Source organism: Shewanella sp. 4t3-1-2LB (assembly GCF_017368415.1).
Lineage (GTDB): Bacteria > Pseudomonadota > Gammaproteobacteria > Enterobacterales > Shewanellaceae > Shewanella > Shewanella fodinae.
In genome coordinates this window covers 288,358-343,251 of sequence record NZ_JAFNJD010000001.1, presented here as the reverse complement: position 1 = coordinate 343,251, position 54,894 = coordinate 288,358, and the positions used below count along the sequence as shown (strand labels likewise).

The 54,894-nt window shown below is 47.2% G+C and carries 53 protein-coding genes and 2 tRNA genes (1 of these 55 only partly in view); 22 read left to right on the top strand and 33 right to left on the bottom strand.

Annotation, left to right across the window (positions count from 1 at the left end; all coding sequences use genetic code 11):
* Nucleotides 1-140 precede the first annotated feature (140 nt).
* Complete coding sequence (locus J3L11_RS01520) at nt 141-1,085, bottom strand: ketopantoate reductase C-terminal domain-containing protein (RefSeq protein ID WP_207569786.1); 945 nt, start codon at nt 1,083-1,085, stop codon at nt 141-143.
* Nucleotides 1,086-1,319: 234 nt separating this feature from the next.
* On the opposite strand from J3L11_RS01520, the gene J3L11_RS01515 reads away from it, so the two are divergent.
* On the top strand, nt 1,320-2,195 hold the full coding sequence (locus tag J3L11_RS01515) for a LysR substrate-binding domain-containing protein (RefSeq protein ID WP_207569785.1): 876 nt from the start codon (nt 1,320-1,322) through the stop codon (nt 2,193-2,195).
* Nucleotides 2,196-2,208: 13 nt separating this feature from the next.
* Here the strand turns inward: J3L11_RS01515 and hxpB are convergent, their stop codons facing one another.
* Both hxpB and J3L11_RS01505 read right to left on the bottom strand, forming a co-directional pair.
* Nucleotides 2,209-2,856, bottom strand: a complete 648-nt coding sequence (hxpB, locus tag J3L11_RS01510) for a hexitol phosphatase HxpB (protein ID WP_207569784.1) — start codon at nt 2,854-2,856, stop codon at nt 2,209-2,211.
* Between the two features lie 279 nt (nt 2,857-3,135).
* Nucleotides 3,136-3,225: transfer RNA gene (locus tag J3L11_RS01505), tRNA-Ser, on the bottom strand.
* Nucleotides 3,226-3,420: 195 nt separating this feature from the next.
* Between J3L11_RS01505 and punR the strand changes: the two genes are divergently transcribed.
* The 6 genes from punR (at nt 3,421) to J3L11_RS01475 (ending at nt 6,532) form a co-directional block, all read left to right on the top strand.
* Nucleotides 3,421-4,335: a DNA-binding transcriptional activator PunR gene (gene punR, locus J3L11_RS01500; RefSeq protein WP_207569783.1), complete on the top strand. Its 915-nt coding sequence runs from the start codon at nt 3,421-3,423 to the stop codon at nt 4,333-4,335.
* 116 nt (nt 4,336-4,451) lie between these two features.
* The gene (locus tag J3L11_RS01495) at nt 4,452-5,111 is read left to right on the top strand and encodes a Bax inhibitor-1/YccA family protein (RefSeq protein WP_133039151.1); all 660 of its coding nucleotides are present in this window, start codon (nt 4,452-4,454) and stop codon (nt 5,109-5,111) included.
* Between the two features lie 62 nt (nt 5,112-5,173).
* Nucleotides 5,174-5,563 (top strand): sulfurtransferase complex subunit TusD, encoded by a 390-nt coding sequence (gene tusD / locus J3L11_RS01490; RefSeq protein ID WP_207569782.1) that lies wholly within the window; start codon nt 5,174-5,176, stop codon nt 5,561-5,563.
* A complete protein-coding gene (gene tusC / locus J3L11_RS01485) occupies nt 5,563-5,919 on the top strand; it encodes a sulfurtransferase complex subunit TusC (protein ID WP_207569781.1) in 357 nt (118 codons plus the stop codon). The genes tusD and tusC overlap by 1 nt, the downstream gene beginning before the upstream one ends.
* Nucleotides 5,916-6,200 carry a sulfurtransferase complex subunit TusB gene (tusB, locus tag J3L11_RS01480; RefSeq protein WP_207569780.1) on the top strand — a complete coding sequence of 95 codons (285 nt, stop codon included), beginning with the start codon at nt 5,916-5,918 and terminating at the stop codon, nt 6,198-6,200. The genes tusC and tusB overlap by 4 nt, the downstream gene beginning before the upstream one ends.
* Nucleotides 6,194-6,532 (top strand): TusE/DsrC/DsvC family sulfur relay protein, encoded by a 339-nt coding sequence (locus J3L11_RS01475; protein ID WP_207569779.1) that lies wholly within the window; start codon nt 6,194-6,196, stop codon nt 6,530-6,532. Before tusB ends, J3L11_RS01475 begins: the two co-directional genes overlap by 7 nt.
* Before the next feature lie 38 nt (nt 6,533-6,570).
* Here the strand turns inward: J3L11_RS01475 and J3L11_RS19505 are convergent, their stop codons facing one another.
* The 7 genes from J3L11_RS19505 to lrp all read right to left on the bottom strand — a co-directional run bounded on the left by J3L11_RS19505 (nt 6,571) and on the right by lrp (nt 13,535).
* A complete protein-coding gene (locus tag J3L11_RS19505) occupies nt 6,571-6,693 on the bottom strand; it encodes a hypothetical protein (RefSeq protein ID WP_268244727.1) in 123 nt (40 codons plus the stop codon).
* Between the two features lie 15 nt (nt 6,694-6,708).
* Nucleotides 6,709-7,995, bottom strand: coding sequence for a serine--tRNA ligase (serS, locus tag J3L11_RS01470; RefSeq protein WP_207569778.1), 1,287 nt, complete (start codon nt 7,993-7,995; stop codon nt 6,709-6,711).
* An 18-nt stretch (nt 7,996-8,013) separates the two neighbouring features.
* Nucleotides 8,014-8,388: a fluoride efflux transporter CrcB gene (gene crcB, locus J3L11_RS01465; RefSeq protein ID WP_133039157.1), complete on the bottom strand. Its 375-nt coding sequence runs from the start codon at nt 8,386-8,388 to the stop codon at nt 8,014-8,016.
* Nucleotides 8,381-9,712: a replication-associated recombination protein A gene (locus tag J3L11_RS01460; protein WP_189616364.1), complete on the bottom strand. Its 1,332-nt coding sequence runs from the start codon at nt 9,710-9,712 to the stop codon at nt 8,381-8,383. Before J3L11_RS01460 ends, crcB begins: the two co-directional genes overlap by 8 nt.
* 3 nt (nt 9,713-9,715) lie before the next feature.
* The gene (gene lolA / locus J3L11_RS01455; protein WP_207569777.1) at nt 9,716-10,333 is read right to left on the bottom strand and encodes an outer membrane lipoprotein chaperone LolA; all 618 of its coding nucleotides are present in this window, start codon (nt 10,331-10,333) and stop codon (nt 9,716-9,718) included.
* Nucleotides 10,334-10,351: 18 nt separating this feature from the next.
* Nucleotides 10,352-12,856 (bottom strand): DNA translocase FtsK 4TM domain-containing protein, encoded by a 2,505-nt coding sequence (locus tag J3L11_RS01450; RefSeq protein WP_207569776.1) that lies wholly within the window; start codon nt 12,854-12,856, stop codon nt 10,352-10,354.
* A gap of 187 nt (nt 12,857-13,043) precedes the next feature.
* Entirely contained in the window at nt 13,044-13,535 is a 492-nt protein-coding gene (gene lrp, locus J3L11_RS01445) for a leucine-responsive transcriptional regulator Lrp (protein ID WP_133039161.1), read from the bottom strand.
* A gap of 178 nt (nt 13,536-13,713) precedes the next feature.
* On the opposite strand from lrp, the gene ald reads away from it, so the two are divergent.
* Nucleotides 13,714-14,829: an alanine dehydrogenase gene (ald, locus tag J3L11_RS01440; RefSeq protein ID WP_189616375.1), complete on the top strand. Its 1,116-nt coding sequence runs from the start codon at nt 13,714-13,716 to the stop codon at nt 14,827-14,829.
* Between the two features lie 145 nt (nt 14,830-14,974).
* Nucleotides 14,975-15,928, top strand: coding sequence for a thioredoxin-disulfide reductase (gene trxB, locus J3L11_RS01435; RefSeq protein WP_189616377.1), 954 nt, complete (start codon nt 14,975-14,977; stop codon nt 15,926-15,928).
* Between the two features lie 59 nt (nt 15,929-15,987).
* On the opposite strand, the gene J3L11_RS01430 is transcribed toward trxB, so the two are convergent.
* The 9 genes from J3L11_RS01430 to astE all read right to left on the bottom strand — a co-directional run bounded on the left by J3L11_RS01430 (nt 15,988) and on the right by astE (nt 27,047).
* Nucleotides 15,988-16,815 (bottom strand): glucosaminidase domain-containing protein, encoded by an 828-nt coding sequence (locus J3L11_RS01430; protein WP_133039164.1) that lies wholly within the window; start codon nt 16,813-16,815, stop codon nt 15,988-15,990.
* Nucleotides 16,816-16,960: 145 nt separating this feature from the next.
* A complete protein-coding gene (locus J3L11_RS01425) occupies nt 16,961-18,154 on the bottom strand; it encodes an amino acid aminotransferase (RefSeq protein ID WP_207569775.1) in 1,194 nt (397 codons plus the stop codon).
* Nucleotides 18,155-18,562: 408 nt separating this feature from the next.
* A tRNA-Ser gene (locus J3L11_RS01420) sits at nt 18,563-18,650 on the bottom strand.
* Between the two features lie 165 nt (nt 18,651-18,815).
* A complete protein-coding gene (locus tag J3L11_RS01415) occupies nt 18,816-20,810 on the bottom strand; it encodes a methyl-accepting chemotaxis protein (RefSeq protein WP_207569774.1) in 1,995 nt (664 codons plus the stop codon).
* A 132-nt stretch (nt 20,811-20,942) separates the two neighbouring features.
* Entirely contained in the window at nt 20,943-22,007 is a 1,065-nt protein-coding gene (gene nadA, locus J3L11_RS01410; protein ID WP_207569773.1) for a quinolinate synthase NadA, read from the bottom strand.
* Nucleotides 22,008-22,154: 147 nt separating this feature from the next.
* Nucleotides 22,155-23,699, bottom strand: a complete 1,545-nt coding sequence (locus J3L11_RS01405; protein WP_207569772.1) for a dihydrolipoyllysine-residue acetyltransferase — start codon at nt 23,697-23,699, stop codon at nt 22,155-22,157.
* A gap of 9 nt (nt 23,700-23,708) precedes the next feature.
* The gene (locus tag J3L11_RS01400; RefSeq protein ID WP_207569771.1) at nt 23,709-24,686 is read right to left on the bottom strand and encodes a transketolase C-terminal domain-containing protein; all 978 of its coding nucleotides are present in this window, start codon (nt 24,684-24,686) and stop codon (nt 23,709-23,711) included.
* Nucleotides 24,687-24,688: 2 nt separating this feature from the next.
* The gene (locus tag J3L11_RS01395) at nt 24,689-25,867 is read right to left on the bottom strand and encodes a thiamine pyrophosphate-dependent dehydrogenase E1 component subunit alpha (protein ID WP_133039170.1); all 1,179 of its coding nucleotides are present in this window, start codon (nt 25,865-25,867) and stop codon (nt 24,689-24,691) included.
* A 151-nt stretch (nt 25,868-26,018) separates the two neighbouring features.
* Nucleotides 26,019-27,047, bottom strand: coding sequence for a succinylglutamate desuccinylase (astE, locus tag J3L11_RS01390; RefSeq protein WP_207569770.1), 1,029 nt, complete (start codon nt 27,045-27,047; stop codon nt 26,019-26,021).
* Between the two features lie 152 nt (nt 27,048-27,199).
* Between astE and msrA the strand changes: the two genes are divergently transcribed.
* The gene (msrA, locus tag J3L11_RS01385) at nt 27,200-27,679 is read left to right on the top strand and encodes a peptide-methionine (S)-S-oxide reductase MsrA (protein WP_133039172.1); all 480 of its coding nucleotides are present in this window, start codon (nt 27,200-27,202) and stop codon (nt 27,677-27,679) included.
* A gap of 68 nt (nt 27,680-27,747) precedes the next feature.
* On the opposite strand, the gene pgm is transcribed toward msrA, so the two are convergent.
* Both pgm and seqA read right to left on the bottom strand, forming a co-directional pair.
* Entirely contained in the window at nt 27,748-29,400 is a 1,653-nt protein-coding gene (pgm, locus tag J3L11_RS01380) for a phosphoglucomutase (alpha-D-glucose-1,6-bisphosphate-dependent) (protein ID WP_207569769.1), read from the bottom strand.
* Between the two features lie 36 nt (nt 29,401-29,436).
* Entirely contained in the window at nt 29,437-29,991 is a 555-nt protein-coding gene (seqA, locus tag J3L11_RS01375; RefSeq protein ID WP_207569768.1) for a replication initiation negative regulator SeqA, read from the bottom strand.
* Nucleotides 29,992-30,287: 296 nt separating this feature from the next.
* Here seqA and J3L11_RS01370 point away from each other — a divergent pair, with 296 nt between their 5' ends.
* The 5 genes from J3L11_RS01370 (at nt 30,288) to efp (ending at nt 33,988) form a co-directional block, all read left to right on the top strand.
* Nucleotides 30,288-31,070 carry an alpha/beta fold hydrolase gene (locus tag J3L11_RS01370; protein ID WP_207569802.1) on the top strand — a complete coding sequence of 261 codons (783 nt, stop codon included), beginning with the start codon at nt 30,288-30,290 and terminating at the stop codon, nt 31,068-31,070.
* Between the two features lie 224 nt (nt 31,071-31,294).
* Nucleotides 31,295-31,579, top strand: a complete 285-nt coding sequence (ybfE, locus tag J3L11_RS01365; RefSeq protein WP_133039175.1) for a LexA regulated protein — start codon at nt 31,295-31,297, stop codon at nt 31,577-31,579.
* Nucleotides 31,580-31,629: 50 nt separating this feature from the next.
* Nucleotides 31,630-32,157: a flavodoxin FldA gene (fldA, locus tag J3L11_RS01360; protein ID WP_133039176.1), complete on the top strand. Its 528-nt coding sequence runs from the start codon at nt 31,630-31,632 to the stop codon at nt 32,155-32,157.
* A gap of 60 nt (nt 32,158-32,217) precedes the next feature.
* Nucleotides 32,218-33,378, top strand: a complete 1,161-nt coding sequence (earP, locus tag J3L11_RS01355) for an elongation factor P maturation arginine rhamnosyltransferase EarP (RefSeq protein WP_207569767.1) — start codon at nt 32,218-32,220, stop codon at nt 33,376-33,378.
* A gap of 46 nt (nt 33,379-33,424) precedes the next feature.
* Nucleotides 33,425-33,988: an elongation factor P gene (gene efp, locus J3L11_RS01350; protein WP_189616397.1), complete on the top strand. Its 564-nt coding sequence runs from the start codon at nt 33,425-33,427 to the stop codon at nt 33,986-33,988.
* A 93-nt stretch (nt 33,989-34,081) separates the two neighbouring features.
* Here the strand turns inward: efp and J3L11_RS01345 are convergent, their stop codons facing one another.
* Nucleotides 34,082-35,464, bottom strand: a complete 1,383-nt coding sequence (locus J3L11_RS01345) for a Na+/H+ antiporter NhaC family protein (RefSeq protein WP_207569766.1) — start codon at nt 35,462-35,464, stop codon at nt 34,082-34,084.
* Between the two features lie 549 nt (nt 35,465-36,013).
* Between J3L11_RS01345 and J3L11_RS01340 the strand changes: the two genes are divergently transcribed.
* From J3L11_RS01340 to J3L11_RS01330, 3 genes are all read left to right on the top strand, one after another.
* On the top strand, nt 36,014-37,228 hold the full coding sequence (locus tag J3L11_RS01340) for a pyridoxal phosphate-dependent aminotransferase (protein ID WP_207569765.1): 1,215 nt from the start codon (nt 36,014-36,016) through the stop codon (nt 37,226-37,228).
* Nucleotides 37,229-37,345: 117 nt separating this feature from the next.
* Nucleotides 37,346-37,933: a 5'-deoxynucleotidase gene (gene yfbR / locus J3L11_RS01335; protein ID WP_189616402.1), complete on the top strand. Its 588-nt coding sequence runs from the start codon at nt 37,346-37,348 to the stop codon at nt 37,931-37,933.
* Nucleotides 37,934-37,947: 14 nt separating this feature from the next.
* Nucleotides 37,948-39,279, top strand: a complete 1,332-nt coding sequence (locus J3L11_RS01330; protein ID WP_207569764.1) for an anti-phage deoxyguanosine triphosphatase — start codon at nt 37,948-37,950, stop codon at nt 39,277-39,279.
* A gap of 3 nt (nt 39,280-39,282) precedes the next feature.
* On the opposite strand, the gene J3L11_RS01325 is transcribed toward J3L11_RS01330, so the two are convergent.
* The 9 genes from J3L11_RS01325 to aroA form a co-directional block, all read right to left on the bottom strand.
* Entirely contained in the window at nt 39,283-39,915 is a 633-nt protein-coding gene (locus tag J3L11_RS01325) for a YchE family NAAT transporter (protein ID WP_207569763.1), read from the bottom strand.
* A gap of 213 nt (nt 39,916-40,128) precedes the next feature.
* On the bottom strand, nt 40,129-40,674 hold the full coding sequence (locus J3L11_RS01320; RefSeq protein WP_207569762.1) for a DUF2058 domain-containing protein: 546 nt from the start codon (nt 40,672-40,674) through the stop codon (nt 40,129-40,131).
* A gap of 9 nt (nt 40,675-40,683) precedes the next feature.
* On the bottom strand, nt 40,684-41,379 hold the full coding sequence (gene pyrF / locus J3L11_RS01315; RefSeq protein WP_207569761.1) for an orotidine-5'-phosphate decarboxylase: 696 nt from the start codon (nt 41,377-41,379) through the stop codon (nt 40,684-40,686).
* A 29-nt stretch (nt 41,380-41,408) separates the two neighbouring features.
* Nucleotides 41,409-42,569, bottom strand: coding sequence for a lipopolysaccharide assembly protein LapB (gene lapB / locus J3L11_RS01310; protein WP_207569760.1), 1,161 nt, complete (start codon nt 42,567-42,569; stop codon nt 41,409-41,411).
* Nucleotide 42,570: 1 nt separating this feature from the next.
* Nucleotides 42,571-42,843: a LapA family protein gene (locus J3L11_RS01305; RefSeq protein ID WP_133039187.1), complete on the bottom strand. Its 273-nt coding sequence runs from the start codon at nt 42,841-42,843 to the stop codon at nt 42,571-42,573.
* Nucleotides 42,844-42,970: 127 nt separating this feature from the next.
* Nucleotides 42,971-43,258 (bottom strand): integration host factor subunit beta, encoded by a 288-nt coding sequence (gene ihfB, locus J3L11_RS01300; RefSeq protein WP_133039188.1) that lies wholly within the window; start codon nt 43,256-43,258, stop codon nt 42,971-42,973.
* 72 nt (nt 43,259-43,330) lie between these two features.
* Entirely contained in the window at nt 43,331-44,998 is a 1,668-nt protein-coding gene (gene rpsA / locus J3L11_RS01295) for a 30S ribosomal protein S1 (protein ID WP_133039189.1), read from the bottom strand.
* 98 nt (nt 44,999-45,096) lie between these two features.
* Complete coding sequence (gene cmk, locus J3L11_RS01290; protein ID WP_189616414.1) at nt 45,097-45,792, bottom strand: (d)CMP kinase; 696 nt, start codon at nt 45,790-45,792, stop codon at nt 45,097-45,099.
* A 132-nt stretch (nt 45,793-45,924) separates the two neighbouring features.
* Nucleotides 45,925-47,205, bottom strand: a complete 1,281-nt coding sequence (gene aroA / locus J3L11_RS01285; protein WP_207569759.1) for a 3-phosphoshikimate 1-carboxyvinyltransferase — start codon at nt 47,203-47,205, stop codon at nt 45,925-45,927.
* A 372-nt stretch (nt 47,206-47,577) separates the two neighbouring features.
* Here aroA and J3L11_RS01280 point away from each other — a divergent pair, with 372 nt between their 5' ends.
* The gene (locus tag J3L11_RS01280) at nt 47,578-48,768 is read left to right on the top strand and encodes an amino acid aminotransferase (protein ID WP_207569801.1); all 1,191 of its coding nucleotides are present in this window, start codon (nt 47,578-47,580) and stop codon (nt 48,766-48,768) included.
* Between the two features lie 57 nt (nt 48,769-48,825).
* Here J3L11_RS01280 and serC read toward each other — a convergent pair whose 3' ends face one another.
* Nucleotides 48,826-49,920 (bottom strand): 3-phosphoserine/phosphohydroxythreonine transaminase, encoded by a 1,095-nt coding sequence (gene serC / locus J3L11_RS01275; protein ID WP_189616419.1) that lies wholly within the window; start codon nt 49,918-49,920, stop codon nt 48,826-48,828.
* A gap of 78 nt (nt 49,921-49,998) precedes the next feature.
* Entirely contained in the window at nt 49,999-52,701 is a 2,703-nt protein-coding gene (gyrA, locus tag J3L11_RS01270) for a DNA topoisomerase (ATP-hydrolyzing) subunit A (protein ID WP_207569758.1), read from the bottom strand.
* A gap of 323 nt (nt 52,702-53,024) precedes the next feature.
* Here gyrA and ubiG point away from each other — a divergent pair, with 323 nt between their 5' ends.
* The 3 genes from ubiG to nrdA all read left to right on the top strand — a co-directional run.
* Nucleotides 53,025-53,735, top strand: coding sequence for a bifunctional 2-polyprenyl-6-hydroxyphenol methylase/3-demethylubiquinol 3-O-methyltransferase UbiG (ubiG, locus tag J3L11_RS01265; RefSeq protein ID WP_207569757.1), 711 nt, complete (start codon nt 53,025-53,027; stop codon nt 53,733-53,735).
* Nucleotides 53,736-53,739: 4 nt separating this feature from the next.
* Nucleotides 53,740-54,423: an HAD-IA family hydrolase gene (locus tag J3L11_RS01260; protein WP_189616423.1), complete on the top strand. Its 684-nt coding sequence runs from the start codon at nt 53,740-53,742 to the stop codon at nt 54,421-54,423.
* Nucleotides 54,424-54,803: 380 nt separating this feature from the next.
* Nucleotides 54,804-54,894, top strand: partial view of a class 1a ribonucleoside-diphosphate reductase subunit alpha gene (nrdA, locus tag J3L11_RS01255; RefSeq protein ID WP_207569756.1) — the start only. 2,195 nt of this gene lie beyond the right edge of the window; the window shows 91 of its 2,286 coding nt (coding positions 1-91); its start codon is at nt 54,804-54,806; its stop codon lies off the right edge, out of view.

Below are 54,894 nucleotides of genomic sequence, written 5' to 3'. Positions count from 1 at the left end.
GGTTTCTTCAACAACCGTCAAGTGTTCGAGTAAGTCCATCAGGGCTGCTAATTGCGAAATGGGCAGCCATTAGATCACAGCATAGAGCTACAACTCAACACGGGCTAAAAAGTACGATCCCGCCCTGATGCGCTACCTAATCACTTTTCAACGCTTAAATCGTTAATTGCGATCGCTGCTTTTTTTATCGTCAAAACTCCTAACACACGAGTTAAAGAAAGATCGGTTTTCATCTTCAACTCTTCTGCAAGTCTGCAGATTTCCATATTGAAATAATTCATCTCAGTCTCCCGATGTGCTTTGATATCCTGAAGCGTCGAAATCAACTGTCCAGCTGATATTTTACTAATAGCATGTATTCCCTCAATAATTTCTTCCTGATTAATTTCAATACCTGCTTGATTTGCAACGGGTACACATTCTTTTACAACATTTGCCGCTAACGCCATAATTGCTTCATCACGATCGAAAATACCATTATCCGTGTCTAGCAGTGGACAAATAGAATTGAACACCGCATTGATTATGCCCTTTTTCCAAACTTGATATTGAATATCAGACGCATTGTAAAAACACAGCGCTTTAGTATTGATTACGTCTGCAATGTTAGTTGTTTTCTCATCAATACCTTCAAGTAAACCAATCGGCGATGGTTTAACCATGCGAGCTGTATAGGTGCCCTCTTGTATTTTTTCTGCAGTGATATACACAACACAGCGCGATACACTACGAAAACCTTTATTCAGGAACGGACGTTCGATACCAATTCCATTTTGCATAAGCACTATATCTATTGCACTTGCATTCTTGGATAAAACGTCAGCTAAATATTCATTAGCATTGGCTTTCGCCGTTATGAGCAGAAGTCCTTTAATCGATCTCATTGAAGACAGCGGCTTAGATATTATGCTTTGTTCAAGAACACAACCATCACTGGACTTTACGGTTATCTTTTGAGTAACACCTTCCGCAGAAGTATGTATTCGGAGCACCTCAGCCAACTTACCAGACGCATTAAGGTGAGCAGCGAGAGAAAACCCAATGGCTCCTCCACCAACGATGAATAAAGCAGACATCTCTTTCATTTTCCTTCCTCATCATAAATGAGTTGGTTAATAAATGTTGGGCCGACGGAACCAGATAACTGTATTCGGAACACAATACCTGTGGCTCAACGTTGTAGGACCAAAGCTACCGATGAAGAAAACTGCAGCCATCGCCAGCACTACTTTGAACAATTGACCAGTGTGGAAATGCTAGCAGCCGTTTATACTTTTTAAAATCGAATAAATTTGAAGTTATAGTTTTGGAATTATGAAGTGAATACAGATTTCGATATTAATGCGCTGCGCGCTATTGTGGCCGGCATAGAGCTCCGTAGTTTTGCCCGTGCAGCTACACAACTCGGGCGTTCTCAATCGGCGATCAGCATGCAGTTGAAAAAACTAGAGCAACAAGCTGGCAGTCAACTGTTAGTTCGCAAAGGCAGAACCCTAGTTCTCACCGCTGCAGGCGAGACATTGGTTGCTTATGCACGACGTATCATCGCACTCAATGATGAAGCTGCACTTGCGCTTGGCGCAACATCCACTACGGCTAGCGTCCGGCTTGGACTGCCTCAGGATTTTTTTGAAGATGTAATGCCGGCAACCTTAATTGAATACTCTCGCACGCATCCAGGGGTTCATGTTGAGGTTCAGGCTGGTCCGAATCATATTCTTGCTGAGGAAATTAGAGCGGGACGTCTGGATGTTGCTATGACATTCTATCCAGAAAACGCTTCAGGACGTGAAGGTTATCTACTCGGCAAGCTACCTATGCACTGGATGGCACACGAAAACTTTGTATTAGATTGCTCAGATGCTCGATTACCTTTGGTGCTGTTTGACCACCTTTGTTTGTTTCGACAATCGGCACTTACTGCACTCGAACAAGCAAATAAACGATGGCGAGTGGCGGTTACAACCCCAAGTTTGCCGGGAATTTGGGCCGCTTTGCGTTCACACCTCGGAATTGCTATACGCACGGAACATGGCAAGCCCCATGACATTCGGTGCGTTGATAAGACATTGGATCTTCCACAACTTCCAGCAATTGCGCTCAAGCTGCTTGTCTCTTCAAATGCGTCTCCCGCGGCTCAGGATTTGAGTAAACTGTTGACACATGAGGCCATTAGACTCGTTGCTCCCAACTGAGGAGCGCTCCATATTATAAGGTTTCCTTCATGAACTCGCACAAAGATCGCCATTTTTTATCAGCCAAGGAATAGTCTGGATTATCAAAATCGTATGTTGGCGGTACAACAATGGTTTTGATGCCGGCGGCTTTTGCTGCTTTCATTCCAGATACTGAGTCTTCAAAAGCAATACAGTGTTTTGCTGTCACTCCAAGTTTTTGCAACGTTGAGAGATAGACAGCGGGATGTGGCTTACCATGTTTCATATGTTCCGATGACGAAATACCATCAAAACACTGAGTAATATCAAGTTTTTCTAAAACTGTGTTAATCAAACGGTAGGGAGAGTTTGTCGATAATCCTACCTTATAATTTCTGCTACAAAAGGAATCGATTATCTGTTTAGCACCCGGCATAGGCACACCGTGTTTTCTTATCAATTCATCTACGCAATCAATGACATCATTTTCAACATCTTCAATAGATTTTCGTTTCCATGGGAAACGCTGATACCAAAACTCGGTAACGTCTCGAGTCGTCATGGTGGCGGTTTCACGACATAATGAGTCTGACAGTTCAACCCCCATGGATGAAAACACCTTTCTCTCCGCTTTCGCCCAAAATGGTTCAGAATCAATCAGAAGACCATCCATATCAAAAATTGCCGCCACTGTGCTCATGTCCTTCCACTCCTACCTCATAGAAAACGCGTCTATGGTAATAAAATTTAGTTTCGAGATCATATAAGGTCACAGTCAAAAAATGGGTCGCTTAAGTTTCAGAGTGTGTTAGAAGCTCATGTAGCGATCACTTTTACTCAAGTAATCCTAGGAAAGCGGATTCATCCTACTTATTTGGCATAGAGATAAAGCCCTTTATCAATGAAAACCACCGGTTGGGTTTTAGGGCTAAAAATGAAAAAAGCCCGCTGCAGATGATACAGCGGGCTCCCAGAAATTTGGCGGAGGAGCAGGGATTTGAACCCTGGGTGGGGGTAAACCCACGCCGGTTTTCAAGACCGGTGCATTAAACCACTCTGCCACCCCTCCGAACGGCCGAAATATTAGCGTCAACCCGGATGGCTGTAAATATAATTTGTGATAAGTCCATACCGTTTGTTCATTCAGTGCACAAGCTGCATATTAATTTTGCAGTGATAACAAAAATTAACCATATGACTTGTGTCACCTACCACTATTATTTTACCTTTGTGTCTTCAAAAAGACTCAAAGGACCGGTCTACTATGCTCTCGGAACAATCTTTGGAATTGATCGATCTGGTAGCGCAACTAGGCAGCTTTACAGCAGCAGCTAACCATTTGAACAAAGTTCCTTCGGCGGTGAGTTATGCTATCAAACAAATTGAAGACGAAATTGATGTAGTGCTGTTTGAGCGGCATCATCGCAGTGTTTCTCTAACGCCTGCAGGGCGCTATTTTGTTGAAGAAGCGCGCCAGGTTTTGAAGGCAATGGCGGTGTTGAAACAGGACACTGTTAAAGTGGCCAACGGTTGGCGTCCAACACTGTCAATAGCATTTGATAGTGTGGTTCGCGCAGACCGGATGGCTTATCTGATCCGGGATTTTTATGCTCACTTTTCTGATGTCGAATTGGTCATTCGCAAGGAAAATTTTAATGGTGTCTGGGAGTCTTTAATCAGCGGTCGCTGTGATATGGCCTTAGGCGCTACCGCTAGTATTCCAGTGGGTGGCCCATTCTTGACTAAATCGATGGGGAAACTGCATTGGTGTTTTGTGGTTGCCGCTGACCATCCCTTAGCCGCCTTCGATGTGCCGCTGGTCGATGAGGCATTACTCCCCTATCCTGCAGTGTGTTTGACGGACACTAGCTGGCAATTTGTTGCTCGTGAATTTTCAGTGTTACCACAACAAAGAAGAATTCAAGTTCCTGATTGGGTGCAGGCAATTAATCTATTTCGTGCCGGGCTCGGCATCGGTTGGCTTCCGCGGCATCTGGCTCAAGGATTTATCAAATCCGGTAGTTTGATTGAGAAAACTGTCGTCAATCCGTTACCGGACAGTGATTGTGCATTGGTGTGGAATAACCGCTGCCAGTCTCCTGCCATGCAATGGCTATTGCAGTATTTAGGGGATGAACAGCAACTGCGTCATTACTGGATAGATGAACATTCAGCATAGATTCATGAAACTATGTGATAAAATGGCGCAAGTTGATATGTCAGGCGGAACTTGCTGGTTAGCAGCAACGTCTAAAGTTCATATCCTGGCATGATTACAGAATTTTGGAGAAGTATATGAATCAGGAAATCCTTTATCCCTCACGCGCATCTGGTGTCGTCGTCAATAAGATGATACGTAACACCTATATGTTACTGGCTATGACATTGGCGTTTTCTGCGGTCTGTGCTGGTATTGCCATGGCGTTGCAGATTTCACCATTAATGTCCCTTGGATTATCCATCGGTGGTCTGATTTTGTTGTTCGTAACGCTGCGTAAAGCAGAATCAGCAGCGGGGTTGCTATGGGTGTTTGCCTTCACCGGGATGGAAGGTGCATCGTTGGGTTACATCCTTAACCATTATGCTGGAATGGCGAATGGCCCAATGCTCATCATGCAGGCATTAGGATTAACGGCGGCGATTTTTGTGGCCTTGTCTGGTTATGCATTAACCACCAAGAAAGATTTTTCCTTTATGCGTGGTTTCCTGATCGCCGGGCTTGTTGTGGTACTGGTGGCTGGCATTGTGAATATTTTCCTCGGTAATAGCGCGGTATTTATGGCGTTAAATGCGGGGGTTGCCTTACTGATGACCGGGTTTATCCTGTTTGATACCAGCCGGATCGTCAACGGTGGTGAGACCAATTATATCCGCGCTACGATTTCCTTGTATCTGGATTTTCTTAACCTGTTCGTTAGCCTGCTGCATTTGCTTGGCGCAGGTAGTGATGATTAGTCCGCGCCAAAGGTAATAGTTTTAGGTAGAATGGCCCTGTTAACCAGGGTCATTTTTATTTTATGAGTAAACTAATCATCTTAGTTACTGGTCAGGTTTACGGCCCGGCCAGTGGTTGGCACGCATTGCAATTTACCCAAGCGGCATTAGCCGCTGGCGAACAAATTCATTGCGTATTTTTTTTCAGAAATGGCGTAACGCAATCCAACGCGTTAGTTTGCCCCGCTTCAGACGAGACCGACCTGCTGCGAGAGTGGCAAAAAATAGCAGATCAATACCACGTGCCATTGATTAACTGTGTTTCGGCCGCTTGGCGTAGAGGCATTATGTCGGCAGACGATGCTAAAGAGAACGGTAGAACAAGCCATAATCTAGCTGAACCATTTATTATGGGCGGACTAGGAGAGTTGGTAACGGGCATCGAGCAGGCAGACCGGGTGGTGAGTTTCTAATGAAAGCGATTGCAATCATATTCCGTCAAGGTCCGCACGGTAATGCTGCTGGACGTGAAGCGCTGGATCTCGCGCTGATGGCCGCTACTTATGAACAGCAGGTTCACCTGATATTTATTAACGAAGGCGTACTCAATCTTTTGGGTAATCAACAACCGGAACTAATTGGCTGTAAAGATTATATTGCCACGTTTAAAGCACTGGATTTGTACGAAGTCGCATCGGTGATCGTCAGTGAAGTGTCGCTCTGTGGCTTCGGGCTGGATAAAACGGCATTGGTCTACCCCGCTACAGTGGCTGATGATGGCCAAATCCGTCAACTATTAGAGCAGGTAGATGAGGTACTGGTATTTTGAAAATCTTACATCATATCTGCAGCTCGCCGTCAGAAAGCAATGCCCTCGCCTGCGCGTTGAGATTTGTTGGACCCAAGGATACGCTGTTGCTGGCAGGGAATGCGGTTACCGCTGCGTTGCTGCCGCATTGGCTTAATGCGATGGATGGATATGATCTTTGTTTGATGAAGGCTGATGTGGAAGCCAGAGGATTAACAACTCAGTTAACGCGTTTTCGGCAAATTGATTATGCGGAATTTGTGGTGCTGACATTAGCACATCATAAAGTAATATCGTGGTAATTATGATCGAATTTAACGGAAAACAGATAGCGACTGATACCCAGGGGTATTTATTGGATATCAATGACTGGGAACCGGCGTTAGCACCTATCATTGCCGATGGCGAACAGATATTGCTTACTGATGCGCACTGGGAAGTGATTAATTTTGTTAGAGAGTTTTATCTTGAGTATAAGACCAGTCCGGCGATCCGAGTGCTCGTTAAGGCGATAGGACAAAAGCTTGGGCCTGATAAAGGTAATTCAAAATACCTCTATACCCTCTTTCCTATCGGACCAGCCAAACAGGCCACCAAGATTGCAGGTCTGCCAAAACCAGCCAAGTGTATCTAACAATCAAATGACAAAAAGCCCCTGTAGCAGGGGCTTTTTTACACAAGATGTTGATAAACCAAAATGGCGGCTTTCCCTATCGTTGCCAGTGCCAACACCGTAAAAACGGCTATCACGGCCACATAAGTCAGCCAGCGCAGATAGCGCCCGCTATTATTCATATATGACCCTGAAAACTAACCGATTTTTTCCAACCCACCCATATATGGCCGCAGTACGTCAGGTACGGTTACACTACCATCGGCATTCTGGTAATTTTCTAGAACTGCAACCAGCGTCCGGCCAACGGCGAGACCTGAGCCGTTTAACGTATGCAACAACTTTGGTTTTTTATCGTCTTTACTGCGATAACGCGCTTGCATGCGTCGCGCCTGGAAATCCTTCATATTGGAGCAGGAAGAGATCTCACGATAGGTATTCTGCGCTGGCAACCAAACTTCAATATCATAGGTTTTGGATGAGCCAAAGCCCATGTCACCAGTACAAAGTACTATCACTCGATACGGTAATCCCAATTTTTGCAGCACAGTTTCTGCATCTTTGGTGAGACTTTCCAGTTCATCCATAGAGGTTTCTGGTTTTACCAGCTTGACCAATTCCACTTTGTCGAACTGGTGCTGACGGATCAAACCACGAGTATCTTTACCATAAGATCCAGCTTCACTACGGAAACACGCGGTTTCTGCCGTCAGTTTAATCGGCAGTTCGTCTTCCTCAACAATACTATCGCGTACTAGGTTTGTCAGCGGTACTTCAGCCGTTGGGATCAAGTGCAGGCTCTGACCTTCTTCGGTCGCTGGTTTGGTGTGAAATAGATCATCAGCAAATTTAGGTAACTGACCTGTTCCTAACAAGCTGGCATCATTAACCAACAGCGGCACATAAGTTTCGGTATAGCCATGTTCCTGGGTGTGCAGATCCAACATGAACTGCGCCAGCGCACGGTGCAGTCGGGCGATTTGCCCTTGCATGATCACAAAACGGGCCCCAGTGAGTTTAACGGCACTCTTGAAGTCCAAGCCTTTGGCCTGTTCTCCAAGATCGACATGATCTTTGATCGGAAAATCAAAAGTTCTTGGTGTACCCCAACGGCGCACTTCAACGTTCTGTGATTCATCAGTACCTACGGGAACGGATTCATCCGGCAGGTTGGGCATGCTCATGGCGATTGCGTTCAATTCATCCAATAACTGCGACAATTCCTGCTTTTTGGTGTCGAGCTTACTACCGAGATCATTGACCTGCGTCATGATTTCGGAGACATCTTCACCCTTCGCTTTCGCCTGACCAATCGATTTCGACATGGCATTGCGACTGGCCTGCAGCTCTTCAGTTTCTACTTGCAGAGCCTTACGTTTTTCTTCCAGCCGGGTTAGCCGGTCAACATCGAGAATAAAACCACGGGTCGCCAGCCGCTCAGCGGTGGTGGCAAGTTCATTACGCAGATATTTAGGATCTAACATCTTTTTTGTCTTTAGTTATTAAACGCGTGAAAAAATCAGTTGCTGCCCTAGGAATACCATCAACAGACAGATCCCCAGATTCAACACCACATTTAAAAATGCCTTGAGCCATTCACCGCCCTGGATCAGCAGCAAGGTTTCATTAGAGAACGTGGAAAAGGTGGTCAGTGCTCCGAGAAAACCAACACCGATCAGCGCTTTTATCTCCGGACTGACGTGGCTCAACTGCCCCAGTGCGAAGACGACTCCCATCAGAAAAGAGCCAAGTACATTAACTGCCAGTGTACCAAAAGGAAATGCACTGCCAAATAGCTGGATCATAAATAACGAAATAAGATTGCGTAAAACAGCGCCAGTTGCGCCGCCAAGTGCGACCCACAATAGATTATTCATAACGTTTGCGCTCGCTGTGCAAATCGAGTAGCTGTAATTGTTGTAATTTGTCGGCCATGCGTTTTTCAAAACCACGCTCGCTTGGGTGATAAAAGCGAGTGTTTTTCAACGCTTCCGGAAAATAGTTTTCACCAGCGGCGTAAGCATTGGGTTCGTCGTGGGCATAGCGGTACTCTTTCCCTGCGCCCAACTCTTCCAACAATTTTGTCGGGGCATTTCTCAGATGCATCGGCACTGCTTCATTACCGCTTTCTCTGGCTAATTGCCGAGCCGCTTTAAATGCGGTGTATACTGCATTGCTTTTAGGGGCTAGCGCCAGATAAACGATGGCCTGAGCTATGGCACGTTCGCCCTCAGCTGGTCCAACACGGTGGAAGCAATCCCAAGCATTTAAGGCGACAGTCATCGCTGTAGGATCGGCGTTACCAACATCTTCTGAAGCAATCGCCAATAACCTCCGTCCAACATATAGCGGATCACAACCACCTTCCAGCATTCTGCAATACCAGTAAAGCGCTGCGTCAGGTGCAGAACCGCGGATAGATTTATGTACCGCGGAGATCAGGTCGTAATACTGATCGCCATTTTTATCAAAACGTGCCAGCTGTTGCCCCGATACCTGTACCAACAATTCCTCTGAGAATTCGCCGCCATCAGGCAACATATCACTCATCAGCTCCAGTAGGTTCAGCGCCTTACGGCCATCACCATCGGCGACATTCGCCAGTTGGGATAACACACTTGCGGGTATGGTGAGTTGACGTTTTCCCAGACCACGTTCGTTATCGGTTAGCGCTCGCTGCACCAGCTCGGCAATTTCTGTATCAGCCAGTTTATTGATCAGATAAACCCTGACTCTGGACAATAACGCATTATTGATTTCAAACGATGGATTTTCGGTGGTTGCACCAATAAAAATCACGGTGCCATCTTCAATAAACGGCAGAAAAGCGTCTTGCTGACTTTTATTGAAACGATGTACTTCATCCACAAACAACAAGGTGCGTTGCCCACGCGATTGCGCCACATTCTGTGCGTGTTCAATTGCTGCTCGGATTTCTTTCACGCCAGATGTGACCGCTGAAATTCTTTCAACATGGGCGTTGGTGTACTGCGCTATCAGCTCTGCCAGTGTGGTTTTGCCAGTTCCTGGTGGCCCCCACAACATCATCGAATGGGCTTTGCCAGCTTCCAACGCCTTACGTAGCGGTTGACCTTCACCTAATAAATGCTTTTGGCCGATATAATCTGCCAATGCCGTTGGCCGCATTCTCGCGGCCAACGGGCGGAAGTCCGGCGCAAAATCAAAACTCATACTTGGCATGGGTTACTGGCCATTATGTGGACGTTGATCATCCACAGACACCCCTTCAGGAGGCGTGAATGAAAACAATGTGTTGTCTTCATTGGTTAATGACTGCTGGTTGGACAGTTCAAAGACACTGTTATTGCCTTGAGTATCATCGAGACTGAGCCGCGTCAAAGTGTTGCCATCAAAACACACTTCAACCTGTTGTATGCCGGTATCGGCAGCCTTGGGCAGAATATCAAAGCATTTACCTTTAGCGCGTATAGTAAATTTGGCCCAGGTGCTTTTATCGCGATGTACCAATAAGGTGATTGGCGACGCCGCAATCGCATCTCGCAGCCCCAGGACACTGACTTCTTCGGCAAAGGGATTATAAATCCATACATCTTTGCCATCTGCGACAATCAATGACTCGTCTGGCTGTGTGAGATGCCAGTAAAAACGATTGGGCTGAGACAACGCTAAGGTTCCGCTACCCGACTGAATTTGCTTACCATTTATATCGGTGACCGTCTGGGTAAAACTGGCTTTTAACGCCGGATTAGCATCCAGTTTGACTTTAAGCGTCTGCTCCGCGGTTTGTGCCTGCGCCTGCATGCAGGTCAACAGCAAGGCAGACAACAACAATTTTTTCATCAATACCTCTATAATTGCTTATCTTGGTGGCGGCGCGAGAACTTCACGGTTGCCATTGTGGCCCTGCGCGCTAACAACGCCCTGCATCTCCATTTGCTCAATGATCCGGGCAGCACGGTTGTAACCAATTTTGAATTTTCGTTGCACGCTGGAGATGGAACCACGACGGGTTTCGGTTACAAAAGCCACAGCTTCATCATAAAGCTCATCAAATTCTTCATCACCAGCCTCAGCCGCCTCACCAGGCAACAAGACCTGTTCACCGTCGCTGGAGCCTTGTAAAATCTCTTCAATATACTGTGGCTTACCGCGGGCATGCCAATCCGCGACAACGTTGTGTACTTCGTCATCACCGATAAAAGCACCATGAACACGAATAGGCACACCTGTTCCTGGTGGCAGATATAACATATCCCCCATCCCCAACAGCGTTTCCGCGCCTTGCTGATCGAGAATGGTCCGAGAGTCAATACGCGAAGACACTTGGAAGGCGATGCGGGTTGGAATGTTCGCTTTAATCAGGCCGGTTATCACATCAACCGATGGCCTTTGTGTCGCCAAAATCAGGTGGATGCCTGCCGCTCGGGCCTTTTGCGCGATACGGGCGATCAATTCTTCCACTTTTTTGCCGACAATCATCATCATATCGGCAAATTCATCAACCACCACCACAATTGATGGCAGTTTATCCAGCTCATCTGGGGCTTCCTGCATGCTCTGCCCTTCTCGCCATAAAGGATCGAGTAAAGGTTCTCCCGCGGCTTTTGCTTCTGCGACTTTAGCGTTATAACCCTTGAGGTTACGCACACCAACAGCAGACATTAGCTTGTAGCGGCGCTCCATTTCGCCGACACACCAACGCAGAGCATTGGCGGCTTCCTTCATATCGGTAACGACTTCACATAATAGATGCGGGATCCCTTCATAAACAGAAAGTTCCAGCATTTTGGGGTCGATCATAATAAAGCGTACATCGTCAGGCCCAGACTTATACAGCAAACTGGTGATCATGACGTTTACCCCAACAGACTTACCGGAGCCAGTGGTGCCCGCAACGAGCAAATGGGGCATTCTAGCCAAATCTACGACGACAGGTTCACCGGCGATATCCTGCCCAAGCACCATCGTTAGGGTCGATTTGTTGTCTTTGAACGCCTGACAATCGAGAACATCACGCAGGAATACGGTTTCACGGAACTTATTTGGCAACTCCAGTCCAACATATGCTTTCCCCGGAATAACCTCGACCACACGTACGCTTTCAGCTAACAATGACCGTGCTAAGTCTTTGGATAGGTTTGAAATTTTTGAAGCTTTTATCCCTGGAGCCAGCTCTAACTCAAAACGGGTGATCACGGGGCCAGGATAAACACCAACGACTTTGGCTTCAATATTAAAGTCAGCCAGTTTCAGTTCTACTAATCGCGCTACCTGCTGTAACTCCTCCTCTGAAATCGGATTTTTCTTACGATCAGGCACGTTTAGCAAATCAACGCTTGGCAACGGCTCCATCGCTTTTTTAGGGGTGTCAGGCGCCTGTCCTGGCAACACGATAATGCCATTTTCCACTCGGGCTTTTTGTGATTGCAGCTGTTGCCGCTTGGCCTTTGCCGCTGAGACATTATCGTTAACTGGAGAGACTGCGAAAATGTCATCATCACTAAGTTCATCTTGTGAATGTTCAGCAAAATGGATCAGTGGCTCCACTCTGCCATGTTCTTCTTCGGTGTTATCAATAGCCGCCTTTTTACGAAATCGTGCTAGTAGTTTACGTGGTTGGGTGTACGGCTCACTGTCATCTTCATCATCGTCATTTTCAGCAACGTCAGTAGTGTCTGCTTCGTTGTCTCGGCGCTGTCGGTATTTATCTACAACCGACATAAAACCCTGTGTGTCATCGCTATCGCCACGGCGCTGGAACCATTGAGGGAAATGCCATAGTTTTTTCAGGCACCACAAGGTTGAAAGTCCCAGCATTTCAGCAATGGTTATCCAACTGATGCCCGTCATCAACGTAAAGCCCGCACCAACAAAACACAGCAATAATAAGGTAGTACCTAACTGATTAAAGTACGGTAACATCCCTTGCCAAATAACGTCACCAGCAACGCCTCCGGCAGAGAATTCATAGATGTCATCGGCATTCATGCTGGCAATGGCGGCAAGACTCAGCATCATCAGCAAAAAACCCACCAACCGCAGACCAACGGAAAAATAGTCGATGTCACTCAGTTGGTGTGAGCGCTTAAACAGCAACCAGCCCGTTGCGGCAATAACGATCGGCAGTACAAAGGCGGTATAGCCAAAAAAATAGAACAGCACATCAGCGATCCAAGCGCCAACCTTCCCTGTCAGGTTGCTCACTGTGCCCTGAAAATTAGTTTGGCTCCAGCCAGGATCACTCGGATTGAAACTGCTAAGTGCCAGCAATACGTAGACTGCCAACATGCAGCAAAGGATAAGTCCGCCTTCTTGGAGACGCTGCAACCCACTGAGGGTTCTGACGCTTTTTCCCTGAGACAAATGAAACTTCCATCTGAACAAATACGAATGGCACTTAAGATACCAGAATCTGTTTGAATGTGCAGTGCCATCAACAAGATATGCATCAACAGTTAATTCACTGGTACAGCTGCGGTTAAGCCAGCCATTTTAGTCGCGTCATAAACTAAAACAGCCGGGTCAAATCCCGGCTGTTTTATCATTAATATCAGGCAGAAATGGCGATACGGTTGGTTTGCTTAACTTCTTCCATTACCACATAAGTTCTGGTATCTGACACAGATGGCAATTTCAATAAGGTTTCCCCCAACAACTTGCGGTAAGCCGACATATCTGACACGCGAGTTTTTAACAAATAGTCAAAATCACCAGAGACCAGATGGCATTCCTGAATATCGTCCAATAACTGTACTGCGCGGTTAAATTTGTCGAACACTTCCGGAGTGTCGCGCGTTAGCGTAATCTCTACAAATATCAACAGTGACGCATCCACATAGTGCGGATTAACCAATGCCGTATAACCACTAATAAAGCCCTGTTTCTCAAGTCTTTTTACCCTTTCAAGGCAAGGGGTTGGACTCAACCCTACGCGCTTGGATAATTCAACATTGGAAATGCGGCCGTCGTTCTGAAGTTCTATAAGTATGTTGCGATCAATACGATCGAGATCTTTAATGGAATTTTTTTTATTATCAGCCATGTTTTTAACCTTGTTTTATTTCTAAAACGGTTTTTTATGTTGCGTATGTTAAAAGTTTAGCAGCATAAACTGCATAAGCCAGACTATACTAGACGTTCCTGACTGTTTAGTGTCAGGTACGCAATTATAACAAATATCCTACTCCCGTATCTGGGAAAATTTATGTTGAGGCTCAAAAATGAAGATTGGTATTCCAAAAGAGATAAAAAACCATGAATACCGGGTTGGCATGGTGCCGTCATCCGTACGAGAACTGACGATGCAAGGCCATGAGGTATATATAGAAAAGAATGCGGGTCTTGGCATTGGATTTACTGACGACGACTATACTGCAGCGGGTGCTTCTATCCTAGATACCGCTGCGGAAGTGTTCGCCATTGCTGAAATGGTGGTAAAAGTAAAAGAACCGCTTGCTATTGAACGTGCGATGTTACGACACGATCAGATCCTGTTTACCTACTTGCATCTTGCGCCAGATTTGGCACAAACCGAAGATTTGCTCAAGAGCGGTGCTGTATGTATTGCTTATGAAACCGTGACTGATGCCAAAGGTGGCTTACCGTTATTGGCACCTATGTCAGAAGTTGCTGGCCGCATGTCAATTCAGGCGGGTGCTATGGCACTTGAAAAATCTCACGGCGGCCGTGGCATGTTGCTCGGTGGAGTACCTGGCGTGGAGCCCGCTAAAGTAGTGATTATTGGCGGCGGTATGGTGGGCACCAATGCCGCGCAAATTGCGATTGGCATGGGCGCGGATGTGACGGTATTGGATCGCTCTGTTGATGCATTGCGACGTCTTAACATGCAGTTTGGTTCAGCGGTTAAAGCGGTCTATTCCACTGCTGATGCCATCGAACGCCATGTTCTGGAAGCCGACTTGGTCATCGGTGGGGTGTTGATCCCTGGCGCTCAGACACCAAAACTGGTTACCAAAGAGATGGTCAAACGGATGAAACCTGGCAGTGCTATTGTTGACGTGGCAATTGATCAGGGTGGATGTGTCGAAACGTCCCACGCGACTACTCACCAAGATCCCACCTATATTGTGGACGATGTGGTGCATTATTGCGTTGCTAATATGCCCGGCGCCGTTGCCAGAACATCCACCTTTGCATTGAACAATGCCACCCTGCCCTACATTTTAAAATTGGCTCGTATGGGGTACAAGGAAGCGTTGTTGGATGACAAACATCTGTTAGCAGGCCTTAACGTAATGCACGGTAAATTGACCTGCAAGGAAGTGGCTGAATCGCACGGTTTGGCGTACACAGCACCTACTAGCCTGTTACAATAATCTGGCAGTCTTAATGAAATCGAAGGAGCCTGCTGGCTCCTTTTTTATCGATTGAGGCAATCTTGATTATTCAGGGAATGGCGCTTTACCACCCGCGTCAAATTACCTACAATCGCGGACAATTTTTGAAGGCATGGAGAACTTTATGAGCCAAGCTAAACATTGTCATCTGCTTATTCTGGGGTCCGGCCCAGCCGGATACACCGCCGCGGTTTACGCTGCTCGTGCCAACCTGAAGCCAGTGATGATCACCGGTATGCAACAAGGTGGTCAGTTAACCACCACGACTGAAGTCGAGAACTGGCCTGGCGATCCTGACGATCTGACTGGGCCGTTATTGATGGAACGCATGCAGAAACATGCAGAGAAGTTTAATACTGAAATTATTTTTGATCATATCAATAACGTTGATCTACAGCAGCGTCCTTTCCGACTGGTCGGTGACAATGCGGAATACACTTGTGATGCGTTGATTATTGCGACCGGAGCTTCTGCTCGCTATCTAGGATTACCGTCAGAAGACGCCTTCAAAGGCAGAGGGGTTTCAGCTTGTGCCACATGTGATGGCTTCTTTTATCGTAACCAAAAAGTTGCCGTGATCGGTGGTGGTAACACCGCCGTTGAAGAAGCGCTTTACCTGTCCAATATTGCCGCAGAAGTTCACGTTATCCACCGTCGTGACAGTTTCCGCTCAGAAAAGATCTTGATTGATCGACTGATGGATAAAGTGGCAAACGGCAACATTGTATTACATCTCGACAGTACGTTAGATGAAGTGCTTGGTGATGATATGGGCGTTACCGGTATCAAGCTGCAAAATGTCAAAGATGGTTCGATAAGTAATCTTGACGTTGCAGGTGTATTTGTTGCTATCGGTCATAGCCCCAATACGGCTATTTTCGAAGGACAGCTGGAAATGAATCATGGCTATCTGAAAGTTAACAGCGGTATCAATGGCAATGCCACACAGACCAGTATTCCTGGGGTTTTTGCTGCAGGCGATGTCATGGATCAGTATTATCGTCAAGCGATTACTTCTGCTGGCACCGGCTGTATGGCTGCACTGGATGCTGAACGCTATCTAGATGCTCAGAAATAAGCCATCAGGCAAGAAAAAACCGGCAAACTAACGCCGGTTTTTTTGTGCTCGGAGACCCGTTATACAGCACTGCTAACGCCGTTATTGTCGTCCAAATATTCCTGATTATGACGTAGCATATCCAGCAATTCATCAATGTAGGCGTCCTGCCGCTCCGAATAATTTACCAGACCATAAACCAGCTTTTCAGCACTGAGAGGTTCCTTTTGAGCCCGCAAATCAGCACGAATTGAGCGGAATAAGCCATATGCAGCGTTAGAGTTCAAATTGCGCATGTAGGAAGCCACCGAGTCTTCAACACTATTGAACACCGCAACTTCATGAACCTGACCTTGCCCACGTGACTGTGGCACCAGACCACAGCCCTCTTTAAAGCACCACTGACCAAAAAAGTTGAAACCTTCTTTGGCAAAACGCGATGCGCCCCAACCTGACTCGTTAGCCGCCTGGATTAACACCATGGACTCAGGAATGACATCAACCCGTCGCAGCAAACTCCGTAGACTTGCAGCATCAATATTGCGGATAGCATATTCATATTTATCCGCCAGCTTATGTACCCGATACACTTCCGCGTCATCAAGTACATTGTGATTTTTCAGATGATTCTGCACCTGCAGCAGAAAGCGCCTTTCCTCTGTAATAATGCGGTTTTGTTTTTTTACCGCCGGGCGCAGGAAATCAAAAAATGCCTGCTTCTTGGCACTCACATCATCAAATGCACTGAAGTCAGGGATCAGGTTAACACCCAACCGGTTTTTCTTTACTAGGGGTGCCCCTATGTCATTTTGCTCAGCCACAGGAATGAAGATGACCCGTAGTGTCAATACCGCAAGAATGACCACGGCCATAGCCAGAATAGATGAGCCTAAGCGACCTGTTCTCAAACAGCCTCCTTTGAAAATGACTAATAAACGGAGTTGATTATAAATCAGGCATACGGTTTCACAAAATTTGCGATGTTCCAGAGACCGTTGGTACATAAAAAAAGGACGGTTTATACCGTCCTTTTACAGGAATGTTCTATGCTCGCTACAGTACTTTGGCAATTGCTTTACAAATAACCGGAATATTGGTTTTGGTCATCCCCGCGACACTGATACGACCAGAACCAACAATATAGATAGCAAACTCGTCACGCAGTCTTTCTACCTGAGATTTATTTAGACCCGAAAAGCTGAACATGCCTTTCTGCTGACAGATAAAGCTAAAATCTTTCTCAACCCCTTCGGCTTTCAGAGTATCAACAAACAGTTGTCGCATTTCAGCAATGCGCTGCCGCATGGTGGTAACTTCTTCTAACCACAAGGCTTTTAACTCTGGATCTGTCAACACTGTGCTGACGATTAAGCCACCATGTGCGGGTGGATTTGAATAGTTGGCGCGAATTGTACGCTTTACTTGACTGAACGCTTTTTGCGCGGTAGCTGCGTCCTGCGCAACTAGCGTGACTGCACCAATACGTTCATTGTAAAGTCCAAAGTTTTTTGAAAATGAGTTTGCGACCAACAACTCAGGCACTACTGCTGCAACCGTGCGCAGCCCCAATGCATCTTCTTCAACGCCATCACCAAAACCTTGATAGGCGAAATCAAACAATGGCACTAGTTGTTTAGCAAAACATAACTGTGCAATTTGAGTCCATTGCGCTGCCGACAGATCAATACCGCTGGGATTATGACAGCAGCCATGCAGCAATACTAAATCTCCGGTAGTAGCCTGTTGTAGATCTGCAACCATCGCCTCGAAGTTCAGCGACTGATTGGCAGCATCGTAATAACCATATTCTTTAATTGAAAGGCCTGCCGCTGCAAAGATGTTTTGATGATTGGCCCAAGTTGGTTTACTGACCCAAATTGTCTTGCTGTTAGTGTTATTAACCACAAATTCAGCCGCTATTCTCAGCGAGCCGGTACCACCGGGAGCTTGAGCTGTTACCGCTAATCCTTCTTTGACAATTTTATTGTCGGCACCAAAAAGTAGTTCCTGCACTACTTTGTTGTATAGCTGCACCCCATCAATACCTAAATAGGTTTTTGATGTTTCGGTATCCAACAATTTCGCTTCAGCGAGTTTCACTGACTTCAGCACGGGTGTTAGACCAGACTCATCTTTATACACACCTACGCCTAAGTTGACTTTTTCCTGGCGCGGATCTTTCTTAAAGGCTTCGGTCAAACCTAATATCGGATCGGCTGGCGCTTGACTTATCTGCTGGAAAATCATGTTTTATACCTGCTTATGACTGGAATTATTGTAGGGCGGAAATCGCTGTATTTATACCACTGGCAGCGATCCCGAAACAGCTCTATCAATAAATTATGTGAGCAATCTGTCTAACAAATAAACATTTCTCAAAAAATTATCATAAAAACCGAATTAATTATATCAATATTCATTTTTTATTAAAAATACATCAGAAAAACGATGACAGGAGCTATTTTTATGAAATTTATCACTGGTAGTTGTCTATGGATACCCGAGGTGCATACGGAGCGCCATCTATAATGTGTGGGATCGGCAAGGATAGAAAAGAAGAAGAGAAAAATTGGGCGTTTAGCTTAAAAATTGCCCAGATTTTGCCCCGAAAGCAAAACGGGAACCAGTAAGTTACTGATCCCCGTCTTTTAATTATGGCGGTGAGGGAGGGAGTCGAACCCTCGATACGTTTCCGTATACACACTTTCCAGGCGTGCTCCTTCGGCCACTCGGACACCTCACCACATGATGTTTTTTTGATGCTCATCCAACATCTGTTGACGCGAGTCTTTTACCGACTAAACGGCCAACGGAGCGGTACTTTACGCAAAAGCATTTCGAGGGTCAAGCGAAAATCTCAGTCACCTTGCCATTTGGGTATTTGCTGAACAAGTTGCTGATTTTAATCCTATGACACCTTAAATCGACTCACTTCTTTCCCCATTTTGTCAGCTTCTTTTACCAGCAATACATTAAGCTCTTGGAACTCTGTCGCTATCTGTTGCGTGTTGCGATAGATGTCGCTGATCTTCATCGCATTGCGATTGACCTCTTCTGCAACCACTGACTGCTGATGGGTGGCCGCCGCAATCTGTTCATTCATGCTTTCGATCAATGCCACATGAGACACAATTTTATGTAACTCTAGGCCGGCCTGTTTTGCTTCCGTCACACTGTTGTTGGCCATGGACTGCCCTTTGGATATCGCTTCTAGCGCTTTAACCGCCCCGCGCTTTAACCGTTCGATCATATTGCGGATATCTTCGGTAGATGATTGTGAACGCTGGGCCAGATTGCGTACTTCATCTGCAACGACTGCAAAACCTCGTCCCATATCGCCTGCACGGGCGGCTTCGATAGCCGCATTAAGCGCCAATAAGTTAGTTTGTTCTGCTATACCATTAATAACTTCCAGGACGTTGACAATGCCATGAATATCGCCATCCAACTGTCTAAAAGCGGTGGCGGCAATTTCAATTTCTTGCGCCAACTCCGACATCGCATCAGCCGTTTTCAATACTTCATCGTTGCCTTTTTGCGCTTCCTGTGATGCTAGGCGCGAGGCATCGGATACTTGCACCGCATTATTGGCAATTTCCTGTACTGTGGAGCTCATCTCTGTCATCGCTGACGCCACTTGCTCGGTTTCACTTGAGCCCACAGCTACATCATTATTGATTTGTAATGAGTGAGCTTTGAGCGTATCGACCACATGTAGCAGTGTTTTACTGCTGGCCCGGACATTGGTAATGATCCGCTCAAAATCCACCATCATCTCGTTGAATGCCGTGGCAACAGAACCCAGTTCATCAGTGCTGTGAAGCTCTATTCGTTGGCGCAGATCAAACTCTTTGCGGGCAGTAGTCATCCCTTGATGAATTTTATTGAGACTCCGACTGATAAAACGTTGCACAAGAAACGATAACACTCCGGCTAACACTACGCCGGCCAGAATCAAACCGCTCAACACCCAGCCTTCGATTAGAAGTTCACGGTGCAGTGATTCGGTTTTGCTTATGAGATTATCGGAAAGTGTGATTTCAAATTCGTGCATTAGTTCGATACGTTTAGTCGATGCAGCAAACCAAGCTTCCGGTGATTCTTTTGCTATCTCTGTGGCTTGCTGATTGAAGGCGACCGTGCGGTAACGTTCTACCTCCGCAATGGCGGGTTGCTGCAGCAAAGTCTTGTAACGTGCCAACATAGCGCTATTGGTCAGCGCCATAAATCTTTGCTGAAAACTGCCTTGTTCGGCTACCAAGGTGACAAAGTGTGTGTATACATCGTCTTTAAAACCCTGCTGCCCAAATGTGGAACTGAGAATGGCGCGTTCAATACCGGCTCGTTCTTTCATCTGTAGATATACAGAAAAGGCGGCGGCTTGCACCGCAATGGCTTTGTCACTGTCAGCTTTAACGGTGTCGTCCACGATAGATAACAACAACTCATTGAGGTGGGTATAATACGCGACTTCATCCGCAACGCTTATCGTCAGCGCTGAAACCTGGCTGCGTATGGTTTGTAACTTGCTAAGTTGACTGTTCACTTCGTTTAAATCGTCAGCAAAGCTCTTAGGTAATTTATGGCTACTGATAAATGTTCGGAACGCTTCAAGCGTTTTGTCGGTAGACCGCCGCTGTGCGGGTAATTTATCGACAAAAGCCTTACCTTTCGAGCCAATAAAACCTGCACTCATTCCTCGTTCTTTTTGTAATTCATGCACTAAGTAGCTATTCACCTTTGCCAATTCACTCAGCGCGAGAATGTGGTTAGCACTATTTGCTTGTGACAAAAACTGAAATACCAGTACACAACCAAAAATGATGGCAAACAGATACGAAGGGACGATAACTAACAGAAATTTAAACCGAAGTGGAAGATTGCCAATCCATTGCCAAGACATAATAGCTCCTCTGGTCTTGCTATCGAGTGAGTATTTTTATTGCATTCAGTATAGACAGCTTTAAGCACCAGGGTTTTGAAATTTTGCGACAAAAAACCCGGATAAACCGGGCAGTTAACGCATAAATTTAGATCAGGCATTACCTTTAAGCTGCAATTTTAGTTCTGCGGCAAAATTTAGCATTCGTGTCAGTGGCAGTAACGCCTGTTGCCGCTGAGCTTCTTCAACGAAAACCTCGTGGTTATGTGGTTGAGTGGTTGTCAGCGCATCAGCTATTGCCTGAAGTCCATTCATGGCCATCCAAGGACAGTGGGCACAACTGCGGCATGTCGCGCCCTGCCCACCTGTCGGTGCCTCGATCAACTGTTTGCCTGGTACCGCCTGTTGCATCTTGTAGAAAATGCCTTTGTCTGTGGCCACAATGAATTGAGGATTGGGTAAGGTTTGCGAGGCGCTGATAAGCTGGCTGGTAGAGCCAACTGCATCAGCCATTTCCACAACGCTGGCGGGAGATTCTGGATGCACCAGAATGGCAGCATCGGGATATTGTATTTTCAATTGCCGTAGGGCATTTGCCTTAAATTCATCATGCACGACACATTCACCTTGCCACAGGAGCATGTCGGCGCCTGTTTGCTTCTGGATATAGCCACCAAGATGACGATCCGGCCCCCAGATGACTTTTTCCCCAAGACTGTCTAAATGTTCAACCACTTCTAGCGCAATACTCGAAGTAACCACCCAGTCAGCTCGGGCTTTAACCGCTGCCGAGGTATTAGCATAGACCACCACCGTATAATCTGGGTGCGCATCACAAAAGGCGCTAAAGTCATCGACAGGACATCCCACATCCAATGAACAGGTCGCCTCTAGTGTTGGCATCAATACTGTTTTTTCAGGACTGAGAATCTTTGCGGTTTCTCCCATAAACTTAACCCCCGCCACAATTAAGGTGGTTGCGGGATGTTCCTTGCCAAAACGGGCCATTTCTAGGGAATCAGAAACACAGCCGCCAGTTGCTTCAGCCAACGCCTGGATCTCAGGATCGGTGTAGTAGTGGGCAACCAACACGGCGTTTTCCTGCTTTAACAGTTGTTTTATCTGTTCTCGATAACGGTGTTTTTCAACATCGCTCAATGACACCGGTTTCGGTGGGAAAGGATAGTGATATGAATTGTTTATGGCTAACCTTTGCATAATGTACAACTGGACGACAATTTGTCCGGTTATTATACGGAAAACGTCATTATTCGGTAACCATTTTGTGACTCAACCAGCTTTACTCAGACCAAAGTGGTATGTCGCTAACTAAAAGAGAAAAGCCCCTTTCGGGGCTTCTATTGGTTATTTCATTGCCAGTAACATTTCTTGCGGCTGTTCAAGATACTGTTTCCACAAATTACAGAAACGCGCAATAGTGCCACCATCAATCACTCGGTGATCACCAGACCAACTAACCTGCATGATCTTACGGGCTTCCACGTCACCCTTAGCACTAAACCGTGGCAACACCTGCAATTTCCCTAAGGCCACAATGGCCACTTCCGGTTTGTTGATAAGCGGCGTTGCCACTGTCCCGCCAAGTGCACCGATATTGGAAATAGAGATAGTGCCGTCTTTCAGATCTGCCGGGGTGACTCGACCACTGCGGGCGGCCTCTGTCAGCCGCGTAATCTCGGCCGCGATGTCCAAAATGGACTTCGCCTGTACATCCTTAATGTTCGGTACCAGCAAGCCCACTTTTGAATCCACCGCCATGCCAATGTTATGGCGCGACAAATAAGTCAGTTCAGTACATTCAGCATTGACCCGGCTATTAACAACAGGAAATTGCAGCAACGCCAGGGACAACGCTTTCATGAAGAATGGCATCATAGTCAGCTTCAGACTATCCGAGGCGTACTTCTGCTTAAGTTGCTCTCTTAAAGCCACCAACTCAGTAATATCCAGCTCCTCACAATAGGTAAAATGAGGAATAGTGGATACTGAATCCATCATCTGCCGCGCCATGACCGCCTGAACCCCTTTAATGGGCACCACTTTATCGGCGGTTACTGGGTCGGTTATTGTCGGCGCTGCAACTGTTGGTGGAGTATCCGTCATCGCAACCGGTTGTGGCTGAGATGAAGCGCCCTTTACATAGCGTTCAATATCTTCTTTATAAACCCGTCCGTGTTTGCCACTACCAGGAACCTCCGCGAGGTTGACATCAAGAGAGCGCGCCAAACGACGCACCGCCGGGCTGGCAAGTGCTTTACCCTGCGCCACTGGCGCTGTGGGCGTGTTACTGATAACCGCTGCCGTTGGCTCTCCAGTATCCAGGGCCGAGGTCTCGAACTCTGCGTCAGTTTCGATGGCAAACAGAGGCGCGTGTACCTTAGCTACCTGCCCTTTTTCGTAGTACAACTTGACCACTTTGCCAGGCTTCATCGCGGGGATCTGCACTAGAGCTTTGTCAGTCATCACATCGCAGATCGGTTGATCTTCTTCAATCAGATCGCCCTCAGCGACGAGCCAATCTACCAGCTCACATTCCACGATGCCTTCACCAATATCAGGCAACAGAAAATCTTCTACCTGTTTACCGGCAGTCGCAGGTTTTACCTGCTCGGCCGCTGGAACTGGCGTGGCAGGCTCGGTAAAACCGGTTTCGTCCATGGTGACGGCATATAAAGGCGAATGCACTTTGGCTATTTCGCCCTTGGCATAATAGAGTTTGGCTATCACACCTGGAAATGGTGCTGGAATTTGTACCAAGGCTTTGTCGGTCATGACTTCACATACCGGTTGATCTTCTTCAACCCGTTCGCCTTCGGCTACCAACCACTCCATCAGCTCACATTCAACAACACCTTCGCCTATATCCGGCAAAATAAAATCCTTAATCATGCGCCACTCCTAGAAGTTCACCGAGGCTTTGATAGCTTCGAAGGTTTTCAGCGCATCCGGCATATATTCCTTCTCATGGATCAATGGGTATGGAGTATCCAGCCCACACACGCGGGCAATGGGGGACTCCAGATACAAAAAGCATTCCTGCTGGATTGTTGCAGCAATCTCACCGGCAAAGCCTCCGGTTAACGGTGCTTCATGGTTGATCAGCAACCGACCGGTCTTACGCACGGAGGCTGCAACGGTTTCGACATCCCACGGTGTGAGCGTTCTCAAATCGATCACTTCGCAATCGATGTTAACTTCCTGCGCCATTTCGGCCGCTTTTTCGATAACTTCCACCTGTGCGCCCCAAGCTAACAACGTAATATTGGCGCCCTCGCGCACGACTTCTGCTTTCCCGAGCGGCAACTCGTAGGCCGCTTCCGGCACATCATTCACTGAGGCACGGTATAGCCGTTTGGGTTCGAAGAATATCACCGGGTTGGGATCATGAATGGCTGATAACAACAGACCTTTGGCTTGGTAAGCATTGCGCGGCACTACCACTTTAAGCCCCGCTACCTGGGTAAAATAGGCTTCTGGTGATTGCGAATGGTAATGACCGCCGGCAATACCACCACCGTAAGGTGTACGGAACGTCAGCCCGCCAACATTGAACTGGTTGCCACTACGATAGCGGAACTTCGCCGATTCATTCACTATCTGATCAAATGCCGGGAATATATAATCGGCAAACTGGATTTCCGCGACAGGCGTCATGCCGTTGGACGCCAGACCATTAGCAAACCCGGCAATGCCCTGCTCTGTCAACGGTGTGTTGAAGCAACGCTCTTTGCCAAATTTATCCTGCAACCCAGAAGTTGCGCGGAACACTCCACCAAAATGGCCAACATCCTCACCAAATACCAGCATCTTGTCATCGGCCGTCATCGCCAGCGTCAGTGCGTTATTGATGGCTTGCAGCATATTCATCTTAGCCATGCTTATAACCTCCCTGATGACTTCGGATAAGCCTTGGGATATTTAGCTACATGCGCTTTTAATTCCTCAAGCTGCTTTTTCAGGTTTGCGGTTGGCACGTCGTAAACATCCTCAATTATTTCGTCAAGCTTGGGCGCGGGCACTTTTTCTGCGACCTTCAACGCATCCAGCACCTCTTGGCGGTAACGGCTTTGCAGTTCGGCATCATCATCTTCTGTGAGCCAGCCTTTATTGATCAGCCACAATTTAAAGCGTTTGACCGGATCGTGCTGCTGCCAGCGTGCTTCTTCATCTTTTGAGCGATATCCAGACGGATCATCTGAAGATGAATGAGCCCCCAAACGGTAGGTCATGGCTTCAATCAACACCGGAGCACTATGTTCTATGGCCCAAGCTCTGGCCTGCTGTGTGGCAGCCAGGACGGCCAACATATCGTTACCATCGACACGAATGGTGTGCATGCCATAACCCAAGCCGCGACTGGCAATACCGTTGCCGGCATATTGTTCGTCAGTGGGCGTAGAAATCGCGTAACCATTGTTGCGACAGAAGAAAATTACCGGAACTTTATGAACCGCCGCCATATTCAGGCCCGCATGAAAGTCACCTTCAGATGCCGCACCTTCACCAAAATAACAGATGGCAACATTGCGCTTACCCTGCATTTTTAAGGAGTAGCCGACACCAGATGCCTGCGGGATCTGCGTTGCTAGCGGGGAAGAAATTGTCTGAAAGTGCAGTTGCTGGCAACCGTAGTGGATCGGCATCTGTCGCCCTTTGCCCAGATCTTTTTCATTACTGAACATCTGATGCATGAACTGCTCGGTGGTGAACCCGCGATAACGCAGTGCCGCATGCTCACGATATTGCGCTAAGATGATATCTTCAGGCTCCAGTGCCGCAGCGCTGCCGATGACAGCAGCTTCTTCACCTGTGCAGGTCATATAGAAGCTGATGCGTCCTTGACGCTGTGCTGCCAACATGCGTTCATCCAGCGTTCTGATAAAAACACAGGTATCAAAAATTTTTCGCGACAGCGCTTCATCAACCTGTGGAAGCACAGCGTTTTCGAAGGTGGTGCCATCTGCTTGCAACAATTTCAGGATCGGAATATTCAGCGAATTCCGTTCCAGAAACGTTGCACGATGGACAACCTGTTGGGTAAACGTAGTGTTGCTCATGATGTGCTCTTTCATTCTGTTTAGGCAGAATCGTTCTGCTATTGGTTCTTATACTCGTCCAGCACACTAGGTTAACTTTAAGCGGCTGGCAATCTCTGTGATCTGGCTATCATCAACTTTGATTGCTATAACGCGTATATCTAGCTTTACATTAGGCTAACGGAATACCAGGATCGGCCACCACACACAGCGCGGCACGTTGACCAATGGGGATCTGCGCGTTAGGAAACACAATCGCCTCACCTTCTTGTTCCGCTACAATAGCCTGACCATTTTCATGGGCTAGTACTTCACCTTGGGCAAATTGCGTGAAGTTGGGCAGATCTTTATCAAAGGTAAAAGCGAAGTCGGCAAAGTGTTTGGTAATGGAGCGACACACCCGATAAAGCACTTGCTTATCGGCGGCAAAATCTGGCGTTGGAGTTGCTGTTTCAGCAAGCAACGCCATCAGCATGGCGCGCAGTGCTGCCAGTCGGGTTAAATCATTTTGGCCAAAGGGCATAACTTTCCCCAACTCTACGGTGAAGGCTTCTGCCTGATAATTGGCTGACGAGGCATAACTGAAAGTGGTGGTAGGTTCATGATGCATCAGAAACGCTTCAATCCCGGCGGCACTTAAAAATGCAATTTGTTGTTTCAAATGGGGTTTTCCCGGCCGATAAGGACACACAGCAAAGCGCTCATGACGCGAACCACGGATAGCCGTATGCAGATCGTAATGAAATCGTTTTCGGCCAGTTGCGGTAAAGAACTGCTGCATATAACTCTCTAATTTGGCCGCACGCGCACGCTCACCATTTGTCAGAACATTCGGGTTAGCATGTTCACCATTGAACAAACGATTGAGGTTTTCCGTCACAAAACGTGTACCGTTAATCATCGCCATTGGATTACCGAAGATAAACATCACTCTTTGTCGCAACAGTAAATGCTGCTGAAGAATGGCGCGGATTAGTTGGTTGCAGAGTTCTATGGGGGCGGTTTCATTGCCATGAATACCACTTGACAAAACGATGTCGCTCGTTGGTTCAGCGGTCAGTGGTGTAAAAACCAAGACGCCGCTATCCCAGATCTCGACTTGCGTGTGATCCGCAATAACGCCTTGTTCGGCCGCCATAAACAGGGGATTGGCAAGGGTCAGTGCTAGAAAATTCGCCTGTTGCAGTATTGGCTGCAGCACGGTTTACTCCTTAAATCAATGATGCCTTACTACTGCATGCTATCACAGTGGTTAATGGCAAGTCGTTATGACTTATTATTTCCCCGCTATTGCAAGCTCGCGCAGCTTCGAAGATAATTTTAGCCATCTAGACATCTAATAAGGGTTATATTATGGCGATTGCAACCTTTGGCGCCGGTTGTTTTTGGGGCGTCGAGTATTTTTTCCGACAAGTGCCTGGGGTGATTAACGCCACCAGTGGTTATATGGGCGGTGGCGATAATGCGGTAACCTATGAGCAAGTCAAAAAAGGCACCACCGGGCATGCGGAAGTGGTACAGGTTGAATATGACGCGTCGCAAGTCAGTTATGATGATTTGCTGCAGGTATTTTGGAAAAACCACAACCCTACCAGCCTCAACCAGCAAGGGGCTGACATGGGAACCCAGTACCGCAGTGTGGTGTTTTTCCACGATAAAGAGCAGAAACAACAGGCAGAAGCATCAAAACTGGCATTGATGCGCAGTGGTAAATGGGGCTTACGGCAAATTGTCACCGAAATTGTCCCCGCGCAAACCTTCCACAAAGCAGAAGAATACCATCAGGATTATATCCGTAAGAATGATTTGCCCAGTTGCCACATTGAATATTAATTGAGACGGCACATAAAAACGCACTCTAATCATTGAGTGCGTTTTTGGGCTGCAGTGATAACTCAGTGTTAGCCTTTCAAGGCTTGTTTTATCACCTGTTGCGCGTCACTCATTAACCGGTCCAGATGCTGTTCACTGATAAAGCTTTCGGCATAGATTTTAAATAGCGCTTCAGTGCCTGAAGGTCTCGCGGCAAACCAACCGTTTGCGGTGGTGACCTTGATACCACCGATAGCGGCATTGTTACCCGGCGCATGGGTCAGAACGGTTTCAATTTTATCACCTGCAATGGTGTCAGCGCCTAGCGTATCGGCATTCAAGCGGCTAAAACGCGCTTTTTGCTTAGCATTGATTGGACTGTCAATGCGCCGATAATAACTACGGCCGAATTCTGCCACTAACTCTTCATAGCGCTCTGCAGGTGATTTTCCGGTAACCGCAATAATTTCCGCCGCCAACAAGCCCAGAATGATACCGTCTTTATCGGTACACCAGGTTGTTCCATCGCGTTTTAGGAACGCTGCACCGGCACTTTCCTCACCACCGAAGGCAAAACTGGCATCAGCCAAACCATCGACAAACCATTTAAAGCCAACCGGTACTTCACACAAGACCCGGCCATGAGAGGCGACGATTTTGTCAATAAGTGCGCTGGATACCAGCGTTTTGCCAATCTTTAGTTCGGCTGACCATTGCGGCCGATGGCTCAACAGATAGTCAATCGCCACCGCTAGATAGTGATTAGGGTTCATTAATCCACTGCCCGGGCACACAATACCGTGACGATCATAGTCAGGATCATTACCAATACAGACATCATATTCGTTCTGATGTCTCAGCAACCCAGCCATGGCGTATGGTGATGAACAATCCATGCGAATTTTGCCGTCTTTGTCCAATGGCATAAAACCGAATGTTGGGTCAACTTTATCGTTTACCAGCGTGATCTTAAGCCCATAAGTTTCGGCAATTTTTTCCCAATAATAGATGCCGGAGCCCCCCAACGGATCTACACCAATATTCACCCCAGCCTTTGCAATGGCGGCCATGTCAATGACCTGTTCCAATGCGCTGACGTAGGGTGTTATCAGATCCTGCTGTTTAATCAAACCGATGGCTGCTGCTGTACCATAATTAAGCTTTTTAATCCCTTCCAATCGGCGTTGTAGATATTGGTTGGCGCGGGATTCTATCCAGTTCGTCACCGCGGCCTCCGCCGGACCACCATGGGGTGGATTGTACTTGATACCACCATCCTGCGGCGGATTATGGGATGGCGTAATAATGATGCCATCGCAGCGGTTGCTGTCATCTTTTGCTTTACCAACGTTAGCAGCGACAATTGCTTGGGAAACCACAGGCGTCGGTGTAAAACTTTCATTTTGCTGCACCACCACTTGCACTTCGTTTGCCAATAAGACTTCCAAAGCAGAAACGTAAGCAGCCTGTGACAGCGCATGGGTGTCCATTCCCAAAAACAGCGTGCCATGAATACCCTGCTGTTGACGATAATCGACAATGGCCTGTGTTATCGCCCAGATATGATTCTGGTTAAAACTACTGCTAAAGGCTGAGCCCCGATGTCCAGAAGTCCCAAAACTCACCTGTTGTGCCGGGTTTTCAACATCGGGGATCAACCGATAATAAAAACTCATCAATTTAGGAATATTGACCAGGTCACGCTGTTGTGCCTGTTTGCCTGCACGTTCATGGATTGCCACGGTTGCTCTCCTTGTCAGTTAACTGTGCTACGCTGTTTAGGCTGATGGTAATGCTGCATCGGCAATGGCGTTGGCGCGAATAGCACCACAACCAAGTTTTTCCAGCGCTTCCAGCAAAATAGCGCGTTTTTTAGCCGTGTTATTATTGGTGGTAACCCAATAACCGCTATTACCAATCTCCTTAGGATTAGCAGATTGACTGGCTGACAACAACGCTTCTTTCGATGTTGCAAAATACAACCTGTCCCGGCCCTGAACCTGCAACACTTTTTCAAACTGTTGCGGCATTTGCTGATAAAGCGCTTCAAGCACAAACAGAAAACGTCCTACTGCACCCTTCTGGCTTTCCAGTACGCTAGGCACATACAGTTGTTCAAAATCGACAACATCAGAAACAGGGGGCAGATTGTTGGGAACATAGGAAGATTCCATGCCCGGATGACTAACGGCGACGGGTGGGGCTTCAGTCTCCAGATTAACTGATTCCAGCCCTAATAAACGCCGCAAAATATCCGAAGCGCTTTCGCCGATACGTTCGGTCTTTCCGGCAATAAAGCGATATAGTTCTTCGTCCACTTCAATATATTTCATGCCATGATTCCTGTCATTTGGTGCTGAAAAGGCCCAGCAAGTGGTACGATCCAGCGCGATCGTTCAGGGCAAAAGTATGCCACAAACCCGTCTAGGGAAAAGAGCAAATCGCTGAAAAAACGCTGAAATACTTTGCTGGCTTGGCACTTTAGACATTCCTGCCTGAAAAGCGACCAACTGTTGCTGCAGAAAGCGGCGGCGCTTGTAATGATGTGAGCTTTGCCGCAAAATTTTTGTCTTTGGTGCCTATGTATTTCGCCACGGCACTGCAGATATTGCCGAATATAGGAGAAATGATGTTTTTTAGCGAAAGTGGTCATGGGATACCTGTCGTCCTCATCCATGGCTTATTCGGTGATGGAGACAACCTCAAGGCGTTAGGCAATGATCTGGCATCCGACTACCGCGTGATCCGCGTGGATTGCCCTAATCACGGGCGTAGCGAACATCTCGAATACATGGATTACCCCACAGTCGCAAACATGCTGGTGGCGTTATTAGATCAATTGCAGATTAAACAAGCGCATCTGGTCGGCCATTCCATGGGGGGCAAGATTGCCATGGCAACTGCCTTAATCGCGCCAGAACGCGTGCTATCTGTGGTTGCTGCCGATATTGCGCCGGTTGCCTATAACAATCGGCATGACAAAGTCTTTGCTGCCATGACGAGTTTGCCGTTGGACGCCCAAGACCGCCGGGTTGCACTGCAACATCTCTTGAATCAAGGTGTTGACGAAGCCACCGCCCAGTTTTTGCTGAAAAGTCTGCGGCGTAATGACGGAGGATTTGAGTGGAAACTGAATTTGCCCGGATTAATCCACAGTTATCCGCAGATTATTGGTTGGTTTAATTCACCCTCAGCGCCCGGTTTTCTGACATTTTCAGGGCCGATTCTGTTGTTGCACAGCGCAGACCCAACCTATGTTAACGCCGATTATCGAGAAGCAATTGTGCAGCAATTTCCTCATGCGGTATCCAAAACTATTGCAGGCACTGGTCACTGGCTACATGCACAAAAGCCAACGGTATTTAACCGCATTGTACATGAGTTCATCAATGAGCATGTTTCGGGGCAATGAAGCGGTGACCGTGATATAGCGGCACCATTGTCAATATGCTATAGTCGCGCCTCTTTTATGCCCGAGCGCACATTCCGTTAATAGTGAAGGAACCTCTAAGGACTTTCATGGTCATTTCGGATGATTGTACTGGTTTTCAACCACGGGCGATGGAATACAGGTTGGACTACCAACAGCAGCAAGTTAAAATTCGGACCGAGATGTCCGATGAAAAGAACAAATAAATGGCAAAAGAATCATCTGACAGAACGACCATCGACCTTTTTGCCAATGAGAAGCGTCGGGGCCGTCCGCGAAGTAATCCCCTTCCCCGAGACCAGCAGTTACGGGTGAATAAACGTAATCAGGTGAAACGGGACAGGGAAAAAGGATTAAAAAGAATAGAGTTAAAGGTGTCACAAGATTTGTATGATGCCTTGAACGAACAGGCGTCGGCCAGTAACATCAGCCGCAGTCAACTGATCGAGCATATTTTACAACAGAGTGTTAGCAGCATTTTCGAAGTATAGTGGATCAGGATTGTATAACGAATTTAGTTAGTTGAATTAAAGGAAAGACGATGGCAACTGTAGGTCTTTTTTTCGGAAGCGACACCGGTAACACCGAAGCTGTAGCCAAAATGATCCAGAAAAAACTGGGTGAGAAGATGGTTGAGGTGAAAGATATCGCCAAGAGTACCAAAGATGATATCGCCGCCTATGATCTGCTGATCCTCGGTATTCCGACGTGGTATTACGGTGAGTCTCAGTGTGATTGGGACGACTTTTTCCCAGAATTGGAAAAGATTGACTTCACCGACAAATTGGTCGCAATCTTCGGCTGTGGCGATCAGGAGGATTACGCGGAGTATTTCCTTGATGCCATGGGCACTTTACGTGACATTATCGAGCCTCGTGGTGCCATTATCATCGGTCATTGGCCAACAGCGGGCTATGAATTTGAAGCGTCTAAAGCGCTGGTGGATGATAAGCACTTTGTCGGCTTGGGAATTGACGAAGATCGTCAGCCAGAATTGACCGAAGAACGTGTAGATGCTTGGGTTAAGCAAATCTACGACGAAATGTGTCTGGCCGAGTTGGAAGACTGATTTATCCCCTATTTCGATAAAGGCGGCGACAGTGCCGCCTTTTTTATAGGTGAATTACGCATGCAATCCATTCAACGACATTGGGATATCTTTTGTACCGTCGTCGATAATTACGGTGACATCGGCGTTACCTGGCGTCTGGCACGACAACTGGCAAATGAGTACAACTTGGATATCAATCTGTGGGTTGATGACCTATTGAGTTTTGCCCATATCTTACCGGAACTCGATCCAACGGCACTGACTCAACAATTTTACGGGGTCACCGTCATTCATTGGACGCAACCATTACCGCAGCAATGGCTCCCTGGTACAGTGCTTATTGAGGCATTCGCTTGTGAATTGCCTGATGAAATACAGCAAGTATTGCCACAACTGCCCGCGCCGCCAATCTGGTTTAATCTCGAATATCTCAGTGCAGAATCCTGGATTGATGACTGTCACGGCTTGAGTTCGCCAGCACTTCCCGGTGTCAAAAAGATTTTTTACTTTCCAGGCTTCACCGCCAAATCAGGTGGTTTGATTTGCGAGCAAGGGCTGTTTGATAAACGTGAACGTTGGCAGAGCCTTCAACAAACCAAATTATCTTTGTGGCAATCTTATGGACTCACCGACATCAACGCTGATGAGATGGTCGTCAGTCTGTTTTGCTACGAAAACGCCGCACTTAATCACTTATTAGCGCTATGGCGCGATACCCCTACCAAGCTGCATCTGCTGGTGCCTGGCGGTAAAGGCTTAGCCGCCGTTAAACAATGGCTTAACGCTCAAAGTAATGTAACGACATCTGTCCCAAGTAGTTATTTGATTAACAATCTTCATATTCATGCACTGCCTATGACAGATCAGCAAGGATATGACCAACTGCTATGGAGTTGTGATTTCAACATCGTACGGGGAGAAGATTCGTTTCTGCGCGCGCAGTGGGCCGCGAAACCTTTTATCTGGCATATCTATCCGCAACAAGAAGATGCACATCTGATAAAATTGGATGCTTTTATGCGCCGATATTGCCATAATCTCGCTCCAGCCGTGGCAGAAGCTTGGCAACAGCTTAATCTCGCTTTTAATCAACAAGATGGCCCGGCAGTTTGCCATTACTGGCAAAAATTGGGTCTTGTCAATGGGCCGTTGTCGCAACATGCGAAACAATGGCCGGTTGACGCAATAAATGACGCAGATCTTGCAAACAGGCTAGTGAAAATGGTTGAAAACCGCTAAGATGCTGCGCTGAACTGAAAAACCGTGAAATATAGGAATCTACGTAATGAAAACTGCTCAGGAAATCCGCGCAGGTAACGTGATCATGGTTGATGGCAACCCAATGGTTGTACTGAAGACCGAATACAACAAATCAGGCCGTAACGCCGCAGTTTGTAAAATGAAACTGAAGAACCTGTTGTTAGGTTCAGGTACTGAAACTGTGTTCAAAGCTGACGACAAACTGGATGACATCCAGTTGGAACGTCTGGAATGTACCTACTCCTACTTCGCCGACCCAATGTATGTTTTCATGGATGCTGAGTACAACCAGTACGATGTAGAAGCCGAAAACATGGGCGATGCTATCAACTTTATCGTTGATGGTATGGAAGAAGTTTGTCAGGTGACTTTCTACAACGGTAAGGCTATCTCTGTAGAACTGCCAACCACTATCGTTCGTGAAGTGGGTTACACTGAACCTGCTGCCCGTGGCGACACCACTGGTAAAGTAATGAAGCCAGCCAAACTGATCGGTACCGACATGGAAATTATGGTCGCTGATTTCGTTAAAGAAGGCGACAAGATCGAAATCGATACCCGTACTGGCGAATTCAAAAAACGCGTGTAATCGGGACCAAATTTGAAAAAGCCAGCAAATTGCTGGCTTTTTTATTGGGGAAAACCGAGAGGTTCATATGAACCTCTCGCATAAATCCAATTATCAGGCTATCAAAATAAACCCGAAAAAAGCGATGACCGCAGCGATTAAGGCATAGGGTAACTGAGTGACTGCATGACTGACGAGATTGCAGCCGGAACCTTGTGCTGCCAGTACTGTGGAATCGGAGTAAAAGCATGCCTGACTACCAAAAGATGAGGCGGATAACAACGCCCCGATTACCAATGGAATATCAGCATCTACCGATTTTGCCAGCGGCATCACGATGGGGATCGTTACCGCAAAAATCCCCCAACTCGAACCAGTAGCAAACGCCAAAATGGCCATCGCTGCAAATACCAGCGCTGGCAGCATTTGCGCGGTCATATAAGGGCTGAGCACATTAATCACATACTGTGGCAGCATTAATTGATCGCACACATCCTTAAAAACAAATGCGGCAATCACAGTACCAATAGCCGGCAACATACTTTTAAAGCCATCAATCATCTGGTCCATCATTTCGGCCAGCGGCATTAAGCGCTGCACGGCATAATAAGGAATGGTAACGACTAACGTGGCCAGTAATCCTTTCCAGACATCAATATCGAAATAAACAGTAAAAGCCACCAGTAACAACATAGGCACTAAAAAGTTATGCAGCTTGCCTTGCTTATCCGCATTCTCGAACTCTTCTTCAATGGCTTTAAGTGCATACTCGTCAGACGTTAATACCTCATCAAGATCAACTTGCGCTTTGGCTGGTGTGCCCGCCTTGGCGGCAAGTTCGGCTTTTTTCATCGGGCCAATGGCTGGCACGATACCAGCAGCGACGAGCAATACCATCAATACCGCTAACCAGGCATATAGCATATAAGGGATCGCCTGCATGTAGACATGGATCCCCTCACCTTTGGCGGCTACGCCGTTATCAACCAACAAACCACCAAAAAACACCGCCCAGGTCGACAATGGTACGATAACGCATACCGGAGCCGCGGTAGAATCAACGATATAGGCCAGCATTTCTCGAGAAATTTTAAACCTATCGGTGACCCGTTTCATGGTTTCGCCAACGGTCAGCGCATTTAGGTAATCATCAATGAAGATCACAATACCCAGCACAAAGGTCATCAATAGCGATGATCTGGGGCCTGTGGCAAAACGCATCGCATTGCGCCCAAACGCCAACGCCCCGCCGGTACGGACTAACAAGGCAATTAATGCCCCAAAACTACCGCAAACGAGGATCAACCAGCCAATCGTTTCATCACCCATTACCTTCAATGATGCATCGGCAAAGCTATTGAGTACTTCTGCTGGATCAACCAACAACAAGCCGGTAACAGCACCGATGATTAACGCCAGAATGGGCCGTCTTAGCCAGATGGCAAAGACCAGCACCACAATAGGGGGAATAAGACTTAACGCTGTCGGCTCAGACATGCACTTAGGTCCTCAAAAGTAAACGGCCATATGGCCAATAGTCCAAGGTGCTTTGTTCTACTTGCATCGCACCTGTTAACTGTCTGGGAGGTTTTTGCCTTTAGCTCAGTTGTAGCTGTTCGGACACCATTCCAATAACATCTGGCTGAAAATAAATCGCTTATGAATTCTAGTCAACCAAATATCTATGCTAACGTCCTCAACTGCTCAAGCAGTGACTGAAATGTCCCCTTTACAAGTTAATTCATGTTATTAGCATCGTTTTTAGGGACTCTAAACTGACAACATAACTCGCTTGGTTAGTAGATATTTATCCGCTGTAAACGAATATTGATTTGTGTGCAACAATGGCAGTTTTTAAGTGAAAAATATGTCAAGTAACAAAAATATCAGTTTTTTGTATTGCTATATTATTTCATGCTTCTTTTTTACGGATAAATCGACTGAAAAATATAGATATTTTTTTATTTCCCTCTTTTTTAATGGGGTGAAATTCGCTATTGTTCTTCGTCCAATCTAATTGTTTTAAACCATCAACTTCGAGGTAATATGCGGCCCGTAATTAAATCCCATAAACTGGACAGTGTTTGTTATGACATTCGTGGTCCAGTTCATAAGGAAGCCCGCCGCCTGGAAGATGAAGGTCACCGAATCCTCAAGCTCAATATTGGGAACCCTGCCGTCTTTGGCTTTGATGCTCCTGAAGAAATTGTCCGTGATGTGATCCTGAACCTGCCATCTTCTCAGGGTTATTGTGAATCAAAAGGCCTGTTTTCTGCCCGTAAGGCAATCGTGCAGCATTATCAGTCTAAAGGTATCCACGGGGTGGATATTGAAGACGTGTATATTGGTAATGGTGTGTCCGAACTTATTATGATGTCCATGCAGGGATTACTAAACGCTGATGATGAGGTATTGCTGCCCTCACCCGACTATCCGTTGTGGACCGCTGCAGTGAATCTGGCTGGCGGTAAAGCGCGGCATTACATCTGTGATGAAGAAGCCGACTGGTTCCCTGACTTAGATGATATTCGCAGTAAAATTACGCCACGCACTAGAGGACTGGTGATTATCAATCCCAACAATCCTACCGGGGCCGTGTATCCCCGTGAATTGTTGTTGGAAATTGTAGAGATTTGCCGTGAGCACTCATTAATTCTGTTTGCTGATGAGATTTACGACAAAATTCTGTATGACAATGCGCAGCATACTTACGCGGCAAGCTTATCTGATGACATTCTGACAGTCACCTTTAACGGATTATCAAAAGCCTATCGGGCCGCTGGATTTCGTATCGGCTGGATGATGCTCTCTGGTAATCTTAAAGCGGCCAAGAGTTACATTGAAGGGTTGGAAATGCTGTCGTCCATGCGGCTTTGTGCCAATGTGCCCAACCAGCATGGTATTCAGACCGCTTTGGGTGGATACCAGAGTATTAATGAACTGACAGCACCGCAAGGCCGACTGACGATTCAGCGCGATACCTGTTATGACCTGCTGAATCAAATCCCTGGGGTCAGCTGTAAAAAGCCTATGGGGGCGATGTATGCCTTTCCGAAACTCGACGCTAAGCGTTTTAGTATTCGTGATGATGAACGGTTAGTGCTGGATTTATTGAAAGAGAAAAAAATCCTATTGGTGCAAGGAACGGCCTTCAATTGGGCGGCACCGGATCATCTGCGCGTGGTGTTCCTGCCTTATAAAGAAGATCTCCAAAAAGCCTTGTTCGCTTTTGGTGATTTTTTGAGCCATTACCATCAATAAGCTGATGAAGAAGCCGTGCAAGTCACGGCTTCTGACTATTGTTATCTTCGCAACTGCCATTCACCGCCCGCTTGCGTTACAGTAGTGGATATTCTGTGAGTCATCAAAGAGGAAAAGATGAGTCATCTGTTTGCCCACCTCGCCAGAATGAAGTTAATCCAACGTTGGCCTTTAATGCACAATATCCGTCAGGAAAATGTGCAGGAGCATTCACTGCAAGTCGCCATGGTTGCGCATGCGCTGGCAATTATCAGCAATCGCTTATATCAGGGACATTATTCTCCTGAACGCGCAGCTACACTGGCAATATTCCACGATGCCAGCGAAGTGTTGACGGGCGATTTACCTACACCAGTGAAATATTTTAATAAAGATATTGAGACCGAATATAAGAAAATCGAAGCAATTGCCGAAGAACGGCTGCTGCAGATGGTGCCGGAAATCTTCCGGGAGGATTATCGTAGCTTATTCATCAGCCATGATAATGATGTTGAGTACCAGCGCTTGGTGAAGTCCGCCGATACGCTATGTGCTTATCTTAAATGCTTGGAAGAAAAACATGCGGGTAACAGTGAGTTCAACTCGGCTAAACGACGGCTTGAACAGATGCTGGATAACAATCCAGATCCCGCAGTACAGTATTTTCGACAAGCATTTATTCCCAGTTTTACCCTCGATTTAGATCAAATTAATCAGTTGTTGTAACAGGGAATCTTTAGATGGAAACTTCTCCTTGGTTAGAACGCCGGGAACGCGATCAGAGCCAGCGTCGCAATGATCACCGGTCACCCTTTCAACGCGATCGGGCGCGGATCATGCACTCGGCAGCCTTTCGCCGACTGCAAGCAAAAACACAGGTGCTGGGCGTCGGCATGAACGATTTTTATCGCACCCGACTTACCCATTCACTGGAAGTATCACAAATAGGTACCGGTATTGCGGCGCAATTGAAACAACGTTTCCCAGAAATGTTGACGTGGCTCGATTCAATGAGTCTGATTGAAGCGCTATGTTTGGCCCATGACATTGGTCATCCGCCCTATGGTCATGGCGGAGAAACAGCTCTGAATTACATGATGCGTGATCACGGGGGCTTTGAAGGCAACGGACAGACATTTCGCATTCTGACTAAGCTCGAGCCTTATACTGAACATTATGGCATGAACCTGACGCGCAGAACCTTGTTGGGAGTGATGAAATATCCCGCGTTAGCGGAATCACTGCGACAAAAATATGCGCAACCAGCGGTGAGTAATTATCGCCAGTTAAAACCGAGCCAATGGCCACCAGTTAAAGCCATCTTCAATGATGACGCCGCAGTATTTAACTGGGTCCTAGCACCTTTGACAGCTCACGACCGTGCTGAGTTTATTCGTAGCAGTCAAGCCAGTACTGGCGGGCATCAGCGCACGCTGTATAAATCCTTTGACAGTACCATTATGGAATTAGCAGATGATATCGCCTATGCGGTACATGATCTGGAAGATGCCATCGTCATGGGCATTGTCAGTCGTGAGCAATGGTTGGAATTTGTTGCTCCCCGTTTGTCCTGCCTGCAAGACCCTTGGATCAAAGAGCAACTGGATAATATCGACGGCAGGCTGTTTTCTAGCAAACATTACCGCCGCAAAGATGCTATCGGTACTTTGGTCAATGCACTGGTAACCGCAATTTGCGTGAGAGAAAACAACCTATTTACCGAGCCACTGCTGCGCTACCAGGCTGTTCTTGAGGCCCCGTATGATGAGATGTTGGAGATCCTCAAACAGTTTGTCTTGATGTTTGTGGTACGAAAACCTGAAATCCAGATGCTCGAATATAAAGGCCAGCAGATAGTGATGGAACTATTTGAAGCGCTAGCCTCTGATCCGCTGCGTCTATTGCCGTTTAATACGCAGGAGCGTTGGCAGACAGCACAGCAGCATGGCGGTAATAGTTTGCGGGTCATAGCCGATTATATTGCCGGAATGACCGATGAATTTGCTGCCCGACTGCATCAGCAGTTATTCAGCCCTCGGGCAGCGTCATTGATGGAGTTTAGCCACATATAGGCATCAGCCTAACAAGTGGGGAAATAGTCCTTTAAGACCGGCAGCCATTACTTCAATGCCTATGGACAACATCAATAACCCCATTAAGCGGGTAATAACGTTGATGCCGGTCTTCCCTAACAATTTGTTGATGACGTTGGCCATACGAAAAAGTGCATAACTGAGTAAACCAAACAGCACCACAGTTAATGACATTGCTAACAGGTTTAAGACGCCTTTATGCTCGGCGGCAAAAACAATCACTGAGCTGATGGCACCAGGGCCAGCCATCAATGGCAGGGCTAAGGGCACTACTGCTACTGAGTCCATCATGGATGCTTCGCGATCTTCTTCAGGGTTACGTTTAACTTCACTGAGTTTCCCCTGCAACATCGACATTGCGATAATAGCAATCAGCGTGCCGCCAGCGATACGAAATGCTGACAGGGAAATACTGAACATATTCAGGATTAACTGCCCGGCAACAATAGTGCTCAGCAAAATAATTACTACCGCAAAATTGGCAACTTTAGCTGTTTGTTCCCGTTCTGCTGCAGTTTGATGGCTAGTGAGACTAACAAATACTGGTAGCAGACCGATGGGATTGATAATTGCCAGAAGGCCTAGAAAGAATTTCACGTAGAGAGTGAGTTCCACTATATAAACCCTTACATAACACCTGAATGACGCCGCTATCGGCATTTTTGAGGCGCATAATCTACTCCAGCTTAAGGGTTTTACAAAATGAGATTTTTTGGGGGTTATCCCTAATTTTATTGAGGATTGTTGCTACATCGAAAAGTAATGACAAAAATTGCATTATTTGCAATTTCTTGGCGTAAAAAAGGCTCCTGATGGAGCCTTTCTTCATTACCACATGAGATCATCAGGGATAACATAATCCGCATAGGGATCTTCTTCATCTTTAGGTTGCAGTCCGGCAGTATCGGCTCGCCATAAATAACCGACCCAATCGGGAACCAACAGGTTAACCCGCTCTGCCAATCGATGAGGAACCAGATAGCTATGATCTTCTAAGCGTACGATACCTAACTTTCCACTAAGTAACTGTTGTTGCAGTGTATTAGTAATATATAACGGGTAGATTTTATTAAGCAGTGTATAGTTAAACTTGATTTCACCATCGCTTGGTAAGCGAATGGCCTGCTTCTTAATTTCGGTGATCAAGCTCCGTACCAGGCCTTTCTCGCTTGCTTCCGCAAAACGTTGTTCATTCAGTTGCTTATCACGTTTTGCCTGCTCCGCTTTTTGTATTGCCACCTGTTGTTTCAGGGCTTCACTGCCATCATCAACATTGGCCTTACGGTTGCGTTTTTTCTGGGTTTTAACATCTTTTATCTTCTGTTTGCTGGTAAGCCCAGCTTTCAACAATTGCTCTTGGAGTGCATTAGCCATAAATACTCCTTAGCGGATGGACTGATATATTGCTTCGAGCGCTGCCAAAGGTTCAGCGGCCTGAGTAATCGGGCGGCCGATAACCAGATAGTCAGCACCGGCATCTAATGCGCTCTTAGGCGTCATAATACGTTTTTGGTCGCCAACATCACTACCTTGCGGCCGGATACCAGGTGTCACCAGCTTAAAATCTTCCCCAAAACGGTGCTTTAGTGTATGAGCTTCTTGTGCTGAGCAAACAACGCCATTCAGACCTGCATCAAAACTCAATTGCGCTAATCGGGTAACCTGTTCGGCAGCCGAGGCATGAACTCCAACTAATTGGAGCTCTTCGCTGCTCATAGAGGTAAGCACCGTTACTGCAATCAATAATGGTGCATTTTCACCATAAGGTAATAAGGCCTTGCGGGCCGCTTCCATCATGGCAAGGCCCCCACTGGCGTGCACATTTACCATCCACACGCCCAACTCCGCAGCGGCAGTTACGGCCTTGGCAACCGTATTTGGAATATCGTGGAATTTAAGATCGAGAAACACATCAAAGCCACGATTCTGGAGCTCTTTTACCAAATCAGGCCCAAACAATGTAAACATCTCTTTGCCAATTTTTAACCGGCAAAGACTGGGATCAAGTTTATCAACAAGCTGTAGTGCCTTAAATTTATTATCAAAATCAAGTGCCACTACAATGGGATTTTCCAACATTTGAACTCCAACTGAACAGTTTTGATGGCTTATTCACCATCCAGACCACGAATACGCTTAATGCTGCCCCAATTTTTGCAGGAAGGACAATGCCAGTAAAGGGTATGTGACGGAAAGCCGCATTCACGGCAACGATAACTGGGACGGAAACGGATCTGTTGTTCAACCAACTGCTCCAGCATCGCCAGACTATCACGCGCCTGCCCTTTCTCCGCTTGGCGAATATGCATCTGCATCAGCAACTGGAAACCGCGCATTGTCGGATGACGATATAATGCGTCAAGCACCAGAGATTCGGCACCTTTTACATCACCGGCGTCCAACATATGCAACGCCAGTGCGACAATGACCGAAGCTCCGGCGCCCTTCTCAATCGCACTGACCAACAACTGTTGGTAATAATGATTATCGCCAGTTGCTTTGAGCAAGCGCTTGGCAAAAGGCAAGGCATCGGCGAATAACTCTGCATCCGCAGTACAGAGTTGTTCTAATGTCTGCCGCACTTCGTCATACTGTTTAAATTCAAGATATATTTTGGAGAGTGCCAGCAATGCCCTGCCGCATGCGCAATCTTGTTTGAGTGCCTGTCGCAACAGTTTAATCTGTGAGCTTTTATCTTCGTTTTCTTCCGCTAACTGGCAGTAGAAATGCGCAATAACTGGTTTCAACGATTGCTGGCTCTTACGGGGTAAACGGCGCGTGATATCGATAGCTTTTTGCCATTCTTTGGTCATTTGATAAATAGCAATAAGCTCTTTCTCGGCGTCTTCTGAGTGATCTTCCTGTCCTGCCAGATTAAGAAAGATTTCCTCTGCCCGGTCATAAAAACCGGCGGCGAGATAGTCCCTGCCAAGTTCCATCATCGCCAAGTCCCGTTGTTCAGTAGCGAGTGATGGCCTGGCAATCAGGTTTTGATGAATGCGAATAGCGCGATCAACTTCACCACGCTTGCGGAATAAAGAGCCCAGCGATAGATGAGTGTCAATGGTTTCATCATCTACATCCAGCATGCTGATGAACAGATCTACCGCTTTGTCAGATTCGTTGGACAATAGAAAATTGAGGCCAGTGAAATAGTCACGGCTCAACTGCTTCTGCTTGAGATTCTGCTTTTGTCTCAGGTTGCGCCGCCCCATATACCAGCCATAAGCGGCAGCAATAGGCAACAGCAAAAAAAGCAGTTCCAACATATCAGGCGTCGTGCTCCTGTTGGGTAGCAGTTAAGGACATAAGCTTTTTCCGAGCACTTTTCAGTGATAGTTTCAGACGGATAATGTAAAAGAAGGCGATGATCCAACTCACCAAAAAACCCGCTAAAAACACCACAGCTAGGACCATCGGCAGACGATATTCGCCCTGTGCAACAAAATAACTAATGGTAACCATCTGTTCATTACGGGAACCAAATACCAACGCCAACACAAACAACAGCGCGAGGACAATTGTGGCTATAAATGACTTCACATTCGACTCCATGAATCGTCGCATTCAATGCTCTGATTATCCAGTAATTTGCTGGAACTGACCAGCATTGCCTTAGCTCTGATATAAAAAAGCCCCCAGTTAAGGAGGCTTTTGATACCAGCAATAATTAAACGATAGTGGCGTCTACCCGTTCGCGCAGCTCTTTGCCGGGCTTAAAGTGCGGCACATACTTACCATCGAGTTCGACAGAAGTCCCGGTTTTAGGATTACGTCCTACACGAGGCGCACGATAGTGTAGTGAGAAACTGCCAAAGCCACGGATTTCGATGCGATCACCGCTTTCCAATGTCTTCGCCATTTGCTCCAACATCTCTTTGATGGCATTTTCCACATCTTTCGCTGACAGCTGCGTTTGCTCTGCTGCGAGTTTTTCGATCAGTTCGGATTTTGTCATCCTCGCTACCCCTATTTTAAGCCAAACACTGGCACCAACGGGCAGGAGCTGAGCCCCTGCCATCAAGGTTCATTATTTGCGGGCTGCCTTGAATGCTTCAGCCATAGCGTTAGTCATAACGACATCTTCCTGTTTATTCAGGTTTGCCATTACTTCTTTCTCTTCGGCTTCGTCTTTCGCACGAATTGACAAGCTGATGGCACGGTTCTTACGATCCACACCCATAAACTTGGCTTCAATGCTATCACCTACATTGTATACGGTAGAAGCATCTTCGATACGTTCACGGCTAATATCAGCTACACGGATGTAACCTTCAACAGTGTCCGCCAGTTCTACAGTCACGCCTTTGGCATCAACAGCAGTTACTGTACCGTTTACAATAGAACCTTTCTTCTTATCTGCCAAGTAGGCATTGAAAGGATCATCTTCAGTCTGTTTTACACCTAGGCTGATACGTTCACGTTCTGGGTCAACTGACAGTACAACAGCAGTGATTTCATCACCTTTCTTGTATTCGCCAACAGCTTCTTCGCCGTTGTTGTTCCAAGAGATGTCAGACAGGTGAACCAGACCATCGATGCCACCGTCCAGACCAATGAAGATACCAAAGTCAGTGATAGATTTGATCTTACCAGTAACTTTATCGCCCTTGGCATAACGGTTGGAGAAGTCTTCCCATGGGTTAGTCTTACACTGTTTCAAACCCAGAGAGATACGACGACGTTCTTCGTCGATATCCAGTACCAGAACTTCCACTTCATCACCCAGGCTAACAACCTTGGATGGGTGGATGTTCTTGTTGGTCCAATCCATTTCAGATACGTGTACCAGACCTTCAACACCTTCTTCGATTTCAACGAAGCAGCCATAATCGGTCAAGTTAGTCACACGACCAGTCAGCTTGGTGTTTTCTGGGTAACGTTTGCTGATTTCCAACCATGGGTCTTCACCCAGTTGTTTCAGACCCAGTGAAACACGAGTACGTTCACGGTCATATTTCAGCACTTTAACAGTGATTTCGTCACCAACATTGACGATTTCAGATGGATGCTTAACGCGTTTCCATGCCATGTCAGTGATGTGCAGCAGACCGTCAACACCACCCAGATCCACGAATGCACCGTAGTCTGTCAGATTTTTAACGATACCTTTAACTGCTTGACCTTCCTGCAGGTTTTCCAACAGGGCGTCACGTTCAGCGCTGCTTTCAGATTCGATAACGGCGCGGCGAGAAACCACTACGTTGTTACGTTTCTGATCCAGTTTGATAACCTTGAATTCCAATTCTTTGTTTTCCAGGTGCGCAGTGTCGCGTACTGGACGAACATCAACCAGTGAACCTGGCAGGAATGCACGGATACCATTCAATTCAACAGTGAAACCGCCTTTAACCTTACCGTTGATAATGCCGATAACGGTGGCATTTTCTTCGTAGGCTTTTTCCAGAACGATCCAGGCTTCATGGCGCTTAGCTTTTTCACGAGACAGTTGGGTTTCACCAAAACCGTCTTCTACGCTATCCAGCGCTACGTCAACTTGGTCACCTACAGCAATTTCCAGCTCGCCTTGGGCGTTCTTGAACTGCTCGGCAGGAATTGGGCTTTCTGATTTCAGGCCAGCGTCAACCAGTACCATGCCGTTTTCGATGGCAACAACAGTACCGCGAACGATAGAACCTGGACGAAATTCCAGTTGTTGAAGGGATTGTTCAAACAGATCAGCAAAAGATTCAGTCATGTTAATTACTTTAAAATTAAAGCCATACTACATCCTGAGCATGGGGTCAGTTCACTAATCTCCTGCATCCTTGCCGGAGATACTAAAATCCACAGGTATCAAACACCTGTGGCGGATAATTTCTCTTCAATGTGTTTCAGCGCTTGCTGAAACACGGCTTCTATGCCAAGACCGGTTGTGTCAATCACCAGCGCATCATCTGCTGGTACTAACGGCGCAACAGCGCGATTCATGTCTCTGAAATCACGCTCTTTAATCTCGGTTAAAAGGCGTTCGATGTTAACATCAAAGCCCTTGTCTCGCAACTGATTATAGCGCCGCTGCGCGCGTTCTTCCGCCGTTGCGGTTAAAAACAATTTGGCGGGGGCATTGGGGAAAACCACAGTCCCCATATCTCGACCATCGGCAATTAACCCTGGGGCAACATTAAATGCCCGTTGGCGCCGTAATAGGGCCTCGCGTACCCGCGGAAAGGCCGCGACTCGGGAGGCGGCATCAGAACATTCCTGAGAGCGAATACTGTTGGTGACATCTTCACCTTCGAGTACAACTTTAGTGGCTTCTTTATCAGTGGCGGCCAGAAATTGCACATCAAGGTGGGTAGCGAGCAAGGTAATGGCTTCTTCATTATCCAGCTCCACATCGTGATGAATTGCAGCAAGTGCCAGCACACGGTAGATAGCGCCGCTATCAAGCAGCTTCCATCCTAACCGGGTAGCCAACATCTGGCTGATGGTTCCTTTTCCCGCTCCGCTGGGGCCATCAATAGTGACGACAGGCGCCCGTTCAGACATAGAATCCTCCACAGTGTAGTGTCGTTCCCAAGCATGCAAGACAGGGCTTGGGAATTAAGCGGGCCGTATTATACATGAATACGACCCACAAGAATGGCGAAATTTCGCAAACAAATCACAGATGCTGTTACGTTAGCGTGACAAAGCGGCAAATTGGCTGAAATAGCCAGGAAAGGTTTTCGAGGTGCAGTCCGGATCGCGGATTGTTACCCCGCAATCAGCAAATGCCAACAGTGAGAAACACATCGCCATCCGATGATCGTTATAAGTATCTATCGCGGCATGAAGCACCTGCTTCGGCGGCGTAATGCAGATATAGTCGTGGCCTTCTTCCACCTCTGCCCCAATTTTGCGTAATTCGGTTGCCATCGCCGCTAAACGGTCTGTTTCTTTGATACGCCAGTTATAGATGTTGCTCAGGCGAGTCTTCCCTGTGGCAAATATTGCTGTCGTGGCAATGGTCATAGCAGCATCGGGGATATGGTTCATATCCATGTCAATCCCTTGTAATTGGCTGCCTCGCGCAATGATAAAATCATCGCCCCATTCAATCTTTGCCCCCATAGTGGCTAATGCGTCGGCAAATTTTACATCTCCCTGAATGCTTTGCCTGCCAACCCCGGTAACCTTAACCACTCCGCCAGCAATAGCGCCTGCGGCAAGAAAATAAGAAGCCGAAGAAGCGTCGCCTTCCACTAACAGTTTTCCGGGCGCGATGTATTGTTGCCCGGCCGCGATATCAAATCGCTGATAGTTATGATGCTTTACTGCAACACCAAACTTTTGCATCAACGCCAGCGTAATATCAATATAAGGTTTTGAGACCAACTCCCCCTGTACTTCAATCGTTACCGCGGACTGTGCCAGCGGGGCCACCATCAGTAGTGCTGTGAGAAACTGGCTGGACAAGCTACCGGCTATTTTTACCGTACCGCCAGTCAAACCGGTGCCGTTTATCCGTAGCGGCGGATAATGGGGATTTTTAAGATACTCAATATCGGCACCTAATTGCCGCAATGCATCCACCAGATCGCCAATTGGACGCTCTTCCATGCGTGGTTCTCCGGTCAAGTCAAACTGCCCGACACTTAATGTGAGCGCCGCACATAATGGTCGCATGGCGGTGCCAGCATTGCCAAGAAACAATGTCAGTGGTGCCGCAGCTGAGAATGGACCAGCATTGCCGTTGACAACACACCGGGTTTTATCTGCAGATAATTCATATTCGATACCAAGTTTGGATAATGCGGCTAACATATGACGGATATCATCTGAATCCAGCAGATTAGTGAGTTCAGTTTTGCCTTTCGCCAATGCGGCAAGTAATAAGGCCCGATTGGAAATGCTTTTTGAGCCGGGAATATTCACTTCACCACTGAAGTGAGCAACGTGTGCTAGATGTAATTCTTTCATAGTTAACTATCTTGATTGACTGCAGTATTCTGCTCGGAAACTGTTATGCGAACGCCAAGCATGAGCGTTATGGCATTCGCCCCCAATATCTTCTGATGTGTTGTTGCCACACAGACCTTGGCGAAAATCTGATGACATAAATTGACTGATTGATTACGGCAGTTCAACCGTTTTACGTCATGCTGCAGCATCTTTGTTCGACGTTGCGTAAAATTCCAGCATCAACGGCATCAAATTAACGTTGTTTTATCGTTTTCAGAAAATAAACCCTGTGTTTACGATTCAGTACAACAACAGTGCTGAGGAGAATTAACATCGCCAGCAAATGCCGCTATGCTAGTCCAACTTATCCTTACCACGACAGAAGTGCCAATGTTTAACCATTTACAAGCAATGCCTGCCGACCCGATCCTGGGACTGTTGAGCCAATTTCGTGACGATCCTCGTCCTATAAAGGTCGATTTGGGTGTGGGCGTTTATAAAGATCCGCAGGGAAACACACCTATCCTTGCTTGCGTAAAAACGGCAGAACGTCTGCGTACAGCAACAGAAACGACCAAAGTTTATATTGGACCTGCGGGCAGCGAAAAATTTAACCGACTCATCAGTCATTTGGCTTTTGGTGCCGATCATTCTGTCATCGAACAGAACCGAGTGCGTAGCGTCTCCACCCCGGGAGGCACTGGTTCGTTAAAAGTAGCCGCCGATTTCATCAAGCGTTGCAACCCGGATGCTACCATGTGGGTTAGCGATCCTACCTGGGCAAACCACGTCAGCCTGTTCAAAAGTGCCGGACTGAAAGTGGAGAATTATCCCTATTATGATCAGCAAAACAATCAGCTAAAATTTGAAGAGATGCTGGCTGCGTTGCGGCAATTAGGCGGTAATGATGTAGTGTTGCTGCACGCCTGTTGCCACAATCCGACAGGACAAGACCTGACAGAAGCCCAATGGGATCAGGTAGTAGCCGTAGCAGTTGAACGCGGATTTACACCGTTGATTGATATGGCATACCAAGGTTTTGGCGACAGCCTTGAGCGAGATGCCTATGGCGTTCGCAAAATGGCTGCTGCGGTCGATGCCATGTTGCTGTGCGCTTCCTGTTCAAAAAACTTTGGACTGTACCGTGAGCGTATTGGCGCTTGTGCGGTCATTACCCAAGATTCCGCAAAAGCGGATATTGCACTGTCAGTCATGCTGCATGCCATTAGAGCCAATTATTCGATGCCACCTGCGCATGGTGCCGCGCTGGTAGAAACAATTTTGAGTTCCGAAGAGCTGTCTCAGCAATGGCTGGAAGAACTGGCGGTCATGCGTAATCGTATCAACGGTAACCGGGCGATGCTGGTCGATAGAATCAAAGCCGCGGGGGTGACCCGCGATTTCAGTTTTATTGCACAGCAGAAAGGGATGTTCTCATTTTTAGGGATTTCGCCAGAACAAGTTGAACAGCTGAAACGCGATTATGGGATTTACATGGTGGGTTCAAGCCGGATGAGTGTCGCGGGGATCACTGAAGACAATGTGGATTATCTGGCGCAATCAATAGCGGCAATCCTTTAAGCCGCGCTGACAAAAAAAGCGACTGCATGCAGTCGCTTTTTTGCTATCTGGGCATATTTAGGCTGTGTGCTTTTCGGCAAACGCACGCATAAAATCAACCAACTTTTGCACTCCTGCCAATGGCATCGCGTTATAGATGCTAGCTCTCATGCCACCAACAATACGATGTCCTTTCAGCGCAACCAGTCCGAGAGCTTCAGCGTCCGCCAAGAAATCCTTATTCAATGCTTCATCCTGCAGCTGAAAAGTGACATTCATGCGCGAGCGATTTTGTGGCGCCACACCATTCTTGTAGAACGCTAACTCATCAATACATTGATACAGCAATTCAGCTTTCTGTTTATTCTGTGTTTCAATGGCCGCCACGCCACCTAACTGTTGCAACCACTTAAAGACTTCTGCCGCTAGATACCAGGCAAAAGTTGGCGGAGTATTGAACATGGAATCGTGTGCAGCGGCAATGCGGTAATCCATAATAGAAGACGGATTGACGGGCGGCAGTTGCAACAGATCTTTTCTGACAATGACGATGCTCAGCCCTGATGGCCCAATATTTTTTTGCGCACCCGCGTAGATCATACCGAACTTACTGACATCCACCTGGCGAGACATGATCGTTGATGACATATCTGCAATAACGGGCCAAGGAGCATCAATCTCTTCAAATATTTCGATACCATCAACCGTTTCATTCGGGCAGTAATGGACGTAACGATATTGTGTTGTTGGGCCATTGAGTTCCGGTAAAGTAACCTGGTTTAATCCATTGACTTTAGAGACCATTTCTATGGTGTCAATCTGCGCTTCGCCCACTAAACGTACGGCTTCGTCTGCTGCTGATTTTGACCATTGACCACTGAGTAAATAAAGCGCCTTACCGTTATTGCCAAGAAAATTATTCACCACTGCCGCAAACTGGCCTCGACCACCACCGTGCATAAACAATACATGGTAGTTATCGGGGATATTCATGAGTTCCCGTAAATCGGCTTCGGATGCTTTGGCAAGGGCAATAAATGGGGCACCGCGATGACTGACTTCCATCACCGATACTCCCTGCCCCTGCCAATCAAGCAACTCGGCTTGTGCTTTAGCCATTACCGGTGGGGGCAACATTGCCGGGCCGGCACAAAAATTATAAACGGTGCTCACTCATTTTCTCCTTGGGCCATAAAAAGCATAGAGACAAAACGAGCGTCACTGAGGACGCCCGTTTTCAACTTTCACAGATTATTCTGCGGTATCTTCATCCTCGGCGGTGTCGCCTTCAAGCTCCGGTGCGTCGGTAATGCCTTCGGCATCGGTATCTTCAGGGATATCATCGTCCTCAGACTGAATTTCGTCAATGCGCTGCAGTCCGACCACTGTTTCGTCTTCAGCGGTACGGATAATGGTCACGCCCTGGGTATTTCGGCCGATCAATGACACCCCAGACACGGGAGTTCTCACCAGTGTACCTTTATCGCTGATCAGCATGATTTCATCATTTTCTGCCGCTTGTACCGCCCCCACTACCGGGCCGTTACGATCGGTGACTTTAATTGAAACCACCCCTTTGGTAGCGCGACTCTTCGCCGGATACTCATCTAACGCAGTGCGTTTTCCAAAACCATTGGCGGTAACGGTAAGAATAGCGTCATCGCTGTGAGGCACGATCAATGAAACGACTTTCTGCCCAGCTTCCAGCGCAATACCGCGAACCCCAGTGGCAGTACGTCCCATCGGCCGCACGCCTTTGAAGCTAATCTGCACTTCGCCGTTTTCATCCAATACTGGATTACCATCTTCGTCAGTTATCGGTGACTCTTCTGCTTCTTTAAAGCGTACAACCTTGCCAGCATCAGAGAACAACATGATTTCGTTGTTGCCATCCGTAATATCGACACCAATCAGCTGGTCGCCTTCTTTGAGGTTCACCGCGATAATGCCGTTACTGCGTGGGCGACTGTATTCGGTTAGCGCTGTTTTCTTCACCGTGCCGTTGGAAGTGGCCATAATAATGTATTTACCCTCTTCGTATTCCCGCACCGGCAGAATAGCGGTGATACGTTCTTCACCTTCCAGCGGTAACAAGTTCACAATCGGGCGACCTCTGGCCTGACGGCTGGCCAATGGCAATTGATAAACCTTCAACCAATACAACTTACCAAAGTCTGAGAAGCACAAAATGGTGTCGTGGGTATTGGCAATCAACAGTTTTTCGACAAAGTCCTCATCTTTCACCTTGGTGGCGGCTTTCCCCTTACCACCACGGCGCTGAGCTTGATAGTCGGTTAACGGTTGATACTTGGCGTAACCTAGATGTGACAGGGTAACCACCACATCTTCTTCGTTAATCAAATCTTCCAGGCTGATATCAGCGGCAGATTCATTAATTTCGGTACGGCGCGCATCACCGAATTGGGTTAATACCTCTTCCAGCTCTTCTTTGATCACTTCCATCAGACGTTCGGAACTATGCAGAATATGCAGCAACCCCGCGATGGTCTGCAGCAGTTCTTCGTATTCCTGAAGGATTTTTTCGTGTTCTAGCCCAGTCAGTTTCTGTAAACGCAGATCCAAAATAGCTTGAGCTTGCTGTTCGGTCAGGAAATACAGCCCTTCATGGATACCGAACTGTGGCTCCAGCCATTCTGGGCGTGCAGCATCATCTCCGGCTTTCTCTAGCATGGCCTGTACATTGCCCAAAGCCCATCCCTGTTCGGTCAGGCGTTGTTTAGCATCGCTTGGGCTAGGAGAGTTTTTGATCAGTTCAATGATGGGATCAATGTTCGCTAGTGCAACCGCTAATGCTTCCAGAATATGGGCGCGCTCGCGGGCTTTACGCAGTTCAAATACGGTACGGCGGGTAACCACTTCACGGCGATGCAGGATAAAAGCTTCCAGCATCTCCTTGATATTAAACAGTTTTGGCTGGCCATTTACTAAAGCCACCATATTGATACCGAAAGAACACTGCATCTGCGTCTGGGCATACAGATTGTTCAGTATCACTTCCCCGACTTCACCGCGCTTGACTTCGATAACGATCCGCATCCCATCCTTATCGGATTCGTCACGCAGTCCACTAATCCCTTCAATCTTTTTGTCTTTCACCAGCTCGGCAATTTTTTCGATCAGGCGAGCTTTATTCACCTGATAAGGGATTTCGGTCACGATAATGCGTTCACGACCGTTATCTTCAGTTTCGAAGTTAGCACGGGCGCGCATAATGACTTTGCCACGACCAGTACGGTAGGCTTCTTCAATCCCTTTTCGTCCATTGATAATGGCTGCGGTTGGGAAGTCAGGGCCAGGGATGCATTCAATCAGTTCTTCTATCGAAAGATCCGGATTAACAATTAATGCCAAACACGCATTAACGACTTCAGTCAGATTATGGGGTGGAATATTGGTGGCCATCCCCACCGCGATACCTGAGGAGCCATTGACCAACAGGTTAGGAATACGGGTTGGCAATACTTCTGGGATCTGTTCAGTACCATCGTAGTTGGGCACGAAATCGACGGTTTCTTTGTCGAGATCGGCCAGCAGATGATGAGCCAAACGCTGCATACGAATTTCTGTGTAACGCATCGCTGCCGCGGCATCACCATCGATGGAGCCGAAGTTACCCTGGCCATCAACCAAGGTATAACGCAGTGAGAATGGTTGCGCCATACGTACGATAGTGTCGTATACCGCGCTGTCACCATGGGGGTGATATTTACCGATAACGTCACCGACCACACGGGCGGACTTTTTATAAGGTTTGTTCCAGTCGTTTTTCAGCTCGTTCATCGCAAATAGCACGCGACGATGAACCGGTTTCAAACCGTCTCGAACGTCTGGCAAGGCCCGGCCCACGATTACACTCATGGCATAATCAAGGTAGGAATTTCTTAGTTCGTCTTCAATGTTGATTGGCGAAATGGATGAAGCCTGATCAGTCATAAACTGCTCGATCCCCTTATATTAAGCTGACAACTTTTGTTCCATGTCATTGTCGAGCCCTACTAACGTAATGGGGCATTCTAACACAGTTCTCCGCCCTCGGAAGACCTGAAAGCGGTCTGCACACAACATTTACATCATCCTCTCGCAATACCGCCCCAAAATAGCAAAATTTGCATAAATTCCACCGAGTTGAGTAATTTATAACCAGTTGTTGAGCGGTGCTTTAGGAAAACCATCAGCGCATACAAATCAACGTACCCACTGCCGGTGTAACTGTGGTTATAATGGCGTGTCTTCTTACTCGTTTTTAAGGTATTGCCATGCAAGAAAATGCCAACGTCGATCCACAAGAAATTGCCAAATTTGAAAACATGGCTGCTGGTTGGTGGGATCCTCAAGGTGAATTTAAACCACTGCATGAACTTAACCCACTACGACTGAATTACATCGACTTGAAAGCTGGCGGTATATTTCAGAAGCAGGTACTAGATGTTGGTTGTGGTGGTGGCATTCTTTCAGAAAGCATGGCCAAAATAGGGGCTAACGTCACTGGTCTTGATATGGGGCATGAACCTCTTGAAATAGCCAAGTTACATGCGCTGGAATCCGCGGTTACCGTCAATTATCAACAACAGACCGCCGAAGAGCATGCCGCTAGCCATCATGCCTATTATGACGTGATAACCTGTATGGAAATGCTGGAGCATGTGCCTGAACCGCAATCCGTTATTAACGCCTGCTGCGCCATGGTAAAGCCACAAGGCTGGGTATTTTTCTCAACCATTAACCGTAATCTGATGTCTTGGGTGCAAACCATCGTTGGTGCCGAATATCTGTTGAAAATGTTACCCGTTGGCACCCATGTTCACAGTAAGTTTCTGCGCCCTTCTGAGCTGATAGCAATGGCGGAGCATACCGACCTGCTCTGCCGTGATGCCGTAGGTATCAAGTACAATCCGCTTAACGGTATCTTTAGTTATACCCCAAGCGTGGAAGTGAATTACATGATTGCGTGCCAGCGGGTGGACTAACATCATGCGATCTAGCCCAGTGTCAGCATTACTGTTTGATCTTGATGGGACGTTAGTCGATACCGCGCCGGATCTGATCGCGGCGGTACATGCCACATTGGCACAAAACGCCATAGAAAGCGCTGTCGATTATGCAGCGCTACGCGCTCAGGCATCGAACGGCTCACTGGCGATGCTGAGAGCGGCGGTACCCCATGCAGATGAGCCACGACTGGAGTCACTCAGAGAGGTAATGTTACAACACTATCAACTTATTAATGGTACGGAGGCAACCCTGTTTGATGGGCTTGCGGAGCTCTTATCCATTGCTAAGACATATAGTATTGCGATAGGCGTAGTCACCAATAAGCCGGCGATATTTACTAAACCGCTGTTATCAAGACTCGGATTGCTAGATCAACTGCAATCGGTCATCAGTGCTGACACCACCCGTTTTCGCAAACCACACCCAGCACCGATGTTGCTGGCAGCGCAGCAATTGCAAACCCACCCAGATAATATCTTGTACGTTGGTGATGCCGAGCGCGACATTATTGCCGCCAAAGCCGCCAATATGCCATCGGCGGCAGCGCTGTGGGGCTACATTAATACCAACGATAACCCGCAACTGTGGCATGCCGATATGATGCTGCAACACCCTACACACTTAACGGCAATTCTTACCGGAGACAGCGTAATAGATCGTTAACGATCGCTGCATATTTTAGCAATCGCGCTGCTCAAATCTGATTGCTGGTATTTTAAACAAAAGTCGCAAATCCCTATATTGACGGCGTTTGTCGCATCTGTCAGGGAACGAATGGGGAGATATCCACAACATATGCCCCGAATCGTCACTTGCAAAACGTTGCTAGCCTCACTATCTTGTTACTCTGTAAATACAAAAACACCACATATTGTGTGTAGGTAACAATCCTAGCCACTAGTCGCAATACCATAATGCGGCAGTGAAAGACTGCTCAGAATCTCTAAATACAGCGTTCAGCAGTTGCCGATGGATTGTTGTACAAAGGACGTTTTGATGGTGTGCGCCATCGTCATTAATGATAAAACCAGGGCCTATCTTCAATGAATAGCAATATGACAGTCACCAAACGTAGTGGCGAAAGAGAGAATATTGATCTCGACAAGATCCATCGTGTGATCACTTGGGCCGCCG

Coding starts and splice junctions, on each gene's coding strand:
- J3L11_RS01520 (WP_207569786.1), bottom strand. CDS start 1,085: ATGAAAGAGATGTCTGCTTTATTCATCGTTGGTGGAGGAGCCATTGGG.
- hxpB (WP_207569784.1), bottom strand. CDS start 2,856: ATGAGCACAGTGGCGGCAATTTTTGATATGGATGGTCTTCTGATTGAT.
- punR (WP_207569783.1), top strand. CDS start 3,421: ATGCTCTCGGAACAATCTTTGGAATTGATCGATCTGGTAGCGCAACTA.
- J3L11_RS01495 (WP_133039151.1), top strand. CDS start 4,452: ATGAATCAGGAAATCCTTTATCCCTCACGCGCATCTGGTGTCGTCGTC.
- tusD (WP_207569782.1), top strand. CDS start 5,174: ATGAGTAAACTAATCATCTTAGTTACTGGTCAGGTTTACGGCCCGGCC.
- tusC (WP_207569781.1), top strand. CDS start 5,563: ATGAAAGCGATTGCAATCATATTCCGTCAAGGTCCGCACGGTAATGCT.
- J3L11_RS19505 (WP_268244727.1), bottom strand. CDS start 6,693: ATGAATAATAGCGGGCGCTATCTGCGCTGGCTGACTTATGTGGCCGTG.
- serS (WP_207569778.1), bottom strand. CDS start 7,995: ATGTTAGATCCTAAATATCTGCGTAATGAACTTGCCACCACCGCTGAG.
- crcB (WP_133039157.1), bottom strand. CDS start 8,388: ATGAATAATCTATTGTGGGTCGCACTTGGCGGCGCAACTGGCGCTGTT.
- J3L11_RS01460 (WP_189616364.1), bottom strand. CDS start 9,712: ATGCCAAGTATGAGTTTTGATTTTGCGCCGGACTTCCGCCCGTTGGCC.
- lolA (WP_207569777.1), bottom strand. CDS start 10,333: ATGAAAAAATTGTTGTTGTCTGCCTTGCTGTTGACCTGCATGCAGGCG.
- lrp (WP_133039161.1), bottom strand. CDS start 13,535: ATGGCTGATAATAAAAAAAATTCCATTAAAGATCTCGATCGTATTGAT.
- ald (WP_189616375.1), top strand. CDS start 13,714: ATGAAGATTGGTATTCCAAAAGAGATAAAAAACCATGAATACCGGGTT.
- trxB (WP_189616377.1), top strand. CDS start 14,975: ATGAGCCAAGCTAAACATTGTCATCTGCTTATTCTGGGGTCCGGCCCA.
- J3L11_RS01425 (WP_207569775.1), bottom strand. CDS start 18,154: ATGATTTTCCAGCAGATAAGTCAAGCGCCAGCCGATCCGATATTAGGT.
- J3L11_RS01415 (WP_207569774.1), bottom strand. CDS start 20,810: ATGTCTTGGCAATGGATTGGCAATCTTCCACTTCGGTTTAAATTTCTG.
- nadA (WP_207569773.1), bottom strand. CDS start 22,007: ATGCAAAGGTTAGCCATAAACAATTCATATCACTATCCTTTCCCACCG.
- J3L11_RS01405 (WP_207569772.1), bottom strand. CDS start 23,699: ATGATTAAGGATTTTATTTTGCCGGATATAGGCGAAGGTGTTGTTGAA.
- J3L11_RS01400 (WP_207569771.1), bottom strand. CDS start 24,686: ATGGCTAAGATGAATATGCTGCAAGCCATCAATAACGCACTGACGCTG.
- J3L11_RS01395 (WP_133039170.1), bottom strand. CDS start 25,867: ATGAGCAACACTACGTTTACCCAACAGGTTGTCCATCGTGCAACGTTT.
- msrA (WP_133039172.1), top strand. CDS start 27,200: ATGGCGATTGCAACCTTTGGCGCCGGTTGTTTTTGGGGCGTCGAGTAT.
- seqA (WP_207569768.1), bottom strand. CDS start 29,991: ATGAAATATATTGAAGTGGACGAAGAACTATATCGCTTTATTGCCGGA.
- J3L11_RS01370 (WP_207569802.1), top strand. CDS start 30,288: ATGTTTTTTAGCGAAAGTGGTCATGGGATACCTGTCGTCCTCATCCAT.
- ybfE (WP_133039175.1), top strand. CDS start 31,295: ATGGCAAAAGAATCATCTGACAGAACGACCATCGACCTTTTTGCCAAT.
- fldA (WP_133039176.1), top strand. CDS start 31,630: ATGGCAACTGTAGGTCTTTTTTTCGGAAGCGACACCGGTAACACCGAA.
- earP (WP_207569767.1), top strand. CDS start 32,218: ATGCAATCCATTCAACGACATTGGGATATCTTTTGTACCGTCGTCGAT.
- efp (WP_189616397.1), top strand. CDS start 33,425: ATGAAAACTGCTCAGGAAATCCGCGCAGGTAACGTGATCATGGTTGAT.
- J3L11_RS01345 (WP_207569766.1), bottom strand. CDS start 35,464: ATGTCTGAGCCGACAGCGTTAAGTCTTATTCCCCCTATTGTGGTGCTG.
- J3L11_RS01340 (WP_207569765.1), top strand. CDS start 36,014: ATGCGGCCCGTAATTAAATCCCATAAACTGGACAGTGTTTGTTATGAC.
- yfbR (WP_189616402.1), top strand. CDS start 37,346: ATGAGTCATCTGTTTGCCCACCTCGCCAGAATGAAGTTAATCCAACGT.
- J3L11_RS01330 (WP_207569764.1), top strand. CDS start 37,948: ATGGAAACTTCTCCTTGGTTAGAACGCCGGGAACGCGATCAGAGCCAG.
- J3L11_RS01320 (WP_207569762.1), bottom strand. CDS start 40,674: ATGGCTAATGCACTCCAAGAGCAATTGTTGAAAGCTGGGCTTACCAGC.
- pyrF (WP_207569761.1), bottom strand. CDS start 41,379: ATGTTGGAAAATCCCATTGTAGTGGCACTTGATTTTGATAATAAATTT.
- lapB (WP_207569760.1), bottom strand. CDS start 42,569: ATGTTGGAACTGCTTTTTTTGCTGTTGCCTATTGCTGCCGCTTATGGC.
- ihfB (WP_133039188.1), bottom strand. CDS start 43,258: ATGACAAAATCCGAACTGATCGAAAAACTCGCAGCAGAGCAAACGCAG.
- rpsA (WP_133039189.1), bottom strand. CDS start 44,998: ATGACTGAATCTTTTGCTGATCTGTTTGAACAATCCCTTCAACAACTG.
- cmk (WP_189616414.1), bottom strand. CDS start 45,792: ATGTCTGAACGGGCGCCTGTCGTCACTATTGATGGCCCCAGCGGAGCG.
- aroA (WP_207569759.1), bottom strand. CDS start 47,205: ATGAAAGAATTACATCTAGCACACGTTGCTCACTTCAGTGGTGAAGTG.
- J3L11_RS01280 (WP_207569801.1), top strand. CDS start 47,578: ATGTTTAACCATTTACAAGCAATGCCTGCCGACCCGATCCTGGGACTG.
- gyrA (WP_207569758.1), bottom strand. CDS start 52,701: ATGACTGATCAGGCTTCATCCATTTCGCCAATCAACATTGAAGACGAA.
- ubiG (WP_207569757.1), top strand. CDS start 53,025: ATGCAAGAAAATGCCAACGTCGATCCACAAGAAATTGCCAAATTTGAA.
- J3L11_RS01260 (WP_189616423.1), top strand. CDS start 53,740: ATGCGATCTAGCCCAGTGTCAGCATTACTGTTTGATCTTGATGGGACG.